The sequence below is a fragment of the Sciscionella marina DSM 45152 genome (assembly GCF_000379465.1).
Taxonomy (GTDB): Bacteria; Actinomycetota; Actinomycetes; order Mycobacteriales; family Pseudonocardiaceae; genus Sciscionella; species Sciscionella marina.
The window spans coordinates 726300-780868 of sequence record NZ_KB905392.1; the positions used below are offsets into that span (position 1 = coordinate 726300).

Sequence of the window (54569 nt, forward strand, 5' to 3'; positions counted from 1 at the left end):
GCGCGGGTGTTCTAGGGTCTGCGCACGACCGAAGGGAGACCCGATGGTGCGCGGACCGATCCTCACACTCGCCGCGGTGCTGGGATTCGCGGGCCTGACCGCGGTGCCCGCGAACGCCGCCGCCCAGGACTGCTTCGATCCGGCCAAACCGGTCACCGTGGAGGAGAGCAGGCTCGGCACCTCGAATGTGCCGGGTGAACTGGTGCGCCGCGGTGGATTCACGGCGGCGGTGGACGGATTCCGTGCCCGGTTGTGCGCGACCACGCCCGCGAAAGCGGAACGGCTCGCCCGTGCGGCGGGACAGGGCCTGTGGCACGCCGCCGTCGCCCGGGCGCACCGCGGCGGCGGGGACGACCGGGCGCTGTACTGGGCACGGCTGGAGCTGAGCAAGGCGGTGCACCAGTGGAATCGTCCGCTCACTCCGCAAAGCAGGGACAGGATCGGTGCGGCACTCGACCGCGCGGCTCGCGGCATGGACGACATCCGGTACCCGCGCGGGGTGCAACGCCTGCTGGTCTCCGGATTCGATCCGTTCCAGCTGGACGGGGGCAACATCCGGCGCAGCAACCCGGCCGGTGCGGCCGCGTTGCACCTGGACGGCACAGTCTTCGACACCGGGCACGGGAAGGTCGCGGTGCAGGCGGTCAGTTTTCCCGTGCTGTGGGGCGCTTTCGACCGCGGCATCGTCGAATCGGCCTATGGCCCCGCGTTGCGCGGCAAGGGGCTCTCCGGGGTCGTGACGATCAGCCAGGGGCGGCCGGGCACCTTCGACATCGAGCGGTTCGCCGGGGCCTGGCGCGGCGGTGCGGCGGACAACGACCGGGCCGGGGAGACGGGACAGGTGCCACCGGCGAAGGGCTGGCCGCAACCGCGCGACCAGTTCATCGAGACCACCTTGCCGTGGCAGCGGATGATCGATACGGCGAAGGGGCCCTACCCGGTGAACTTCCACCGGCAGTTCTGTCAGTGGCCGCCCGGCAGCACGCCGGGCAAGGGCGAACCGGACTGCCACGAGTCCGGGGATCCGGATCCCGGTGCGGTCGCGGCCTCCGGTGGTGGCGGGGACTACCTGTCCAACGAATCGATGTACCGGGCGAACCGGCTGCGGCTCGGGCTCGGCCGGACCGCGCTGCGCGGTGGGCATCTGCACACCCCGGTGCTCGATCAGCCCGCGGGACAGGCGCTCACCGATCCCCCGTTCGAGGCGAACCGGAAGGCGATCGTGGATGAAACCGTATCGATGATTCCCGCGGTGGCCGGCTGACTCAGCCGCGCGCCGCATGGTGGGCACGATCCCCGTGGGTGAGTGCCGCGCCGATCTCGGTGCTCGTCATGACCCTGGCGAAACCCCGGCGCAGGGTGCGCAGGCTCGCCTCCTGCGCGAGCGCATTGTCCGTGGCGTTCACATCGGAGCCGAACACGATGTGGTAACCGAGAAAGTAACCGGTGCGCGCGGTCGATTCGCAGCAGAAGTTCGTCAGGGTGCCGCAGATGATCAGCGTGCGGATTCCCCGGTTGCGCAGCGCGTAGTCGAGATCGGTTCCGGCGAACGAGTCGAAATTGTGCTTCGTGGCGATGACCCGTTCCCCTTCGGCGGGGACGAATTCGCGGTACAGTTTCGCGCCCGGTTTCCCCTCCGCGATCGCGCCGTCCCTGATCGGCGGCCAGAACTCGTAGAAATCGTGCGCCACATCCGGGGCGACCGTGTGCTCGGTGTAGTACACCGGAGAGCCCGCCGCACGGCAGATCTCGATGAGCCGCGCGATCCTCGGCACCTGGCGGTACGCCTCCGGGACGAACATCGGATTGCCGGGGTTGACGAAATCCTCCTGCATGTCCACCACTATGAGCGCGGTCTCCTCGGGACGGATCTCGAACGCCCCATGTTTGTCCATCGCGTATTCCCGCTCGGCCCGTTCGATGAATTCCGCCTCGGAATCGAGCAGTTCCTCCGCGCTCCTGCCGTAGGTGGCGAGAAATCGGCTGACCTGGTCCACGCTGACCTCCTTACCCTCGGTTTCCCAGCGGCGCAGCCGCTTCACCGTCCATTCAGATTGCACCGCGGCGGGTTCTCCGGCGTTTCCTCGCGAGGACAGCACCGCCGTGGTGTATGGGGATACATGAGAAGGTGATCCCGGAGCGAGGGAACGTCTGAGGTTCCGCTGCCCGCACCCCGAGCAAGCTACACGCCCAACAGGCACCTAGGCGAACCAGTGGATGGGTTCTTCGTCGCGGCCGCGATAATCCCCCATCCGGCCGCCGAGATACGCGAGCGGTTCACCCTCGCGGTCGCAGACACGACGCACCGCGCCGATGAACACATCGTGGTCGCCCGCGACGAACTGCCGTTCGGTGACGCATTCCAGGTGCGCGAGCGCGTCCGGCACGACGGGCACCTCGTGCTCGCCGAACCGCAGCGGCAACCCGGCGAAGTGATCGGCTCCCCTGCGAGCGAAGCGCAGCGCGATCTCGTCCTGGCGCGCGGACAGGATGCTCACGCCGAACCGGCCCGAGGCGCGCATCGCCTCGGTGGTGCGCGCCCCGCTGCCCAGGCACACCAGCAACAGCGGCGGTTCGAGCGAGACCGAGGTCAGCGAGTTCACCGTCATCCCGTGCGGCTCCCCCTCGAACAGCGTGGTGACCACGCCGACCCCGGTGGCGAACCGGCCCATGGTGCGCCGCATGACCAGCGGATCGAGCGCTTCGCCCGCCACCGCGGTCATCGGCCCTCCCCGGTGCGGTAGCGCACTTCGAAGGTGGTGACCCCGTCCTCGCTGCGCCACGGCCCGTGCCGCATCCCCGGCGGGCGGCAGGCGTACATGCCCGTGGTGAAGGTCTGGTTCAGTTCGAGATCGGTGAACGAACCTTCGAGAATGTAGACCTCCTCCCAGAAATCGTGCTGCTGCACGCCCATCGGGGTGGAGTCCGCGCCCGGTTCGTAGCGCAGGATCCGGGTAGCCACGCCGCTTTCCGCGTCACCGGCGAGGATCCGTTCCTTGATCTTGGGGTCGTCACCGGGGCAGACGGTGTACCCGATCCGCTCGACAGGGAAGAATTCGTATTCTGGCTTCGCCACGGGAACCTCTCTCGTTCAGTCGGCGCTTTCGGGGCTGTATCCGGAAAGGAAGGAATCGAGTTCGGCGAGCGGTTCGCTGAAGTCGTAGTTGCGGAACGCGTAACCCTTCACCACGAACGGCGCGCCCGCGTAGAACATCTCGTACTGGTGGTGGCGCCCGGCGAATTCACTGCCGACCGCGTCCCAGGCGAGTTTGAACAGTTTGAGCCGTTCCTCGGCGGGCACGTTCGGCGAGTACATGTACCGGTCGATATCGGCCCTGGTCTCGGGATTGCGCAGATCCGCGACGCTGGACGGCACCTGCAGCACCCCGCCGCCGACGAGGTCGCGCAGGATGGCCAGCACCCGCGGATAGATCTCGGCCTGCAGGCCCATCGCCCCGTACACCGCGCGCGCACCCGGGCGCCACAGCCCCTGATCGTCGGGCTCCGCGGTGTATTCGGCGGCGAGCATCGCCGATTCCACAGTGGAGGCGAGCCCGGCCAGTTCACCCAGTTTCTCGACCACACCGGGGAATTTGTCCACCCCGTTGACCGCGGCGACCTTGCGCGCGATACCGAGCAGGAACTGCAGTTTGACAGTGAACCGGATCTGGGCCTGCCAGTTGCCGAACACGTGCGCCCCGGTGTCGAAGAACTGCCGCCGCAGCCCGTCGACGTCCTTGTAGACGAACACCCGCTCCCAGGGGATGAACACGTCCTCGAACACCAGCAGCGCGTCGGTCTCGTCGTAGCGGGTGCTCAGCGGGTAGTCGTAGGAACTGGTCGCCGAGGGGGCATAGGCGCGCCGGCAGTAGAGTTTCAGGCCCTCGGCACCCACCGGGACCGCGAAGCTCACCGCGAACTGCGCGTCCTCCTTGGTCAGCGGTTTGATGCAGGACACCAGGATCTCGTCGGCGATCGCGCCCCCGGTCGCGAGCATCTGTGCGCCGCGGATGACGATGCCGTCCGCGCGTTCCTCGGCCACCCCTGCCTGCACGAGCTCGCCGTCCCAGTCGTGCGCGGTACTCGCCCGCGACACCTGCGGCGGGATGATCGCGTACGAGAGGTAGAGCTGCTCCTGCGCTACTTTCCGTTGGTAGGCGCGGACGTTCGCACCGTAATCGCGGTCCTCGCGGGTGAACACGTCCGGGTGCGCGGCGAAAGCGGACAGGAACGCGGCCACGTGGTCCGGGCTGCGTCCGACCCAGCCGTGCGTGTGCCGGGCCCAGGCCTGCGCGGCCTCCCGGAACGCGCGAAGTTCTTCGCGGCTGCGCGGGATCCGGTAGATCGGATGCTCTGTCTCCTCCGCCTCCTGCGCCCGTCGTGCACCGAGGTCGATCAGCTCCGCGATCGTGTTCGCGATCGGGGCGAACGCCTCGTGCTTGGCGATTCCCCGCACTCGCTCGCCGTCCAGGTACACCCGCCGGTCGTCGTCGAGCGCGGCGAGATACTCGTTTCCGGTGCGCATTACTCACTCCCTCGCTGTACGAGATAGGCGTGCCGAAGCGATTCCCCGCCCGGCAAGGACAGTTCGAGTTCCCAGGTCTGCCCCGGCACGAAGGCGCCGTGCAGCAGCGGAAGGGTTCCGCAAAACATCACGAGGTCGCCGTCGATACGGCCGAGCGCTTCGAACAGCAACTCCAGCAGCTCGCCCGGCTTCCGCAGAACAGCCAGCGTTCCGTCCTGATAGGACAGTCCGTCCACCTCGGTGTGCGCCCGCACCGCGTCCCAGTCGAACTCGCCGATCGGGTCCGGGAGGGCGAGCACGGTCTCGCCGAGCGGTTTCGGGCAGACCGCCTTGGATTTGCCGATATCCGTGCGCTCGAGATCGCGGTCGGTGTGATCGGAGCCGACGCCGAGGTAGTACCGTCCCGCATGCCGGATCAGTACCGGCTCGACCTCACCGGAGGTGTTCTCCTCGGTCACCGGGACATTCGCCGCGGTGGTCAGCAGTTCCGGAGCCAGGTCGAAGAACACCGGGATGGACTCCGGCGGGGGTACCCCGATCTCGGCGAGTTCGGCGATGTGCGCCCGCGCGGCGGCCTCGTCGCGCGCGGTGTAGCCGGCCACGATCAGCCGGCCTGGCCGCACCTCGAACGGTTCCGAACCGATCGGGCGCAACCGGAAACTGGGTGCACTCATGCGTGCGGATCTCCTCACTTCTCAATCGGCCGCGATCGGCCTGCGATCGGCGAGCACCGGGAATTCCTTGCGATAGGCGGCGACCGCGTCCGGCTCGAACTCCGCGTGCAGTTCGGACTCTTCCGCGCCGGCTTCGGCGAGCAGTGCGCCGTCCGGGCCGACGATCCTGCTGTGCCCGGCGAGCCGCACCCCGCCCTGCTGGGTGCCCGCCGCATTGCAGGCGAGCACCAGAAACTGTCCTTCGACCGCGCGGGCCGAGGTGAACAGCCGCCAGTGTTCGAGCCGCACCGCGGGCCAGGCTGCGGGCACGACGACCAGTTCCGCCCCCAGTTCGGTCAGCCGCTCCCACAGCGCTGGGAAGCGCAGGTCGTAACAGGTCGTCGCGGCGATCCTGCCGAATCCGGTTTCCGCGACCGAGACCGCGTCGCCGGGAGTGAGCAGCTGCGCCTCTTTCGACTGGTAGCCGAACACGTGGGTCTTGCGGTAGCTGTGCAGTCGCGTGCCATCCGGGCCGAACAGCAGCGCGGTGTTGTACAGCCTGCCGCGCTCATCCCGTTCGAGCACGCTGCCCAGGTGCAGATGGGTGCCGAGTTCGCGAGCCATCTCGGCGCCGAAGGCGGACAGCGCACCGTGCGCGGGTTCGGCGAGTTCGGTGTAGGAGCCGAAGGCGAAGTAACCGGGCGCCCACAGCTCGGGCAGCACGATCAGATCGGCGCCGCGCAGCTTCCGCAGCCGCTCACGAACGCGCTCGATCCGGGCGGGTACCGGTTCCTCCGGCGGGCTGGCCAGTTGCAGCAGCGCGAGTTTCATCGCCGGACCCCCGAATCCGGAATGCTCAGCGCCGCGAGGGTGCGCTCCAGGTGCCGGTCGAGCGCGCCGGTGACCTCGGCGACCGAACCGGACCGCAGCCCGTCCACGATCGCGGCGTGCTCGGTGAGCACCACCCGTGCCCGGTCGGTGGAACCGGCGACCGCGCGCAGACCCATGCGCAACTGCCGCTCACGCAGCGATTCGTAGAAGTCCACGAGCACCGGATTGCCTGCGGCGATCACGATCGTGCGGTGGAAGGTGCGGTCGCATTCGATGAACTCGACCGGATCCGCGAGCAGCTTCTCCTGTTCGCCGAGCAATCGCTCCAGCTCGCCGAGCACGGTGTCCGGGGCCTCGGCGACGCGGCGCACCGACCAGTCCTCGATCAGCGTGCGCGCCTGCATCACCGAGCGCAGTTCGGCATCCGAGACCGGCGGCACGAAGGCCCCCTTCTTGGGCACGATCTGCAGCAGCCCTTCGGCCTCGAGGCGCAGCAGGGCCTCGCGCACCGGGGTGCGCGAGATTCCCGAGGCCTCGGCCACCTGCCCCTCGGTCAGGAAAACGCCCTCGGATCGCGGCACCGAGGCGACCCGGTCGCGCAGCCAGCGATACGCGATCTCCTGCGCGTTCTCGGTGCGCTTCCCTGCTTGCGTACGAGTCATAGGCAACATGTATACATGAACTATGGAAGGCGGGCAAGGCCAGGATGCCCGCGGTGATGCGACAATCGGCGGTGATGGAGGAACTGCTCCGGGACAATCCGGTGATCGCGAGCGTGAAGGACGACGCGGGCCTGCGTGCCGTGGCGGAGTCCGAGTGCCCGGTCGTTTTCCTGCTCTACGGTTCGGTGCTCGATCTGGCCGGGCTCGTCCGGGAACTCACCGTGCACGGCAAGACGGTGCTGGTGAACGTGGACATGATCGAGGGGCTGGTGAGCAAGGAGATCGCCGTCCGCTTCGTGCGCGAGCAGACCGACGCGGCCGGGATCCTGAGCACGAAGGCGAACATCGTCCGGGCCGCGCGGGAGCGGGGAATGCTCGCCGTGCACCGGTTCTTCCTCGTCGACTCGTTCTCCTACCACAGCCTCGGCAGGCAGATCGCCGTCTCCAAACCGGACTACGTCGAGATCCTTCCCGGTTGCGTGCCCCGGGTCATCGGCTGGCTGCGCGCGGACACCACGGTGCCGATCATCGCGGGCGGGCTGGTCTGCGACAAGGACGATGTACTCGCAGCGCTCGGGGCGGGCGCGACCGCGATCGCGTCGTCCAATGTGGACGTCTGGGCGATGTAGCGGTGCGCCCGGCGCTCAGCCGAGTTCGGCGCCCGGCGTCAGCCCAATTCGACGCAGCGCTGGAAGAACGGATCGGTGTGCGCGGTGATCTCCCGGTAGACCTCGTGCTGGCGGCGGTAGAACTCGTGGCGCCCCGAGTCCGGGGTGAACTCCTGCCGAGGCGCCGCCATCGCCCGCTGCGCCTCGGCGAAGTCGGTGAACGCACCGATTCCCACCCCGGCGCACATCGCCGCGCCGAGCCCGGCCGCGCTCGCCGTGTCCTGCCGGATGACCGGAATCCCGAAGACATCCGCGAGAATCCCGGTCAGCACGGCCGAATCCGCTCCGCCACCGGACACCAGCAACCGGGAGAACCCGGTGCCGAGGCCGGTGGCCATGGCCTCGATGTTCCCGCGCATAGTCAGCGCGATGCCTTCGAGCACCGAGCGGTAGAGGTGGAACGGCCCCTGCCTGCCGTCGAAACCGAGGAAGGCGCCTCTGCGGTAGGGCTGCCCGGCCGGGGCGAGCCAGTCGAGCACGGTCATCAGCCCGTCCGAACCGGGCGGAACCTCCGCGGCACCCGCGTTGAGCCGCCCCTCATCCATGCCGAGCAGTCCCCGCAGCCAGCTCACCGTCCACATTCCGCGCCGGATGCCATGGCTCTCGTACAGATATTCGTGTGGCACGGCGGCGAAATTGGTCCAGAACCCGTCCGCCTCCCGGATATCGCGGGTGCCCGTGGTCATCGCGGCGATGTAGGTGCCGAGCGAGAGCAGCACCGCATCCGCGCCGCGCAGCCCGCACCCCAGCGCTTCGACCGCCTTGTCGTTGGCCGTCGCCACCACCGGGGTTCCCGCGCGCAGGCCGGTGTGCGCTGCCGCTTCCTCGGTGACCGTGCCGAGCACCGTACCGGGAAGGGCGAGCTCGAACAGCATCCGCGCGGGAATCTCCTCCTGGTCCGGCGCCCAGCACCAGCTGCCGGTGTCGATCGGCCAGTTCCCCTGGTAATTGGCGGCGGTGTCCCGGAAACGGCCGGTCAGCCGCGCAGTCAGGTAACCGGAGGAGGTCGTCACGTAACGAACCCGCGGATCGGTGTGCTCATAGGGCCGGGACAGCCGTTCGTCCATCCAGCTCAGCACCGGCGAGGCGAGGGTGCCGTCGGCGCACAGCATGGCCCGGCAGAACCGGATGGTGCACAACCCGACCGCCTGGATCTCCGCCGGGTCACCGGCGAACCCGGTGAGGGCCGCACGGGTGGCGGCACCGATCGAGTCCCAGAGGTCGTCGTCCGGGTGCTCCACCACCCCTGGGCGCGGGTTTTCGTTGGGGCGCAAAGCTTTCCGTCCCCAGCCGTGCAGCTTTCCCCGATCGTCGAAGACACCGACCTTCGTGCTCTGCGAGCCGTTGTCGATGCCGAGCAGGTAGCCGGTCATCTATCGGTCCGCCGGGAAGATCGTGCCCGCGTTCATGATCCCGTTCGGATCGAAGGCCTCCTTGAGCCTGCGCAGCATCGGATAGGCGCTGCCGTGCTCGCGCTCGGTCCACTCGGCGCGGTACTTCCCGATTCCGTGGTGGTGCACCATGGAGCCGCCCAGCGCCAGGGTTTCCTCGACGATGATCGCGTTGATCGGTTTGTGGTACTTCTCGATCTCGGCGCGCGGATCGCAGTCGATCCGGTAGTCGTACACGAAATACATGTTCGTGCCGTTCTGGTAGCTGTGCGAGGAGTGCCCGCCGAGCAGGGTGATGTCCCTGGCGTGCGGAAACTCGGTGCGGATCCGTTCCAGCACCCGATCGTAGATCCGCCCGATCGTGGACCAGTCCGCGGAGACCTCGGTGGTGTAGCCGAGCGCGTGCTCGGTGAGCATCGCCTCCCGCTCCGCCTCGATCTTGTCCGGTCCCCAGTTCAGATTGTCGAACCATTCCTCGATCAGCGCGGGATCGGTCTTCTCGTGCGGGTACCCGGACACGATCCGGTCGATCTCGGCGCTCGTGGCCTCCGCGATCGCCTTCGGCCCCCCGGTGACGAACACGGCGACACAGTTGCCCTGCGCGAAGTGGGCGAAGTGCTGGGCGGCGTCCTGCTCGGAGTAGACCCGCGCGACCGAGGGCCTCGAGCCCGTGGTGACCACCTCGCGCAGGATCGCGATCCCGGTGTGCACGTCCTCGAGCAGATAGCCGTGGAAGCGGTTGTTCTCCGGCTGGTGTCTGAAGACCTTCACGGTGACCTCGGTGACGAAGCACAGTGCGCCCTCGTTGCCGAGCACGATCGAGCGGATGTCCGGACCCGCCGCACGCCGGGGCACGCTCTTGATCCGGCTCACCGTGCCGTCCGGGAACACCGCTTCCAGACCGGCGACCATGTCCTCGATTCCGCCGTAGAGCGTGGAGAACTGCCCGATCGACCGGGTGGCCACCAGCCCGCCGTACTGCGCGAGCGGTTTGGACTGCGGGGAATGGCCGGTGGTCAGGCCCTGTTCGCGCAGCCGTTCCTCGAGCACGCGAAGCGGCACTCCACATTGGACTCTCGCCTGCATGTTCACCGGGTCGATCTCCAGCACCGCGTCCATCTCCGAACCGTCCAGCACGATACTGCCCGGCACACTGGTCTCCAGCCCGCCCTCGGTCCCGGTGCGCCCGGTGCGCGGCACCACGTTGATGCGGTGTTCATCGGCGAACGCGAGGACCGCGGCGACCGTGGCGGTGTCCCGCGCGCGCACGATCGCGAGCGGGAACGGGCCGTCGTAGATGCCGTGCGCCGCGGGATATTTCTTGAACCTGTCCACGCTCGCCGCGCGCAGCAGGTGTTCCTCGGTGTCCACCTGCCCTGCTCCGGCGATCGCGCGCAACCGGTCCAGAATCTCGTTCTCCTGCACAGTTCTCCCTTTCTGGTTCAGCGGGTCAGATAGCCGCCGTCGACGGTGAGCACCTGCCCGTTCACGTAGTCGGAGGCCGCGCTCGCAAGGAACACCGTGGCCCCCATCAGATCGGCGACCTCGCCCCAGCGTCCGGCCGGGATGTGGTCCAGCACGCGCTGGTTGGTCACGGGGTCCGCGCGGGTCTGCTCGGTGATCGCGGTGGCGAAATAGCCCGGTGCGATCGCGTTGCACTGGATGTTGTACCCGCCGAGTTCATCGCAGTACGCCTTGGTGAACCCGACGATGCCGTGTTTGCTCGCCGCGTAGGCCGGAGACCACTGGCCGCCGAGGAACGAGAACAGGGAGGCGATGTTGATGATCTTCCCGGAGCCCTGCCCGATCATGAACCGGGATACCTCGTGGCCGAGCTCGAACGGCGCGGTGAGGTTGACCGAGAGCATCGGATCCCACTGTTCGCGGCCGAATTCCGCGGCCGCGGCCAGCCTGGCGATCCCGGCCGAGTTCACCAGGATGTCGGCCGAACCGAGAGTGTCCACACAGGACCGGGCGACCAGCGCGGGCGCCCCGGGCTCGGTGAGGTCGATCCGGTGGAACTCCATCCGGCGCCCGGTTCCGGCGATCAGTTCCCGGGTCCGGCCCCCATCGTCGAGCACACTCGGCACGTAGACGTCGGCGCCCGCCTTGGCCAGCGCGAGCGAGAACGCCTGCCCGAGCCCGGTGTTGCCGCCGGTGACGATCGCGTTCTTTCCGGTGAGCGAGAAGAAGTCGAGGGAGAAGTCGTCGATATCCATGGTCGGTGTCTTTCCTTTTCAGGCAACGGGTGCGGGGGCGAGCTCCGGCGCGGATTCGCGGCGCTGGGCGCGCACGGTGAGCGTGATGAGCAGGAGTCCGAGCAACCCGGCCACGGTGAGGGCACCGAACAAGGCGCCATAGCCGCCGTGCGGCGCGGTGTTCGTGCTCGGATCGCCGATCCACCACGCCGAAAGCGCCGGGAGGAAGGCATCGGGAAGATAGGCGAGACCGGAGGCGAGACCGATCACCCCGGCACGCTGCTGTTCGGGGATGCGCGCTTCGGTGATGCTCGCCCAGTACACGCCCCTGCTGGTGAACACCATCGCGGAGAGTACGAACATCAGCGCGAGCGCGGCCCACCACAACTGCGCGCGCTCGGGCAGTATCAGGAACAGCGCGACACAGACCACCGCGCCCGCGAAGGTCAGCCGCAGGAACTTCGGGGTCGAGCCGGTGAGCTTGTCCACACAGAACCCGCCGACCGGGCCGGCGAGGAACTGGAACACGTAGGTGCGCACCACTCCGATGATGCCGATCAGCCCGAGTCCGAGGCCGAAGCGGTGCTCGAGCAACGGGGAGAAGTAGCCGAGGGTGGTGTAGAAGCAGTACATCAGCATGATCGAGCCGCCGAGCAGCCAGGTGTACTTGTTCCGCACCGCGGCGGCGAGGACCGCGAACGAGAGGGTGCCCGTGGCGGCCGGTGTATCGCGCTCCCGGTCGCCGAGCACGAACCAGACCAGCACCGCGAGCAGCACGCACAGCACCCCGTAGACGCCGATCAGCCGGAGCACCCCGGCCTCCGGAGCGAGCGCGTTGCTCACCAGCAGGGCGCCGATCGCGCCGATCGCGGTGGATGTGACGCCGCGGATAGCCTCGAGGAATCCGAACAGCCTGCCCTGTTGCCGCGCCTGCCCCAGCGAGCCGATCACCCGGACCAGGGCGGGCCAGTACAGCGCCATCCCGGCGACCGCCATCCCGATGTGCGCGGCGAGCACCCCGCCGTAGCCGGGAACAGTGGTCAGGTAGAGATCGGCGGCTCCGGTGCCGAGCAGCGCGATCACGATGAGCGCGCGTGGCGGGAACCGGGAGGCGAACCAGCCTCCGGCGAAGTACATCACCGCGGCGACGGCACCGAAGACCGACATGACGGTGCCGTATTCCTGAGCGGTCAGGTGCAGCGCCCGATAGGTCGGTTCGAGGAAAACGAACCGGATATAGGCCACCTGAAAGATGACGCCGCCGGTCACCGAGAGGAGCAGGTAACTCACCCGCTCCCGGGTACCGCGCATGAAAACCACCCCGCACTGCCGTAGTCCGAGCACAAAAAAAGAGAACAGTCTCCCGTCGTGTGCACGGGCCACTGTTCTCTCAGGTCTCTAGTAACCGCCCGCCGTAGCGCGGGCCTATTCGGTTGTCGCGGGGCGCGCCTCCGCTTCGCCGCGGAATCTAATCCGCGCCCAGCCGCACTGTCAAACCACCGGGGCACGCGGCGGGAGCCGGGCGAGCGACCGTTACCGTGCAAGGCGTGACCGACCGCCGAACGCAACTGCTCGCCGCCGCCTGCCACGTGATCGCGCGCACCGGGGTGCGCGGGCTGCGGGTGGAGGAAGTGGCAGCGAAGGCCGGGGTCTCCACCGCGCTGATCTACCACCATTTCCGCAACCGCTCCGGTCTGGTCACCCAGGCCATGCTGCACATCAACGAACGACTCGCCGCCGAGTCGGAGTCCGCGAGCGGGGGCACCGGGATGCGGCGGCTGCTCGAGCGGATGCTCAGCGAGTTCGCCGAGGACGAGCAGACCAGGGAGAACTCGGCGGTCTGGGGCGAGGTGCGCGGGGCCGCGGTGTTCGACGAGGAACTGCGCCCCATCATCCGTGATGCGACCGACTACTGGACCGACCAGCTCGTCGAACTGATCGAACAAGGCCGCACGGACGGGAGCATCCGCGCGGAAACAGAGCCGGAAACGGTGGCGCTGCGGCTGACCGCGATGGTGGAGGGCCTGTCCAACCGCTGGCTGGCCGGGCTGCTGAGCACCGAGCAGGCGCGCACGCACATCACCGCGACGGTGCGTGCCGAGCTCGGCTCCTGACACTTTCCCACAACGGACCGGACGCGATGAGCTCCACGGCATTGACTGAATTTTCAGTCAATGCCAGACTGCGACTCACCAGGAGCGCGTCTGAGAGCCCGTTGTCCGTCGCGAGCGGGAGCCGGATCGGCGGGTGCCTTGCGGGACATCCGCACCCGGGACCGGCAAGGCGGAGGAATGAGCCGCAGTGGGTTTCTGCGGTGGTTGCGCACCTTCGCAGCGAGGAGCCGATGGGCATGCGAAGGTACTTCGCCGACATCGCAGCGCAGCAGGACACGGGGTTCTCGGATGTGCTCTAAGCCCAGTGCAGGGAGGTGACCGTGTCCGGACACGACCGGTTCGGCAAGGTGGAGCAGGCGGGAATCGAGTACCTGTCCGAACACGAGCGGACCTCCGGCCCGGCCAACCTGTTCACGGTGTTCTTCAGCGGGAACCTCTCCTTCGGGGTGATCGTGTTCGGCTGGCTTCCGGTGACCTACGGGCTGGACTTCTTCGACGCGGTCACTTCGAGTCTCGCCGGGATCGCACTCGGCACCCTGCTCGTGGCTCCGCTCGGCCTGCTCGGACCGCGCACCGGAACGAGCACCCCGGTCTCCAGCGGCGCGCATTTCGGGGTGACCGGCAGGCTCGTCGGTTCCGGGATCACGCTGCTGTTCGCGCTCGCCTATGCGGCCATCGCGGTCTGGACTTCCGGGGACGCGCTGATCGCGGTGGCACACCGGGTTTTCGGGCTCTCCGCATCGGACGGCACCCGCGCGATCGGCTACGGTCTCATCGCGGTCGAGGTGGTCGTGGTCGCCCTGTTCGGGCACGGCACGGTGGTCGCGATGCAGCGCTTCGTGCTCCCGGTGGTCGCGGCCCTGCTGCTGCTCGGCCTTCCCGCGTTCGCCTTCGGTTTCCGGGCAGCGCCCGCGGGAACCGGGCACTATCTGCTCGGCGGGCATTGGCAGACCTGGGTGTTCGCGGTGGTGATCGCGATCGGCGGGCCGTTGTCCTACGCCACCGGGATGGGCGACTACACCAGGCGGGTCGCCCAGCGCCACGGTGACCGCAGGGTGCTGCTCGCCTGCGGCGGCGGCCTGTTCCTCGGTCTGGGGATCACCTCGGTGTTCGGTTCGTTCACCGCGACCGCGTTCGGCGGGCTGACCGGGTCCTATGTGCAGAACCTCGTCGCCATCGCGCCTGCCTGGTATGTGCTCCCGGTCCTGCTGATCGCGCTCGTGGGCGGGCTCGGCCAGGGCGTGATGACGGTGTATTCCAGCGGCCTGGACCTGGTCGCGCTGCTGCCGAGGCTGCGCAGGGTGCACACCACGCTGATCACTTCGATCGCCTCGGTGGCCCTGGTCTATCTCGGCGCGGTGGCCACCGACGCGGTGGACTCGATCACCGCGATGACCGTGGTGCTCAACGGATTCGCCGGACCATGGGTGATCATCACGCTGATCGGGTTTCTGCGCACCCGCGGCCGCGGTTACGACCCGGCCGATCTGCAGGTGTTCAACGAGCGCCGCAGGGGTGGCCGCTACTGGTTCACCGGGGGCTGGAACCTGCGCGCGGTGATCCCCTTCGTGCTCGGCTCGGTGTTCGGCCTGCTCGCCGTGGACACCGAGCTCTACCACGGACCACTGGCCGCACTGGCCGGCGGCATCGACCTCTCGGTGCTCGGCTCGATGGCCATCACCGGGATCGGTTACCTGATCGCGCTGCGCTGCTGGCCGGAGCCGGCGGACCCGATCACAGTACCTGCCCGGGCCACCCGTGCCCGGATCACGAGTCAAGGAGAAGGATGAGAGTCATCACCAGCCCGGTCCCGCCCGCCTCGCTCGCCCGCGCGGACCGGGAACCCCGTACGCCGCTGCGCATCGGGCTCGTGCAGCACGCCTGGGATCCCGATCCCGCGGTCCTGGAGGAGCGGCTGTCCGAGGGCATCGGCGCGGCCGCCGGACAGGGCGCCCGTGCGGTGTTCCTGCCCGAGCTGACCCTGTCCCGCTACCCCGCCTTCGAACGCGCGGGCGCCGAACCCGGACGCGCCGCCGAGGAACTCACCGACGGACCCACCTACGCCTTCGCCAGCCGCGCGGCCAAGGAACACGGTGTGCTGGTACACGCCTCGCTGTACGAGCGCGCGGACGCCGCGGACGGTCTCGGGTTCAACACCGCGATCCTCGTCGGCCCGGACGGCGAACTGCTCGGGCGCACCAGGAAGCTGCACATTCCGGTCAGCCCCGGCTACTACGAGGACACCTACTTCCGTGCCGGACCGGCCGAGGACGCGTATCCGGTGTACCGGCCCGGTGCGCTCGACGGTGTCGCGCTCGGCCTGCCGACCTGCTGGGACGAGTGGTTCCCCGAGGTGTCCCGCTGTTATTCGCTCGCCGGCGCCGAACTGCTCGTCTACCCCACCGCGATCGGCTCCGAGCCCACCTTCCCCCGATTCGACACGCAGCCCTTGTGGCGCAAGGTCATCGTGGCGAACGGGATCACCGCGGGCACCTTCATGGTGGTGCCGAACCGGACCGGGGACGAGGGCGGACTGCGGTTCTACGGTTCCTCGTTCATCTCCGATCCGTATGGCAGGGTGCTCGTGGAGGCCCCGCGTGAACAGGAGGCGGTACTCGTGGCCGATCTGGACCTGGACGCGCGCAAGGACTGGCTGGACCTGTTCCCTTTCCTGACCACGCGCCGCCCGGACACCTATGCCGCGCTCACCGAACCGGTGGCTCCCGGCGCACCCTACGGAGGCGAGGCGTGACCTTCCGGATGCCCGCGGAGACCGATCCACAGGAACGGGTCTGGATGGCCTTTCCCACCGCCGGGTACACGCTCGGGGAATCCGATGCCGAGGCCGAGGAGGCTTTCGCGGCGTGGAGTGCGGTGGCGCTCGCGGTCGCGGAGTTCGAACCGGTGACCGTGCTCGTGGACCCGAGCGCGCGCACCGCGGCCCGCGACCGGCTCGGCCGGGCCGTGGAACTGGTGGAGTGCCCGCTCGACGATGCCTGGATGCGCGATATCGGCCCGACTTTCGTGTTCGACGAGCACGGCGCACCGGCCGCGGTGGACTGGGTGTTCAACGGCTGGGGCCAGCAGGAGTGGGCACACTGGGGCAAGGACGAACGCGTCGGCGCCGAGGTCACCCGGCTGGCCGGAGTGGCAAGCGTGGACTCGCCGCTGGTGAACGAGGGTGGTGGGATCCACGTGGACGGGCTCGGCACGGTGTTGCTCACCGAGACCGTGCAACTGGACCCGTACCGCAATCCCGGGCACACCAAGGAATCCGTGGAGGCCGAGCTCGCGCGGACCATCGGGGCGAGCAACCCGATCTGGCTGCCGCGCGGGCTGACCAGGGACAGTCAGCGGTTCGGCACCCGCGGCCACGTGGACATCCTCGCGACCATCCCGGAACCGGGAACCCTGCTCGTGCACGCCCAGCACGATCCCGGGCATCCGGATCACCGAATCTGCCAGGACATCCGGGAACGGCTCGGGGCCGCGCGCACCCCGGACGGGGATCCGTGGCGCATCGTGGACCTGCCCGCGCCCGAAGTGCTGCGCGATGCCGAGGGCTGGGTGGACTACAGCTACGTCAACCACCTCGTGGTCAACGGCGCGGTGATCGCCTGTTCCTTCGAGGATCCGGTGGACGCCGAGGCGGCCGCGATCCTCGCCGAGGCCTATCCCGGTCGCCAGGTGGTCAGCCTGGACGCGCGGGCCATCTTCGCCCGTGGCGGCGGAATCCATTGCATCACCCAGCAACAGCCGCGAAAGGCCGTGCCGTGATTCGTTATACCAACGGGAAACTGTTCACCGCCGATCCCGGGCAACCGTGGGCGAGCGCGCTCGTGGTCACCGGGGACCGCCTCGGCTATGTCGGGGACGAGCGAGGTGCCCGCGACTACGGGCCGGAGGCTACCGAGGTCGACCTGGAGGGGCGGACCGTGCTGCCCGGTTTCGTGGACGGGCATGTGCATCTGCTCATGGCCGGTGCCGCGCAGCTGCAGGCACACCTCACCGATGCCGGGAACCTCGCCGAGATCCAGCGCCGGGTACGCGACTGGGCGCGGGACAACCCGGACGCGCCGCGGGTACTCGGCCGTGGCTGGCTGTTCGACGCGGTCCCCGAAGGACGCCCGACCCGGGACATGCTCGATACCGTGGTACCCGACCGGCCGGTGTACCTGGACGCGAACGACTACCACTCGGTCTGGGTGAACAGCGCGGCACTGGCGGAACTGGGCATCGACGCGAACACACCCGACCCGGTCGGCGGACGGGTGGACCGGGATCCGGTGACCGGGGAGCCGAGCGGGCACCTGGTGGAGACCGCCGCCCAGGATCTGGTGTGGCCCTTCCTCGAGGACGTGTCCACCGATGCCGAACGGGACCGCGCGCTGGCCGCCGCGACCCGCGCCTATCAGTGCAGCGGGGTGACCGGCGTGGTGGACATGGCCCTGGACGAGCACGGGCTCGCCGCCCTGGAACGTGCCGGGGAACCCGGGCTGCGCATCGCGGCGCACTGGCTGATCAGCCGCAACCGGGATCCGCTCGAACAGGTGCGCCGCGCAGCCGAACTCGCGCAGCGGCACCACACCGGACGGCTGCGCGTCGTCGGGGTGAAGTTCATCGTGGACGGGGTGATCGACGGCTGCACCGCGAGCATGAACTCTCCCTATGTGGACGGATCCAACGCCGAGGCCATCTGGGAACCCGAGGCGCTCGCGCCCGCGGTGGCCGCGGCCGATGCGGCGGGGCTGCAGATCGCGCTGCACGCCATCGGAGACCGCAGCGTGCGCATCGCGCTCGACGCACTGGAACACGCCACCCGGGTCAACGGCCCACGAGCGCGGCGCCATCGCATCGAACACCTGGAATACACCGACCAGGCCGATGTTCCCCGGCTCGCCGAGCTCGGGGTCACCGCCTCCATGCAACCGGTGCACGCCGATCCCGCCATCCGCCCCAACTGGGCCGCCATGCTCGGACCGGAGCGCGCCGGACGCGGATTCGCCTGGCCCGAGTTCACCGCGGCCGGGGCCCGGCTCGTGTTCGGCACCGACGCGCCGACCGCCCCGCATCCACCGCTGCCCAACATGTTCATCGCGAACACCCGGCGCTCCGCATTGTCCCCCGAACTTCCGGCGCTGCAACCGGAATTCGCGCTCGAACTCGGCGAGGCGATCACCCATGCCAGCGCCGACTCCGCGTGGGCCTGCCGGGCCGAGCACGAACAGGGCAGCCTGCGCGCCGGACTGTTCGCCGATTTCGTGGTGCTCGACCGGGATCCGTTCGCCGGACCGGAGGAACTGCTGCAGGCGAGCTGCGTGTGCACCGTGCTCGGCGGGACGACGGTATTTCCTGGCTGAATGACCGGAAATGTTCACACGGTATTTTGGTTACCCTATTGCGGCTATCGGCTCACAATTCCCTGCGCCGCGATTTCGGTATCATTTCTGGCAGTGGACCGAGCCAGAGGGCATGCCCTCTCTCGACGTAGGCAGCCGTCGTGTTGTTGCGGATCCTGTTGCGGCGGTTCTGCCATCGCCCGATCGGGAACTTCCCTGCTTCCCTCCCCGCGCGCAGAGACGTTCAAGCCCGATCCGGGTTGCTTTGCCCCGACCAATGTCACGTCGGCCAACCCGGGAGCCAGACCCGGCGTCTTCCCCACATAGCCCAAAGCAGCGAGCGAAACCACGGAGGGAATTCCCATGAAGAACTCGACGCGCACGATTGCCGTCACCATCGCGGCCGGCGCCATGCTCGCAGGTGGGGTGGCCACGGCGGGGATCGCGCAGGCGATGCCATCCGACTCCAACACCTGCGCGCCCGGTGACGTGACCGCACAGGTGAGTGTCGGATCCTCTCCTACACCGCAGGACAAACTGTTTCGGATCAAGTTCACCGCCAAGCCTGGGGTTTCGTGCTTGATGACCGGGTCGCCGGCGAACCTGGCCTTCTACAGCGGGAGCGGTGAGCAGCTGGGCGTGGAGGGCTTCCAGAGTGAGCCCGGCTCGGCGAAGCAGGTCCGCATCGACGAGCAGCACCCTGCCGAGGTCTACGTCCGCACGCCGGACGCTCACACGCCCGGCGCTCCCGCGACGTCGGCCACCTTCACCATGCCGAACAGCGGTCCGGGTATCGACTTCAAGGTCGCGTGGCCCGCAGACCTGAACGGACCAGCGGAAGTCTCCCCGGTCAGTGCTCCGGTCAGCTGAACCGGACAGCGAACTCGGCGGCGTCGCGGATATTCCGCGGCGTCGCGGTTCGTTCCATACCACCAGCCCGTTCCGCAGTCGAAACCGATGTCCTCGTTCGTCGCGCCCGGTCGGATGGACGGCGGATCGGATCAGTGACAACGCTTGATCACAGGCCTTTGTCGGCGACGTTTTGCAGACGACCCGCCTTCGGACAGTCCGTGCATGAAACGCACCGGGAAATCGGAACGATACTGTCGAGCCGGGAGGGGGCGGATCGGTTCATCGAGCAGGCTGCGGTAGTGCATCGCGCCGAAGCCGAGTTGCAGCAGCACGATCCCCGCCACCCGGCTACGCCGCATCGCCGGCGATTCCGGGCATACCAAGGAGCCCGGAGGTAAGCCGACTCGACCGAGCGCGGCTTCCCCGACCGACGACACTCGGCTCACCAGAGGACGGATCGGTAGCTGCCAGCACAGCATCCCCACCGTGCTCGGGGTCAGAGGGCGAGGTGCTCGACAGGGGATGCCGCGAACGCACCACACCACCGAAACTCCGCCGCCGATTCCTCGCCCGCGACCAGGCTGCGCCCATCCCTGAATAAGCCACGGCAAACCAGAATTCATCCCACCCGAATACCGGAAAGGCACGGGATCTGCGCGCGCACTCACTGGAGCTCAGCGGCTCCTGCGTTCGTCATAGAGGAACAGCCCGAGACCGATGGCGAGCAGCGCGGCCACCGGCCAGGTCGCCGCGTCCCCGAGCAGCAGGGTCAGCGGGGCACCGGCGGCGGCACCGGCGAGGAAACCGAGACAGATCGCGCCGAACGCGCCGGCCTGTTCGGCGGCCTCCCGGTCCTGCCCGGCCACCGCGCGGAACGCGGCCGAGGTCGCGGTGCGCAGATTCCCGGTGGTCATCACGCTGTTGTAGGACCAGCGGCGCAGCGTGCGGAAGGAGGTCGCCTGCACCGCGGCCGCATAGGCCACGAGCACCACGACCGCGGTGTCCCCCAGTCCGCCGGGCACCACGGCGAGTACCGCGAGCACCAGGATCTCCAGCACGAGCGCGAGCCGCATCGGGCGCCGCACGAACCGGGCGACCCGTGGCAGCACCAGCGCCTCCGCGGTGAGCACGCCGAGCACGAAGGCGATCAGCGGCGGCACATGGCGCACCGCGTCCGCCCAGTGCCCGGTCGCCGAGGAAATCCCGAGCAGCACCACGTTTCCGGTCTGCGCGTTGGCGAACACTCCGTGATGACCCACATAGGTGAAAGCATCGAGGAACCCACCGCCCGCGGACAGCAGCACACCGAGTGGCAGCGAGGGCGCGGTCAGGCGGGTGTTCTCGGTATCCGGCACGTCTGCGCAGCCTAGCGCTCAGTCCGCGTTGCCCGCCGTGGCGCGCCGATGCAACAGTGCGGTCCCAGGCCCCGCCGCGGCCCCCGGCCCGGGCAGTTCGGTGACGGTCGCCGCGGTCACCGGCTCGCCGCAGTCCGAGCAGCACACCTGCGGAGTGAACACCGCCCCGCAGGCGTCGTGGCGCAGCCGGACCGGCGGACCTCCGGGGGGCGTGGCCCATTTGTCACCCCAGGCCATCAGCGCCATCAGCACCGGGGCGAGCTCCCGGCCCGCCTCGGTGAGGTGGTATTCGCTGCGCGGCGGGCGATCCTGATAGAGCCTGCGTTCCACGATTCCCGACTCCACGAGCTGGGCCAGCCGCCCGGTGAGCAGGTTCCTGGAGATGCCGAGGTTCTCGGTCAGATCCTCGAACCGGTGCAGCCCGAGCAGCAGATCGCGCAGGATCAGCGGGGTCCACCAGTCCCCGACGAGCTCGAGCGCCTGGGCTATCGAACAGTGCATCTGCGTGAAACTTGTCCTTCGCACGACCCGAGCCTAGACAGTTGCCTCATTGAATGCACTTCGCTACCGTCATCCCGGTAAGCAAGTTCAATGAAAGGACTGACTCATGCCGTTCGTGGAACTGTTCGCCCCGCGCGGAAGCCTCGCCGAAGACCGCCGCACGCAGATCGGCGAGAAGCTCGTCGCGGAGGTGATGCGCGCCGAGGGCGCACCGGACACCGAGGCCGCCCGGTCCATCTCCTGGCTGACGATCACCGAGATCGACGACTGGTTCGTCGGCGGTGACCGGACCACACCCGGGGAACCACCCCGTTTCGTGGTCAAGGTGAGCGTCCCGGCGGGCTCGATGAACGAGGCCAAGCGCACCGACATCGTGGAGCGGGTCACCAAGGTCCTCGCGGACTCGGATCCGGATCCGCGCCGGTTCTACGAACGCGATTCCGGCGCGTGGGTGCACATCTACGAGATCCCCGAGGGCAACTGGGGTGCGTTCGGCCGGGTGGTGCGGATCGAGGACATCCTCGCGCACGTGACCGGCAGTGGCGCGGTCGCCTGAGCCTTCCTCCGCCACACCCTGCCCGTCGGATCAGTCTGTTTTATCCGCATTCGAGTGGTGCGTCTTGGTACTGTGAGAACACACAGCACATCGCGACGAACACGGCGCGGAGGGTGTGGACGGGACAGAGGTGGGGTGCGGGTCGGTTCATGGACAACAGCCGGGAAACCGTCGTGGACGTCGACCTCGAGCACGGCCTGAGCAGCGAGCAGGTCGCCGCCCGCCGTACCGAGGGCCGCGGCAACGATGTGCCGACCAGGGCGAGCCGCAGCACCTGGGAGATCATCCGGGGCAACGTGTTCACCCGGATCAACGCGTTGCTCGGCATCCTGTTCGTCATCATCCTGTCCACCGGATACCTGCTCGACGGGCTGTTCGGGGTGCTGATCGTGGTGAACAGCCTCACCGGGATGATCCAGGAGCTGCGCGCGAAACGCACCCTCGACCAGCTCTCCATCATCGGCCAGGCGAAACCGCGGGTGCGCAGGGACGGGCAGAGCCGGGAGCTGGCCCCGAACGAGATCGTCGCCGAGGACATCGTCGAGATGGGCGCCGGCGACCAGATCGTGGTGGACGGCCAGGTGCTGACCGCCGAGGCGCTCGAGGTGGACGAATCGCTGCTGACCGGGGAGTCCGATCCGGTGCTCAAACAGCCCGGCGATCAGGTGCTCTCCGGCAGCTTCGTGGTCGCGGGGACCGGGCTCTACCTCGCGACGAAGGTCGGGCACGAGGCCTATGCGGCGAAGCTCGCCGAGGAAGCCAGCAAGTTCACCCTGGTGGACTCCGAACTGCGTAACGGCATCAACCGGATCCTGAAGCTGATCACCTATCTGCTGATCCCGGCCGGTGCACTGTCCATCTACAACCAGCTCGCCGGCAACCAGGCGCTGCCCGAGGCGCTGCGCGGGATGGTCGCCGCGCTCGTGCCGATGGTGCCCGAGGGACTCGTGCTGATCACCTCGATCGCCTTCGCGGTCGGGGTGATCCGGCTCGGCCAACGCAAGTGCCTGGTCAACGAGCTGCCCGCGATCGAGGGTCTGGCCAGGGTGAACGTGGTGTGCGCGGACAAGACGGGCACCCTCACCGAGAACGCCATGCGGCTTTCCGAGGTGCGCCCCTTCGCCGCGGACGGGCGCGAGCTCGCCGGTCAGGCACTGGCCGCGCTCGCCGCCGCCGATCCGCGCCCGAACGCGAGCCTGCTCGCGATCGCCGAGGAATACACCGAGGATCCCGGCTGGCGCGGCATCGGGATCGCGCCGTTCTCCTCGGCACGCAAATGGAGCGGGGCGAGCTTCGCCGAGCACGGGAACTGGGTGCTCGGCGCACCGGATGTGCTGCTCGCCGCGGACAGCGCGGAACGCGCGGAGGCGGAGCGGATCGGATCGCGCGGGCTCCGGGTGCTGCTGCTCGGCCGCGCCGCGCAGGCCGTGAACGCTCCGGATGCGCCCGGCGAGATCACCCCGGCCGCGCTGGTGGTGCTCGAACAGCGCATCCGCCCGGATGCCAAGGACACCCTCGAGTACTTCGCCTCCCAGGATGTCACGGTCAAGGTCATCTCCGGGGACAACGCGCAGTCGGTCGGCGCGGTCGCCGCCTCGCTTGAACTGCCGGACGCCGGGCACCCGGTCGATGCGAACACCCTGCCCGAGGACCCCGAACGGCTCGCCGGGATCATGCAGGAGTCCTCGGTGTTCGGCCGGGTCACGCCCGCACAGAAACGGTCCATGGTGGGCGCGCTGCAGGCCGAGGGACACACCGTCGCGATGACCGGTGACGGGGTCAACGACGTGCTCGCGCTCAAGGACGCCAGCATCGGCGTGGCCATGGGCGCGGGCAGCCCGGCCACCCGCTCGGTGGCGCAGATCGTGTTGCTGGACAACAGGTTCGCCACGCTGCCGCATGTGGTCGCCGAGGGCAGGCGGGTGATCGGGAACATCGAACGGGTCGCCAACCTGTTCCTGACCAAGACCGTCTACTCGGTGTTGCTCGCGGTCATGGTCGGCATCCCCGGGCTGATCGGATTCGACGCACTGCCCTATCCCTTCCTGCCGAGGCACGTGACCATCGTCGGCTGGTTCACCATCGGACTGCCCGCCTTCGTGCTCTCGCTGGCCCCGAACAATGAGCGCGCGCGGCCCGGATTCGTGCCCCGGGTGCTGCGCATGGCCATTCCCTCCGGGATCGTCATCGCCGCCGCGAGCTTCGTCTCCTACCTGCTCGTCCACAGTGGACAAGGCGACCAGGTACAGGTGAGCACCACCGCGTTGATCACCGTCATCACCATCGCCCTGTGGGTGCTGGCGATCGTGGCCCGGCCTTACACCTGGTGGCGAGTGCTGCTGCTGGTCGTGATGGCGGTGCTCTCGGCGCTGATGTTCGTGATCCCGCTGGCCAAGGAACTGTTCCAATTGGACCCGGGCAATCTCGCGTTCACCTGGACCGCGCTGATCTGCGCCGCGGCCGGGATCGTGCTCGTCGAGCTGGCCTGGCAGATCTCGAGCCGGATCGCCGGGAAACGCTGAGATCACCCGCCCTCAGGACCCGCCTCGCTCAGTTCCTCGGCGAGACACGCGAGATACATCGGCAGCACCAGCCGCGGATCGCGGATGTCCGCACCGGTTTCCCCGCTGATCTTGTCGAGCCGGTACACCACCGTGTTCCGGTGCACCTCGAGCAGTGCCGCGGTACGCACCAGATTGAACCCGCTCGTGCACCAGGCGATGACGGTCGAGCGCAGCTGCCCGGCATCCCTGCATCGGCGCAGCGCGCTGAGCTGGCTGTCGACATAGCGTTCCCGCGCGGGAACCGGGACCGATTCCAGCATCTGGTGCATCCGCACGGTCTCGATGTCGAGAACCTCGTCCTCCGGGAAACACTTCCGCCCGATGCGCAGCGCGGAATCGGCGTCCGCACAGGATCCGGCGAGCTCGGCGACACCACGGCCGATACCGCCGATGCCGATGCGCACCACCGTGCCGCGCCCAGCGAGGGTGTTCGCCGCCGCCCGGCAGCGCTCGAGCAGCCGCTGCCGCGGTGCATGGGCGGGGTCGGCGCTCCAGGTGACACGATGCAGCACCACCCACCGGCCCTGCGGCAGTTCGGCGACGATGTCCTGCCGGTTCGCGAACGCGTCCCGCACCAGCTGGGCGCGCGGTGTCCGCGTTCCCGTACCGTCGCGGGATTCGATCGCGATCGCCACCCGGTCCCCGGAAAGGTCGTAGCCGAGTTCGCTCGCGCGCGTGCGCAGTACCTCTTCCTCGAGCACCCGCTCGTCGTACATGACGATGTCCCGGACCAGCTGGGTGCCCGCGTTCTCCCGGAGCACCCGGGTGCGCTGGGAGAAGGATTCGCGCAGCAGGATCTCGGTCTGGCGCTGCACGAGGCGGCCGAGTTTGCGCACGGTCCGCACCGGTCCGGCGATCCCGACCGTGCCGATCGTGGTCCCCTCGATGATGATCGGCATGGTGATTCCGGGCCGCACCCCCGCGTCCGGGAGTTCCGCGCGGGTCTTGCTGCTGGACCGCTGGGTGGCGGCGACCTGGACCGAGGGCGAGTGCATGGTGCCGATCCGGTCCGGTTCCCCACTGCCGATAACCAGCCCGCGGTTGTCGGTGATCAGCACCCGGTAGCCGAGGATCTCACTGGTCTCCTTCGCGATCTCGGTGGCGAGTTCGGTGGTCAGCATCGACGGATCCATCACCGCACCTCCTGGATGATTCGAACAATCCGCTCCGGGATTCACCGGCCGAACTTGGTCGTATCGTACAGTGACGCCAGCCACTGCCCTGGCTAACGTCACCGGGTATGCGGACAAAGGCAACGCGGCCGGCTCGATCCCGCACACCGGTGCTGATCACGCTCTATGCGGGCGGCGGCGAATTCTGCGACGGCTACATCCTCAGCGTCATCGGGGTGTCCCTGCCCTTGCTCGGTGAACAGTTCAGCCTGACGAGCACCCAGTCCGGGCTGATCGGCTCCGCGGCACTGGTCGGTATGTTCCTCGGCGGGCTGGTCTTCGGCTATGTCACCGACCGGGTCGGCAGACAGAAGATCTACCTGTTCGACATCGCGGCGTTCATCGTGTTGTCCGCCTTGCAGTTCTTCGCGACGGCGCCCTGGCAGCTGATCGTGCTGCGGTTGCTGATGGGAGTGGCGATCGGCGCGGACTTCGCGATCGCCAGCACCCTGGTCTCCGAGTTCGCCCCGAAACGCTCCCGGGGCCCGCTGCTGGTCATGCTCGCCACGATGTGGTCGGTCGGGGCCGCGGTCGCCTACATCGTCGGCTGGCTGATCATGTCGAACAGCGATGACCCCGGAACCTGGCGCTGGGTGCTCGGCTCGAGCGTGGTTCCCTCGCTGCTCATCCTGTTCCTCCGGATGGGGACCCCGGAATCACCGCGCTGGCTACTGAGCAAGGGCCGCCGCGACGAGGCGAGAGCGGCGCTGCGCAAGATGCTCGGACCGGACGCCCGGATAGAGGACCTCGCCGTCCCGGAGAACACGCCGACCCGGTACAGCACGATCTTCCGGCCGCCGTACCGCCGCCGGACCGGTTTCGTGTGCCTGTTCTGGGCGTGCCAGCTGCTGCCCATCTACGCGATCAGCACCTACGAACCCACGATCCTGGCCTCTTTCGGGCTCAGCGAGGGAAGCTATCTCGGCGCGGCCGTGCTCCAGGTCTTCTTCGTCTTCGGCTCCCTTTCCGGAGCGTTGTTCGTCAACCGGGGCCGCCGCAAACTGCTGCTGGCCAGCTTCGCCCTTTCCGCGGTCTCGCTCGGCGGGCTCACGATCATCGCGCAACCGCCGACGGCCCTGGTGATCGCCCTGTTCGTGTTGTTCGGTCTCGGCATGTACTCCGCGCAGTGTCTGGAATCCCTTTATCCATCGGAACTTTTCCCCACCCGGGTGCGGGCGACGGCTCGCGGGTTCACCACCGGGGTCAGCCGGATCGGCGCGGCCATCGGCACCTTCGGCGCCCCGCTGCTGCTGAGCGCGAACCTCCAGCTCGCGATGGCCGTCGGCGCCGGAATCTGCCTGCTGGGCCTGATCAGTTCCTATTTCCTCGCCCCGGAGACCCGCGGGCTCAGCCTCGAGGAAGCCAGCGGTGAGGCACCCGCCGCGGAAAACCAGCCGGTACAGCGGTCAACGAAGAGCTAGAAAGGAAGCCGCATGCACGGGGAGCCACTCCCGGAATCGATCGTCGTCGTCGGCGCGGGCCTCATCGGCCTGTGCTGTGCCCATTATCTGCGCCAACAGGGTTTCGAGGTCACCGTCATCGAACGCGATCGGCTCGGCAGCGGGGCCGCGCGCGGGAACGCGGGCGAGATCTGCCCTGGCGTGGCCCAGCCGCTGGCCGCACCGGGCATGGTCTCCTCCGCGATCGCCGGGATGTACCGGCCGGATTCGGCACTGCACATCCATCCGAGCCCGGACGCCGCGATGATCAGGTTCCTGTCCCGGTTCCTGGTCAACGCCACCGCGCGCCGCTATCGGTCCGGGGTCGCCGCACTGGCCATGCTCGGAGCCGATGCGCGGCACCGGTTCGACGAGCTGCGCGCCGAGGGGGTGGATGTCGAGATCAACAAGAAGGGTTATCTCTACGTCTTCGGCTCCGAGAGTTCCGCGGCCCGCGTGCACGAACTGGTCCGTGCCAACGGTTCCGCCGCGGCTGGTCCGCTGCTCACCGGCGGGGCGCTCACCGAGCGGGAACCCTGCCTCGCCGAAGGGGCCCGCGCCGGATTCGAGATCGCCGAGGAATGGACGCTCGATCCGTCCCGGTTCGTCTCCGCACTGGTCGCGGTGCTGGAGAAATCCGGGGTCCAGATCATCGAGGGCGCCCGGGTCAACGACATCCGGGAGGTCCGCGGAGAGACGGTGATCCACACCAGTCTCGGTGAGACCCGGGCCGGTGCCGCGGTGCTCGCGGCCGGTGCTCGGAGCCCGGAACTGAGCGCGAACGCGGGTGTCGCGCTGAACATGTTCCCCGGCAAGGGATACAGCTTCTCCGCCGAGTTCAGCGAGCCACCGAGCAGGCTGGTCAAGCTCGAGGACGCCCGGGTGGCGGTCACCCCGATGGACGGGCATGTCCGGATCGCCGGGACCATGGAATTCGATCGCGATCACGATCGGCTCAACCGCGCCAGAATCGCGGCCATCGGCAAGGCGGCCCACCCGTATCTGCGCGGTGTCGACTGGTCGCGCATTCACTCCGAATGGGTCGGATCCCGGCCCATGACACCGGACGGCCTGCCGCTGATCGGGCGCCTTCCCGGGCACCGCAACACCTATCTGGCCACCGGGCACAACATGCTCGGCCTCGCGCTCGGCCCCTCGACCGGTGCCCTGATCGCCGAGCTCGTCACCGGGCAGCGCGAACAGCCTCCGGAATTCCGCCCAGAGCGGTTCGCCAGAAAGCCCAGAAAGGTCCGTGCCGGATCGGTGCGGTAGGCACCGATCCGGCACGATCCGCCGGCTCAGTCGTCGTCGCAGACGCCGTCCCGGCCGTCGTTGTCGTCCTGGTCCACCTTGAGCACCGCGCCGGTGTGCGCGTCCACGTCCACCTCGTACTCGGTGCTCGGGTTCTCCAGGTCGATCTCCCAGATGAGCACGCCGTTCTCGTGGTCGAGCTCGGCTTCGGTGACCCGCGCCTGGGGCACCTTGGCCTGGGCGGTGCGCACCGCCTGGTCCTTGCTGATGGTGCCCGCCGCCTGTGCCTGACCGGTGTTCTGCTGGCCGGTGCCCTGGTCCTGGCTGATGGTCTGGTCCGCGCCCGGAGCAGTACTGCCCGCGGTGCTCGCCAGCGCCACTCCGGTCCCGGCGAGCGCGAACGCCCCGACTGCCGCCACGGTGATCACGGTCTTGCGCATCATGGTCTTCCTCCATCGGTGTGTCGTCCAAGCTGACCGGTCCACCCTGTCGCGGCGGGCGCTAGGACCGCGCTGCGCGAGGGTTAAGCGTTCCCTAAGGGTGCGCCGAGCTCCACGCGCACCTCGGCCCCGCCACCGGGTGCGGCGCCGAGTGCGAGTTCACCGCCCGCCTCACGCGCGGCGCGCCGGGCGATGTCCAGGCCGAGCCCGGTGGAACCGGCCCCGCTCACCCCGCGGCGGGAGGCAGGCGCATCGGGGAATCCAGGACCCTGATCGCGCACCACGATCCGGGCCCCGCCCTCCGGGCGCGCCGTGAGCAGCACGGTGAATCCGGTGCCGTCCGGGGTGTGCGCGAACACGTTGCCGAGCAATGCATCCACCCCGGCGGCGAGCGTTTCCTGGCTCAACCGCACCGGAATCGGGCCCGGCGCGAGTTCGGCGCGCACCTCCCGCTCGGTGTCCTCGGCCAGCGCCGACCAGAACCGCACCCGTTCACCGACCACGGCGGCCGCGTCCGCGCGTCCCGGCTCGCCCTGCTGTCCGCGCGCCTGGGTGATGACCGCGGTGATGGAACGCTCCAGCGCGTCGACGCCCGCGTTGATCCGCTCCGCCTCTGCCGGATCGCGCAGCGCCTCGGCCTCCAGGCGCAGCGCGGTCAGCGGGGTACGCAGCCGGTGCGAGATATCGGCGACCGCCTCGCGTTCCGCGGTGAGCAGGTCCCGGATCCGCCCGGCGAGATGATTGAGCGCGGTGGCCACGGAACGCACCTCGGCCGGGCCCTCGGCGGCCGCGCGCGCGTCCAGTTCACCGCGGGCGAGCCGGTGCGATACCGCGGAGAGCTCCCCCATCGGGCGCACCAGGGACCGGGCGAGCCGGTCCGCGACGAGCACCCCGACCAGCACGAGCACCACACCGAGCCCGGCCAGGATCAGCCAGGCCCGTTGTACGCCGCGGTGCATCGCGGCATCGGTGACGAAGGTCCGGAGCACCGCGGTGCCGCCGCCGGTGCCCACCGAAGTGAGCACTTCCCGCCCGCCCGGTGCCTGCGCCGTCAGGCTCTGGCCGCGCGCGGCCAGGCGCACCGCGGCCGAGCGCGGCGCCGGTGCGCCCACTACCGTGCCGTCCGGCAGGAACACGGTGACCGGCTGTTCCCCGGTCGCGTTGGTCTGGCCGAGGGTGAGCGCGAGGCCGCGCCGGTCCGCGGTCGCGGCGATCGGGGCCAGCGAATCCACGGCGCGCGTCGCCGCGTTCACCGCCCGGTCCTCGGCTACCGTGTGCACCAGCATCGCCAACGGGATCACGAAGGCCACCAGCACCAGCGAGGTCGTGGCGGCGACCAGCAGCGCGAGCCTCCTCCTCATCGCTTCACGACTCCGGCGCCGTGACCTTGACCCCGACCCCGCGCACCACGTGCAGATAGCGCGGGTTCGCCGCGGTCTCGTTCAGCTTGCGGCGCAACCAGGCCAGGTGCACATCCACGGTCTTGTCCGCGCCGCCGTAGGGGATCTGCCAGACCTCGGTGAGCAGTTCCCGTTTGCTCACCACGGTTCCCACACGCACCGCCAGGTAGTGCAGCAGCTCGAATTCGCGCGGGGCCAGCTCGAGGCGTTCCCCGTCGAGCTCCACCTCGCGGGAGCGCGGATCCACCCGCAGCCCGCCGACCACGCAGGCGCTCTCCTCGTCCTCCCGGCCACCCCTGCGCAGCACCGCGCGGATGCGCGCGTCCAGCTGTGCCCCGGAGAACGGCTTGACCAGATAATCGTCCGCTCCCGCGTCCAATACCCGCACGATCTCGCTCTCCTGCTCGCGTGCCGTGGCCACGATCACCGGTACCGAGGACACCGCGCGTAGCATGCGCAGCATCTCCACCCCGTCCATGTCCGGCAGCCCGAGGTCGAGCACGACCAGATCGGGACGCTCCTTGGTGGCCCGCGCGAGCCCGTCCATCGCCGCACGCACGGAGGCCACCGCATGCCCGCGCTCATCGAGGGCCCGGTGCAGCGCGGCCCGGATGGACACCTCGTCCTCGATGAGCAACACGTTCGCCATCCGGACACGGTAGCCCAGTGATCGTCTTCGCGTAGGAGTCCTTAGTGCGCGCTTAGCCTCCAGCCTGGGATAGTCGGGGGCATGGCAAGCAACGGCACCCGGACCGTCCTTGCCGTCGCGGGCTGGGCGTGCGCGGCGGCCGCGGCGACCGCGGTCGGCATCGCCTCGGTCACCGCGATCGGCAGCGGAATCGCCGAGAGCACTCAGCGCCCGCTCAACGGTCAGCAGGTCGCGGCCGCGCTGGCCAGTCCGGTTCCCTCGACGCCGCCCGCGCAACCGAGCACGCCGGGGTCGAGTGGCGCCCCGGGCCCGGCGAACAAGGTGCTCGCCACCGCGGGTGGCAGCGTGGTCGCTGCCTGCTCGGCGGGCAAGGCCCAGTTGATCTCCTGGACCCCGCGCCAGGGGTACCGCACCGACGACATCGACCGCGGCCCGGACCGCACCGCGAAGATCGAGTTCGAATCCGAGGACTCGGAGATCACCGTGCGGGTCGACTGCGCGAACGGCAGCCCGACCGCGCACACCACGGTGGACGCCGACGGCGACGGCGACTGAGCTACCGCACCGAAGGAGTCCCTGTCACCGCCTCCTGCCGGTGAGTACCGCCTCGCAGCGGATCCCTTCGACCCGGATGCGCCGGAACCCCCTGTGCCGCAAGGGAACAGCCATCCGATCCCGGTCGATCCCCTGGAGTCCCGGGGCGAACAGGGGACGGGAAATCACGATTCTCCTCCGGTGCGCTGTGTTCGGGGCGTCCGATGCTGCCCGCCCGCCAGGCTCACGGACAGCTGTTCGGCGGCCGCGCGCACCATGCGCCCGATGGTGTCGAGCTCGCGGCCGATCCGGAATTTGGGCGCGGAGACGTTCAGTGCCGCCACGATGCGGCCGCGGAAATCCCGGACCGGGGCCGCGGTCGCGACCAGCCCCTCCTCGAACTCCTCGTCCACGAGCGCGTAACCGCGGTCGCGCGCCTTGGCCAGCCGGGCGAGCACGGTGTCCGCATCGGGTGCCGATTTCGGGCCGCTGCCGGGAAACGCGCCGTCCGCGAGCAGTTCCCGCACCTCCTGCTCGGCGGTGTCGAACAACAGCGCCCGTCCGCTCGAGGTGTTGTGCAAGGGGGTGATGTGGCCGACCCAGCTCACCGCCTGCAGTGCGCGGGCCGGGCTCTCGGAGAGCACGGTGAGCGCACCGGTGCCGTCCAGCACGCTCAGGTGCGCGCCTTCCTTGGTCGCGCTGACCAGTTTGCGCAACACCGCGGGGGCCTCGACGAGCAGCCGCTGCCGGGAGACGGTGGCCGCCATGGTGAACAGCCGCGGGCCGAGCCGGTAGCCGAGGCTGTCCCGGTCCCGTTCGACCAGCCCGGTCTCCTCGAGCACCCGCAGCGCGCGGGAGATCTGGGTTTTCTCCTTCCCGACGATCCGGGCGATCTCGGTGACCCCGAGGCCTTCGCGGACCGCGTTCCGCTCGGACCCGAGGGCCAACAGGATCGCCGCTGCCCGGTGCACGCTGTTCGTCGGCTCGGTCGCCATGCCGGCAAGCTTGGAGACCGCGACACCAGAGGGCAACCCCGGTTGCTCAGCGAGCAACCACGAGTCGTTCGGCCCGTTCCCCGGCACAGGCGAGCAGCGCGCCCCGGTCGAGCCCTTCCCCGGCGAGCGCGTCCACGAGCAGTTCCAGCGCCTGCGGTGGCGGCGGGGAATCCGGCTGGCCCGCGTCCGAGGACAGCACGATGTGTTCGAGCCCCACTCGCGCGGCGAAGTCCGCGAGCCGTGCCGCGGTCATCTCCGGCTGATGCAGCAGCTGGAACGCGGTGATCTCGGCGCACGCCCCGAGTTCGGCGAGTTCCCCGGTCTGTGCGGCGCTCATCGCGGGGACCGTGTAACCGGGGTGGGTCAGCAAGATCCGGCGCACCCCCTCGGCGCGCGCGGTACACACCAGCCAGGCGACTTCTTCGGCCCCGAGGTGCCCGGTGGCCAGTACCGCGTCCGCCTCGGCGATCAGTGCGCAGATCCGGCGCGCGGGTTCTTCCGCACCCGGATCCACCGGCGGCAACGCGTAGGTGGGGCCACCGTGCAGGCTCGGCAGCCCGGCCCTGCGCTGCAATCGCGCATCCTGGGTCGGCATCCACACCACCCGCCCACCCGCGGCAAGGCAGGCCCGCACCGCGGCCGGGTTGATCCCGCCGGCATGCTGGTTGAGCGCGATGCCGCCGTAGACCGGGAGCGCCCCGGTCACCGCGGCGGCCCGGCCGACGGTGGACTCGTAATGTCCTTTGAGGACACAACCGGTGAACCCGGCTGCCGCATAGGCCTCGACGATCTCCCGGTCCCCGGCCAGCCGGGGCGTGATGTCCGGCGCAGCGTGCACGTGCAGGTCGAACATCAGTCGTGCCCCTCCCCGAGCAGCCGGTTCACCTCGCGGGAAACCAGGCCGAACCGCGATTCCTGCACCAGCGGCATCTCCCTGCGCCGTCTGCGCACCGCGGACACATCCAGTTCCGCCACGAGCAGTTCCGCCGTATCGCCGGGTATCTCGGCATGCACATCGCCCCACGGATCGAGCACCCGCGAACCACCCCAGAACCGCGCATTGCCCTCCACACCGACCCGGTTCACGAACACCACCCAGCACTGCTGCAGCCGCGCGATCGCCAGCAGCAGATCCCGCCAGTACACGGTGGTGTCGATCGCGCCGGGGGCGAGGCCCGAGGCGCTGTTGGTGGGCACGAACAGCACCTCGGCCCCGTCCTGGGCGGCGAGCCAGGGCAGCACCGACTGCCAGGCATCGTTGCAGATCAATGTGGCCGCCCTGGCATGCGCGGTGTCGAAGGCCCGCAAGCTCTGCCCGGGGCTGAAGTGTTTGCGCTCCTCCCAGTCCCGGTAGTTGGGCAGGTACAGCTTGCGGTGGGTGTGCAGCAGCTCGCCGTCGCTGAAATAGCTCGCCGCGTTGTACAGCCGCAGCCGTCCGTCCTCGTGCAGGCCGAGCAGCACATCCGGGCCGTGCGTGGACAGCTTCGCCAGCCGCGGATCGGTCACCGGCACCGACATCTCCCGGTCGAGCGCCCCGAGCGAATAGCCGTGCAGGCTCAGTTCGGGGAATACCACCACATCCGCGTCCCGCTCGGCTGCCCGGCGCACTATGCGCTCGGCGGTCTCCAGGTTCGCGGCCACATCGCCGAGGTGGCAGTCCACCTGAGCAATTCCCACCCGCATCCGGTTCACCTCTCGCCGCAGCCGCACCCGCGCCGTTCGCGGGCGACCAGTGCGTTGTAGACAGCGGAAGGCGGGCCGACAAGGACCGTTGCCGTGTCGGCAACCGCCTATTCGGGTGGCTCGGCGAAGAAGGCGTTCATCCCGTCCAGATCCGAGAGATAGGTCTCGATCGAGGCGATCACTCCGTCCTCGATCCGACACACCGTTGCCAGGTGTTCGTCGAGCACGAGCTCTCCCCTGCGCGCCGTGTTGTGCAGCGCAAGCGCCATGTTGTCCCTGCTGACCAGCACGTGTTCGAGTGCGAAGTTCAGCCCGTAGCTGGCGATCAGTTCAGCACGGGCAAGCACCTCGTCCACGCCGTGCGCGGTACCCGAGATCCGGTTGTCCCCGGGAAGGGTCCAGCTCGCATCCGCGCGCATGAGCGTGCGCATCAGCGTCCAGTCCTTGCTGATCAGCGCCTTGTGGAAGTTCTCGGCGAGTTCTTGCTGGATCACGGTTCCTCCTATGGTTCGATTTGATTCGAACCATATCCGTTCGAATCAAGTCGTACAATCGGATGTGTGGAGGAACTCGAACACCCCGATCGCGCGGGGCTGCGCATCGAGGCGGTACTCGCCGCGCTCGATCACCCGGTGCGGCTGCGCGTGGTGCGCACGCTCGCCGACGGAGAGGAACTGACCTGCAGGCAGATCCTGCCGGAGATGACCAAGAGCAGCGCCAGCCATCACTGGCGGGTATTGCGGGAGAACGGCATCGTCGAACAACGCAAGCAGGGCCGGAACCTGTACATGCGCCTGCGCCGTGCCGACCTGGACGCGCGCTTTCCCGGAATGCTGGACGCGGTGATCGACGGCTGAATCTCGCCGGGCCCGCGGGTGGATTCCGGCACGATCTCAACTGGTCGAAGCATCCAACCACGACCAAGCGCGGTGGCCGTGGCCTCCTGACTGCTCGCGCCAGGACTGTTCCGCCGGCGGATGCGCGACTGCGGCGCCGATATCGTCACCGGCCCGCTGCTGCCGCGTCCCGGGATCGCCGGACTGATCGTGCGCCGCTGCGCTCCCGCTCAGTCCGACGGCCGCACGAACCGGGTGATCAGCCTGCCGAGCAGCCGGGGCGCGAACCGGCGGGCCCGCCAGAGCGCCCGAGTACCCGCGGCCGGGAACACGAACAGCGGCGCGCGCGGATCGGCGATCGCGCGATCCACGGCGTCGAGCACGCTCGCGGGATCGGCGCCCCGGCGCCCGCCCAGTACGGCGGGATCGGTGGCGCGCACCTGTTCGGCCAGCGGTGTCTCCACGTGATCCGGGCAGGGGCACAGGATCCGGACCCCGGTCCCCGCGGTCTCCTGGGCGAGCACCTCGCAGAACGCGGTGACGGCGAACTTCGAGGAAGAGTAGGCGGCCAGCCGCGGGGAGGGCAGCCACCCGGCGAGCGAGCCGAACACGACGAGGGTGCCGCGGCCGCGCTCGATCATTCCCGGCATGCTCGCGCGCGCCACGTGCACGGTGCCCAGGTAGTTGACCTCGAACACGCGCCGCAGGGTGTCCAGCGGCTGCTCGAGTGCGCGCCCGATCCGGCACAGCCCGGCGGCGTGCACGACCAGTTCGATCGGGCCGAGTTCGGCGGTGGCCGCGTCGACCGTGGCCTGGACCGGGGCCTGCTCGGTGACATCGCACGGATAGGCGCGCATGGCCGGTGCCCGCCGCACGGTGCCGGCGAGCCCGTCCGCGTCCAGATCGACCGCGGCAACCGGGGTTCCCGCTGCGGCCAATCGCAGCGCGGCCAGCCTGCCGAGCCCACTCGCCGCACCGGTCACCAGTGCCGTCATCGGAGCACCTCCGCATCGCCGAAGCTCATCCGCATCCGGGCAATCCCGCTGCTGACCAGTGCCCTGCCGGGCAGACCCATCCGGCGCAGTTCCGCGGCGACGGGATGTTCGCCGAGCCGCAGCACGGCCCCGCCCGGCCGCGCCCGCACCCCGGCGCCATGCAACCGCCACGGAGTCCGGCGCAGCGCGCCGTCCGCATACGTGTAGGCATCGACGGATGTGCCCGCGCCGCGAGCGGGAACCGGAACACCGGGCCACACAAGGAGTTCCAGCACCCGCTCCCCTTCGAGGTGCACGGCACAGCGGCCGGTGCCGCCGGAGAACCCCAGCTCGATATCGGCCATCTCCTTGGGAAAACCCCAGATCGAGCGCCCCGCCTCCAGGGTGAACGACTGGTTGACCGGCAGCCAGTGGACGAATGCGCCGAGCCCGCGCCCGGCCGGGGAACGGATGAGGAACACCACGCCGAATTCGTGGTACGGCCCGAGATCCCCGTCCAGATAGCGCACGAAGACAAGCGAGCACAGGGCACGGCCGGGCACCGGTTCGGCGGGCGCCACCCCGGCATGGCCGAGCACCGAGCGGACCTCGTCCGCGCGCACCGCGAACACCGCCGTGCAGGCGCTCGCGTCCCGGATCTCGACCGGCATCGTGACCCGCTCGCCCTGGATGAGGTGTTCGGTCATCCGCGTTGCTCCTCGCTCAGGTGCCGCCGCAGGAAGGCGAGCTGATGCTCGACCGCGGACCGGTACCAGGACCGTCCGGGCAGCACGTCGAAGTGATCGCAGGGGTAGTGCCGGACCTCGGCGCGCCCGGCGATCGCCGCCCTGGCCGCCGTGTGCGCGGGGCTGCTCCGGTCCAGATCGGCGACCTGCACCAGCAGCGGGCAGCGAATGCGCCCCGCCTGCCGGATCGGCCGGTAGCGGCCGATCTCCACACCCGCGAACGGGTCGATCTCGTTGCGCCAGCCGGGACCGGCGATCTCGGTGTACGCCTCGAACTGTCCGGGAAGGGAAAGCGCCGCTCCCGAACCGGGTGCCCCGGCCAGCCGGGCCACCGCGCCCCGCGCCGCGGTGCGTGCCGCACGCGCCAGCCGCAGAGGCCGTTGCCGCCGGGCCGCGTGTTTCGAGGCGGCCAGCCCGTCCACCATGGGAACGAGCGAGATGATGGCCGCCACCTCCTGGTCCCGCGCGCCGACGGCGGGCACATGGCCGCCGCCGAGGGAAACTCCCCACAGCACCACGCGCCGCGGATCCACGCCGTCCAGTCGGCGCGCCGTGCCCACCGCTGCCCGGTAGTCGGCGAGCTGTCCGGCGATGCTCACGGTCTGCCGGGGTTCGCCGCCGCTGGCCCCGAAACCGCGATAGTCGAACGCGAGCACATCCAGCCCGGCGCCGGAGAACTCGGCGGCGAACGCGTCCAGCCCGCAGTCCCTCGTGGCGCCGAACCCGTGCGCCATCACCACACATGGCCGCCCCTTCCGGTCTCCCCCGCGCCACCAGCGGGCCGCGCATTCGGCGTCCCCGGGAGGGAAACACAGGTCCGTGCCGGTCATCCGGGACCGCCGTAGATCGTGCGCAACCACACCGTCACCAACCCTTCGCGCAGCTGTTCGTCGGGAATGGCCGAGTACCCTCCCCGGGAGATCCGTTCCAGGGCGCGGTCGTTGAGCTCGAGCAGCACGGTGGCGAGCACCGCGGCCTCCGGACCGTCCGGTGCCCTTCCCGCGGCGCGCTCGTTCTCGATCAGCTCGGCGACCTGGGGAATGAACGATTCCCGGTCCCGGTCCCACAGTTCTCGCACGGTCTGATCGGCATCCCGGGCCTCCAGCATCGCCCGGAACACGTGCCGGTGCTTGCCCCAGGCCTCGAACAGACCGGCGATCGTACGGCCGATGCGCCCCTCGGGGGAATCGTCCCCGGAAGCCAGCATGGTGCCCGCGGTGAACGCTTCCTGGTACATCTCGTCGCAGAGCGCGGCGACCGCGGTGGCCTTGTTGTCGAAGTAGAAGTAGAACGCCGAGCGGGTCACCTCGGCCCGCCGTGAGATCTCCCGCACGTTGATCGAGCCGAGATCGCCCTCGCGCAGCAACTCATCGAGGGCACCCAGCAGTGCCCTGCGGCGCCGGTCGCCGCGATTGGGTCCGCGACGGTCCAGGATCTGTTCCCTCACCGGCTTTTCCCTCCGAAGGCCACGGATCCCAGATCCCGCACCCGTTTCCGCCCCGCGGGCAGTTCCCGCGTACGGATGTCGTTCTCGTAGACGAAATAGTCGACCTGCTGTGTATGCCGCGGCCGGTCACCGAAATGCGCCACGAACCGTTTCTCGTCCTCGGCGGTGATCCGCCGCATCCGGTCCTGTTCCGGTGGCCGGTACACACCGGCGAAATAGGCAGCGAGCAGCTTCGCCTGGCATTCCACGAACGGAAACAGCGCCGGAGTCGCCTGGGCGAAACCGATGAACGCGAGATCCCGGATATCCGGGCGGAACATCCGTTTGTACAGCGGAAGCCGATTGTCCGGGGCGCTCAGGAATTCCCGATCGAAGAACGGGAACGAGATATTGTAACCGGTCGCGTAGATGATGGCGTCGAATTCCGCGCTCGTCCCGTCGGTGAACCGCACGCGGTCTCCGCCGAGCTGTTCGATATCCGGTTTCGCCGTGACATCCCCGGAACCCAGCCGCAGTGGCAGCTCGTGCGATTGCGTGGGATGCGCCTCCAGGAAGTTGTGGTTCGGCGTCGGCAGGCCGAACCGCTCCGGGCGCCCGGTGAGCAGGACCGGGCTCTTGCGGAACAGCCGCCGCTGCCAGGAAAACGGTAGGTACGGACTGGTGGCGAACAACCGGTCCGCGGGAACACCGAGAATGTATTTCGGCACGATCCACGCACTGGAGCGCGTCGAGAGCACTACCGTATTGCCGAGGCTGCGCTGGGAGAGCTCCACCGCGATGTCCGCCGCGCTGTTGCCGATACCGACCACGAGGATCCGTTTCCCGTGCAGTTCGAGCGGATTATCCGGGTCGATATAATGATGCGAGTGCATGCTCTGCCCGGTGAATTCCCCCGGGAAATCCGGTAACCGCGGATCCCAGTGGTGCCCGTTCGCCACCACCAGGGCCTCGAAGAAATGCCGCTCCCCTTCGGCCGCGCGGATCTCCCAGCCGCCCTCGGGCAACCGGTGCGCACGCGCCACCGTGGTGCGGAAGCGGATGTTCTCCTTCAGCGCGAAAGCCTCGGCATAGTCCTCGAGGTATTCCTTGACCTGCGAGTGGTGCGGGAAATCCGGAAACCGGTCCGGCATCGGGAAATCCGCGAACGACAGCCGGTGCTTCGAGGTGTCGATGTGCAGCGAACGGTAGGCGCTCGAATGCCCATTGGGATTGCCGAAAGCCCAGTTGCCGCCGATCCGGTCGGAGGACTCGAAACAGACGTAGGGCACACCGTAGTCCGTCAACATCTTGCCCGCGCAAAGCCCGCTGAGCCCCGCCCCGATGATGCATGTCCGCGGTCCGGCCATGACGGACACCGTACGAGCGAATTTGACACGCGTCAATAACCACAGACAGGCGTCAACCAGCGACGGTGGTGATTGCCTGCGCACTCAGCAGTCGAACACCGACCAGCAGATCTCGTTGCGCAGCCGCTGATCGTCGAGCACGAGCTCGCGGATCTCGTCCGGTAACCGGTCCCGCTGCCACCGGCATTCACGCTGCCCGGCGGCTACGCTCTCCGCGCCCGGAACGGCGGCGCGGGCGGCCTTGATCGCGTAGGCGGCGGCCCCCAGTTCGTGGGCCGCGACGTGCGCGACGGCCCCAGCCTGGCCCGCGGCGTAGGCGGCGTGCCGGGCCGCACCGCGCAGATCACGGGCTGCCCCCATGGCGTGCCCGCCCGCCGCGCGAGCCTGCATCATCTTCACCTCACCGCGCACCCAGGCGCGGGCGTGCTCGATCGCCGCGCGCGGTCGCGAATCCCCGGGCCGCACCGATTCGAAGAGTTCGAGGACGTGTTCCGCGCACGACGCCGCCCACAGTGCGAGCAGCCGGTGATCCGAATCCGTGAGGGTCCCGCCGCGGCGGATCGTGACGAAGCGGGGATCGCGTACTTTCGGAAGAATCACGACCGGCACGCTACCCGACCAGGAGGCCCGGCCATGGCCAGTAAGTTCACCGAACTCGCGATCGACTGTGCCGATCCTGCGGGGCTCGCCCGGTTCTGGTGTTCGGTCCTCGGTTACGAGGTGCAGGACGAGGACGAGGCGGACGGGATCGTCATCATCGGTTCACCTGCGGTGCCGGAAGGCAAAGACCGCCCCGGCCCGGTCCCGCCGGTGCTGACCTTCGCGCGCGTTCCCGAGGGAAAGACGATCAAGAACAGGCTGCACCTCGACCTGAATCCGACCGATGCGGAGCAGGCCGAGGAGGTCCACCGCCTGCTCGAACTGGGCGCGGGCTACGCCGATGTCGGGCAGACCGGCGAGGAGTCCTGGCTCTGTCTTGCCGATCCGGAGGGCAATGAGTTCTGCGTACTCACGAGCCGCTGCCCCTGAAGCAGAACTCCTGGTCCGCGCCGGTTCCGCCGCACATCGCCGATCGGTAGAGCACCGTGAGCGGAGCGTCGATGGGGTGCGAGCGGAGTTTCCCAGCGGCATCGAGTTCGTTCCACCGCTGCCGGTTGATCGCGATTGCCATCTGCCGCCCGCCATCGGCGCGGGTCATGGTGATCGTGCCACCGCCCGGCCTGCCACGCGCGGACCGCGGCGTGCACCGAATCGGGAGTCGGCTCGCAGCCGAGCACATCCAGCACCCGGCGTTCCAGGTGCGGCAGATTGAAGTGCGGCACGAACCAGCGATCATCGGCGGTCTGCCATGGCTGGGTGAGCGAAACCATGTGCTCGACATCGGGGGAAAGCGGGGCGGGACGGAACTCCCCCTGCTCGTCCCGGACGAGGGTCATGTCCTCACCGCCGAGGGCCGTGGCCGCCGCGGCCCGCACATTGACCCCGATTTGCTGACGGCGGCCGGTGCGCAGCTCCCAGAGGTCGTTCGCGGCCACCGCGCGCGCCGCGAGAGCATCGGCGAGGGTCTCCCCGATCCGGAACGGGGACACGAACAACGGGTCCATTCCGCTGATCGTCACCTCGCCATCGGCAGACCGTGCATCGCCGCGAATCGCCATCAGTTCATCGAAAGCGCGGGGATCACTGCTCATCGTCATTCCTTTCCCGACTGATCAATTCGTCTTGGCATCGACGACAATGCGGCCGGTGCCGCGACCGGCGAGGAGCTCGGCGGCGACATCCTGTGCCTCGGCGAGCGCGATCGTGTGGGTCACCGCATCGAGCCGGGCCGGGTCGAGATCGCGGGCGAGCCGCTGCCACGCGGCCTCCCGGCGCTCGACCGGAGTGCGCACCGAGTCGATGCCGAGCAGGGAGATACCCCGGAGAATGAAGGGCAGCGCATTGCCGGGGTATTCGGCGCTCGCGGCGAGCCCGCAGGTGCTCGCGATTCCGGAGTGGTGCAGTCCGGACAAGGTACCGGCGAGGATGGTGCCGCCCACCGCGTCGATCACGCCCGCCCATCGCTGCCGGGCCAGCGGTCTGCCGACCGCTTCGAGTTCGGCCCGGTCGAGCACACTGGCGGCACCGAGCCCGATGAGCCGTTCACTCAGCGAATCGGAGCGCCTGGTCGCGGCGACCGCTTCCTAGCCGGAACACCACGACCTCGGCCGCTGAGGCCCACCTGCACGCGCGAGTCACCCATCTGCCGCTGAACGGTGCGCCACCGGTCGCCCTGCGGCTGTTGTGGCCCACCCGCCGCAAGAACGACACACTGCTGCGCCGGTTTAGCGAATTCGCCTCATCGGTCCGGTAGGGCCCGTCATGTGCGTCCGGCGAGGTGCGCCGCGCAGCTCTCCCAGACATCGAGTTTTATCTGCGCCATCGGCAGAAATCCGGAACACAGGCATTGACAGCCTGTCCGGCAAAGACCGCAGCGGCACGACTGTACCGGACCGTGATAACCAAGAACCGGCCGCCGATCGAGCTGATACCTCGCCACGAGCCCGCGCTGGGCCCTTACCACTTTCACTGGAATCCGCCCGATCGACGCTCATCGCAGGTGAGCTCTTCGCCTCGGCTGAACCGGACGGTCGATTCATATCGACGTCGTCCCGATATGGCCGATGGGCCGCGGCGGGTAGTGTCGGTGGTATCGGAAGTTCTCCCGCGAACTCAACCGCTTCCGGTACACGATGCCGGTCCTCAACCGACCGGAGACGGGAGCCCCGATATGCTATCGGACTCACTGATTTCCCCTGCCGTACCAATCGAGGACGCGAGTCGCCATGCGCGGCTGAGTCTTACTGCGAAAGGTCCGTCGACCGGATACGTCGATGGCGCCTGGTGTCCAGGCTCGCGCGATCTTGCTGTCGAACTGCCGGTTCTCGCCACCAGGATCGCCGACCGGTTTTGGCCGGTCGCCAAGGTGTGCTTCGCGCTCGCCTCATGGAACCAGGTGCCGGCACGCCTGGATATCGACGGACGCACCGTTCGGCTTTCCGGCCTGCATTCACAGAGTGAGCACGTGATCGATCTGTTCGGCCCCGAGCGTCAGCGGCTGCGCCTTCTCGTCATTCCCCCAGAGGCGAGCCAAGAAGCCGGCGATATCGCGATGCGGCTCGTCGTCGATCGGCAAAACCTCTCCTCGCCTCGGCAAATCCTTGCCGTCAGTGGCGCTTTCTACGTGGATGCCGCCTCGCACATTGAGAGTGCGCTCGACCGCTGGGAAACCGACGGAGGAAGCCGCGAGACGAGCGCACATCAGACAGCGCATCGATCATGACACTGCATCGCAGCATTTCCGCTTCTTCGGCGCTCCCGCCCTATCTCGGGGGCAGCCTGAACCCTGTCGCCGATGAAACGAGGCTTGCCGAGGAGACTTCGCCGAGACGCATCCCTTGTCGGATTCGGTTCCTTCGTCCTCGGTACTGCCGCGAGGCCGTCTCGCCCCCTGTCGGCTCACACTCTCAGAGCCGCTGGTGAACGGATGGTTCCGGGGCGATAGGCGGGGCCAGAAACTGCACGAGGAACGCACCAGCCCGCTTGCCAGGACTGAATTCCCCGGTCCGATCGGGCCGTTCGACAGCCGGATGACTGAACACGACCGCCGTGACCGTCGAATACTGGTTTGTGTTTTCGTTCATGGAAATCCTCCAGAGAAGTATTGATCGTGAGGCTGGGTAGGGATGCTTGGCCACGCCCGCGGGCAACCAGCAACTGGATCCCGGTCGGCTCTTCCGTTGACGACGAACCCGAACCGCGCTTACAGGCCATCATGAAACCCGGGCCGCACCGAAACGGGCTGGCCCAGTTAAGAAATCCGCACCCGGACAACCGGACCTTCGATCAGCAAACCGACGAGACGATCCGATCCCGGAGCGAGACAATGAAATCCTCGATATTCACTGTACTCCACCACGGCCACGCGCGGTTCGATCCGTGCGACAAGATCGATACCAGCCCGTAGAGAACGACAGGAGTGTTATTCGCCGCTACGGGTTCCCTCACCGGGAATCACGAACGGTGCCCCCGTTCGATCTCGTGCCCGAACTGGCTTTCGAGGATATCGAGTACCGATCCGATACCGGCTTGCACGGTCTCGAGCATGTCGTACAGGTCTCTGACGCCCTCGCCTGCCGCATGGTCCCACGCCTGTCGCAGGTCCACGGCGACTGACGTCACGGCCTCAGCGGCTTCCTTGCATTCCCGGCGGTCGAGGTACTGCGCCAGCAGTATCAGCCTCTGTTCCAGCCCGCAGGCACTGCTGTCCGCAACCGGCCGTGCGTCGTCGCTCGTCACAAGTCCTCATCGTACTCCCACCCGTAATCAGGCACCCCGATCGAGCCGCCTCTCACGACAGAGGACGCCGCGATACCTCCCGGACTATCGGGCAAAGCCGGTACAGCCGAGTTTTCCTTTCAAGGCAACCGCGTTCCCGGGTGAAAACCACCTTCGCGCCCCCACTCGGCGCGGCTACGGGCGACTGCGACGCTTCCGGTATGGGGAGTTGCATCGGTTTCACCTAGCTGTCCTTCGGCATTACCCTGCTCGTTGCGGCTGATCGAAAGCGAGACCGGATGGCTCGAGGGATCAGCAGGGCGAAGGCGTGCGGGATCGCCGGTGTTCGGCCCGGTACCGGCGAGCGGCGGCAAGGTTGCACCGCACGGTACTGTCCGCCGTCGCGCGTCCGAGGTGTCGGTTGCTCGTGAGGTTCACTCGGAGGGCTTCCGGATGATCTGCTCGATACCGCGCAACCGGTCTGCGATGTCGACGAGTGCGGCGAGTTGCGCCAAAGCGCGCTTCTGTTCTGGCGAGTCGCTGGAGCGACGCCCCTGTGTCAGATCTGCGAGCAGCTCATGAGCCACGTCGCTCGGAGCCGCTCCCTGTTGAGTCATACCGAAAGTCTACACACGGAACCGGCAGTGACCTGATGGAAACCGGGCTGGTTGCCAGCAGCCGACCATCATGTCATTCTTGGAGAGTCACCCCAGACCCCGGTGTCCGGAAATACGATGGATCCAGGGAACGGTGGTTGTCATGTCCGCAGTCGATACGGACCCCGCTGTCCGCGCACCCGCCGAAGTACGCGGCGACTATGCGAAACTGTCCACGGTCATTCGTGATGCCGGTTTGTTGGACCGGCGCCTCGTCTACTACACGGTGAAGGTCGTGCTCAATCTGCTGGTCTTCGCTGCCGGCTGGGTCGCGTTCGCGTTCATCGGAGACTCGTGGTGGCAGTTGCTGGTCGCCGTGTTCTTCGCGGTGATGTTCGCTCAGTTGTCCTTCATCGGTCACGACGCTGGACACCGGCAGGTTTTCCGGACCGGCAAAGCCAACGATACGCTCGGCCGGGCACATGGCGGTCTGGTCGGGCTGAGCTATATCTGGTGGATCGACCAGCACAACCGCCACCACGCCAACCCGAACCACGAACAGAACGATCCCGATCTCGACATCGCGGTCATCGCCTTCACCGGCGCACAAAGCGGAGCTAAACGCGGCTTGCCACGGATGATCGCGAAACACCAAGCCGTCTTGTTCTTCCCCTTGCTTTTGCTGGAGGGGATCAGCCTGCACCTGTCCAGCGTGCAGACCTTGCTGCGGAATAAAACCAGGTACCGCAGACTCGAGCTTTGCTTGCTTTTCGGTCATTTCGCCGTTTACCTTGCCGCGGTTTTCCTGGTGCTCTCGCCGCTGACGGCCGTGGTGTTCATCCTGATACACCAGTGCCTCTGGGGCTTGTACATGGGCTGTTCGTTTGCCCCAGGGCACAAGGGGATGCCTACCATCGGTGCGGGGCAGCGCATCGACTTCCTACGCAAACAGGTCCTCACGTCGCGCAACATACGGGGAAACGTGTTCGTCGACTTTGTCCTTGGCGGACTGAACTACCAGATCGAGCACCATCTGTTCCCGACGATGGCGCGGCCGAACCTACGCAAGGCACAACCGCTGGTCCGGGAATTCTGTACACAACAAGGTATCGACTACGCACAATGCGGATGGCTACGCACCTACGGATATGTTCTGCAACATCTGCACGCGGTCAGCGCCCCATTGCGAACGGCCAGTCAGTGATCCCGCACCGAGAGCCAGACGCAGAGCTCACCGAACTGCGAGGGGCCGTACTGGCCGCGATGGCCGACCCTGCGGGAGGGGGCGAAGCAGTGTTCCGGATCTGCCACGCCGGTGTGGAGATGCTGCCCGTGGACGGGGCATCGATCTCCGCGGTACGTGACGGTGCCGAACGCGAAACTCTCTACGCCACCGACGAAATCATCGCCAGAGTGGAATCCCTCCAATTCACACTCGGCGAAGGCCCCTGCCACGAAGCATGCGCCAGCCGCCGGCCCGTACTGGTGCCCGACCTGTCGATTGCCCCACAGACCAGGTGGCCTGTATTCGTCTCGGAAATCGACGGCTTGCCGATCGGAGCCATCTATGCTTTCCCTATCCAGTACGGTGCGGTCGACATCGGCGTACTCGACCTCTATCGGCGACACATCGGGTGGCTGACCGACACCGAACTGAACACCGCGCTGCAGATCGTCGATCTGGCAGCGGGTGCTCTGCTGGGTGCACAATCGGAGACGGTGCACGACACAGACGGCCGCGGGTTGAAAGTCTGGCTGGCTCCGTTGCCGCGTAACCGGGCCGAGATCCACCAGGCCACCGGGATCCTGGTAGCTGCCCTCGGTATACCGGCCGAGCAGGCCCTCGCGCGGCTGCGCAGCTATGCTTTCACGACGGACAGCGTGGTAGAGGACATCGCCAACGACATCGTGAACCGGCGAACCGAACCGGTCGTGTTCGACACGTGAATACCAAGGCAGCCTGATATACCGCCGGCAGGCGGGAGGACATGCACGATGACCGATCCGTCCCTCAGGGACACCGCAAGAGAAACACGACTGCTACAGAGCTTCGTCCACATAGCCGACACCCTCGTCGACGACTATGACGTCGACGACGTACTGCATGAGCTCACCGAGGTATGCGTTGATGTCTTGGACACCACAGCGGTCGGGCTGATGCTCGCCGACCAGCGCGGTGGCCTCCAGACATTGGCCGCTTCGTCAGAGAAGGCCAGGCTGCTCGAACTGTTCCAGATCGCCGCGAACGAGGGCCCCTGCCTGGAATGTTTTCGCAGTGGCGATCCGGTGCTCGTAGACAATATCGCCGAGTACACGAGCCGCTGGCCACAGTTCGCCCCGACCGCGCTGAAACGTGATTTTCACTCCGCGCATTCGATCCCGCTTCGGCTGCGTGGAAAGACCATCGGATCGCTGAACCTGTTCGGTCAACGCCCCGGTTCACCTGGTGAACAGGACCTCAAGGTGGCCCGCGCGCTTGCCGACACCGCCACGATCGGCATCCTCCACGAACGCACCATCCACCGCAACGAGGCACTGACCGAACAGCTCCAGACCGCGCTGAACAGCCGGATCAGCATCGAACAGGCCAAAGGCGTACTCGCACACGCCAGCGGGCTCGACATGGACCAAGCATTCCAGCGCCTGCGCCAGTACGCCCGCCGCACCAACAACCCGCTCAGTCGCGTCGCCAACCAACTCACGGAAGGTATCCTGCGGCCGGATCAGATCCTCGGCCCGCAAGCCTCACGAAGATCCTGATCTCGTAACGAACACCGACCTGATTCGAAATTCGATCGCGAGCCCTGTCCCACTCTCATTTCGAACATAACGATTCAGACGGATCTTGCTTGTATGCGAGGCAAAACGTCCTGCTCCGCAGTCAGCCCTGGCGGAAATCGCAGGCGGAAATTGAGCGCGGCCACTACGCTCAGGGTCCGCTGGTCACGAACGCGGCGCGCACTGGCGGGAAACCCATGACCGCAAGGCCTTCAGCGGCGTGCCCGACGAAGACGATCACAGAAGGAAAGCAGCCGTTGCCGGGCTGCGGTGGTCGTGTGGAACTCGTGCGAGCGCGGGTAGCTCTTTGGTGCTGTCGGTGATCGCGTGTTCGATACAGCCGATGCCGTGTCCGGCGAAGGAGTCTTCGCGCGGGTGAGTAACGCGGCACCGGCGGGACCTTGCTCGTCAGGCAGAATCCCGGCGTAGGCCGGAGGTCATGGTCGGCAACGGCGGCGCGAACGTAGTCGTAGCCGATGCATCCTTTTCTGGATGGAGCGTTCACTGCGGCCCAGGGGGCGCCATCCGCCGCCGTCGGAGATCTTGTGGATCTCTTCACATCGAGGTGCACCAGCTCGTTCGCGGCGGACAGTCGCGCTCCGGCACCAGCACTGCGATCAGGGGGCACAGGCGACAACACCGTGACAGGGCAGTATCCGGCTGATCATGCGCTCGGGGCACCTGTTTCGCCCGCGATCCACGCCGGGCGACGTCGGTAGGGAGTCCGGCAGGCCAGCCTGCGCCTCGCCCCGGGGGCGGCGTGCGTCGCGACAAGGGCCCCGCCCGATCGCCCCTCCTTGCCCCCGAGGTCAATCCTTACCCCGGGAGCCGGATGTTGCGGTGCACGTGTCGAGCTTCTCGAAGTGCTGGAAAGCCCTGCGTGATGGGCAGACCGGTCGAGCCGAATCGTGCCATTCCTGACCGTTCTCGAGCACGGCTTTCCGAACGTTCACTGCCGCCCGCCGGTGTCTGAAGCCGTGTCTCTCCGCCTGGTGGCGATTCGATCGCGCCCCGTCGCGGGACCTGCCCCTGCGGCGAGAGAAGATGTGTTGCTACTCCACCGGGTCGGCGGCCACGACCTCCCAAGCGTCTGCCGGCACCGTGCGTGTCACGACGAACCGCATGCCACCTTCGGCGCCGTGTGTGGCGTGCAAGACCTTGTCTCGCAGGTATTGGGCAGCATCCAGGTCCAAAAACAACCGGCACTCTTGCCCGGCACGCAACTGCAACGTTCTCGGCGGCACTGCGCGTACCACTTCGAGGTCAACGCCTTCTAAGCGATCGACGTCGCTGCGCGGGATGGTCGGCACCCGGATGTGGAGACCCCCGTGCGCGGGAGTTTCACCCGCCGAAATAAGATCGCGGATCACATCCATCGCCTGCCTGGTTATTTTGAGCATATTCACTCAGCCTTTCCCGGACGCACATTCGGTTTGACACTTGCTATCGCCCCACTCTTCCAGCGTACTCACCAAGAACTAGCAGCGTTGCCCTCTGGTTCGAATGGGCACATCGGCACGAGTCACAGCTTTTTGAGACCGGCGCGAAAAGCACACATCCGGATTCAGGTCCGATGGATTCGTTTTGTCCGCCCACGCTCAGTTCACCACAAGAGTCCGGGGATCTGGTCAACTGCTTGGTGCATCCGGAGAGGTTTCGGCGCATGAGGATCCTCAGGTCACTGTCGACGTGCACTGGTGAGCGTGTGGCGTCTGACAATGCCGATCGTGGTCGTGGCGGCGAATATCACCGTCCCGACGGCCAGCAACCAGACCAGTCCCTTGGCAAGCGCTCCGACAACGATCAGCACGACGCTCAGTGTCAAGACGATGAAAAGGACGATAATCACCGCAACTCAGCCTCCTGGATCGGTGGGCAGGTTTACATCGGCGATCTGCTCGATGCCGCCGGGGTCCGGGGCGATACCTTGAGGATACCCCGAAGTCGCACGGTGCGGGGCGAAGAGAAGAACAGCCGAGCGGCGAAGCTGAGCTCGACGGGTGCACCTCGGGTCCGGACACTGCTTCGTCCAGAGCGCGTGACAGGCGTTATTCTTGTCACCGGGCGGTCAATCGCAGGGCGGGGCGCCGCGAAACGGTCCTCGCCAACGAAAGACCGGTCGCTATTCTGCCCGTGCCGAACGGCGCGCTGTGCGTCGCGTGCGCGCAGGATGCTCTCCAGGATTTCTCCGCTGAAAGATGAGGCGACAGTATGACAATTATCGACAACGGGGCTGAGCCGGAGTCGTCTGTGGCATCGGCGGCTGCCACTTTTGCGACCGGACAGGACCGCGGGGCCACCCACGGCACGGGAACGATGCCTGTAGTGCCGCTGACGGGAATGAGCGCACAGTTGTGGACAGTCGCGCTCATCGCCGGACGGCTCACCGAGGCGTTGGATCAGTTGCGCGCCGGATCCTCGGGCAAACGGTTGTCCGGTCCGGATCCGGTGCTCGTCGCGCCGGACCGAACCGCGGCATACGCTCTCAGCGGCGGCACAGAGTGTGCCTTCGACATTCTTGCGACAGGTTCGCATCCACCGACCTCGAGGTTGTGGAGCCGATGACCGGATTCTTCATGAATTTCGGCCTCGATTCGATCGGGCAGAAGCAAGGTGAATCCGACCGGATCGAGCGCTATCGAGCCGCGCGTACCGTTGCGGCCGGCTCCATCGATGCGGCCGACTGCGCACTGCTACTCGAGCTACTGGGCCTGGAGCCGAAGGATGGTTTCACTGTCCGGGATCGGTGATTCGGTGGCGCGGTAGGTCGAGCGGGCTAGCAGGCGATGCGGCGGCGACGCCCGGCTCCCCCTGCTTCGATGGTGAATCGAACTCCGTATACGGCCGACCGACCGGTCCCTGGCGGTGGCTGGTCGGACACGTGTGCGCCGTGGTGAACGCTGGTTTCACCGGTGGCCTGTGCCGGGCATCCCATTCACGCTGTGCCGGCCCGCGGTAAGGGCCTCTCCAGAGTCACTGTCCAGTACGCCGTTGCTGGCGAGGATGTCTTCTGCGCTCGTCGTGTGATTGGCGACTGCGCTCGCGCGCAGCACCGCATGCGCTGTGCCACGGTGTACGGTCGGCGGCACTACGAGCAATCGCAATCGTCGTGCACTCGCCCCGAGCAGGACGACGGTATGCGAATCCAGTGACCGGACGTCGACGAGCCGTACATTTTGGCCGTCGACGTCAGCCTGTGGTGGGACCGGTGCCCACATACTGGCGTGATAATGGACTTGGCCGGGAGAGCCGAACCGCGATCGGATCGCTGCGGCAAGCGTTTCCAATTCGGTGACAAGGTCCGTCGATCGTGGCCACCAGCCACCGCCGAGCTGACCGTGGGCACTCCCGAATGGCCGCAAGCAGAGTCGCGCCCTCTGCCGGTTTTCTCGCTGTCCCGGGATTTTCTGGTCCTTCACGATTCCTCGGATGATTCCGTTGTCCGGTATGCGGTTCGTCGCCCGATGGCAGCAGCGGTAACGCTGAGAACCTGCTCATCGAGCCGGGAACGACGATGAGGTTGCTCCGATGACATGTATCTCCAGCCGGAAGGCAAATCACCGGACATGCTCGGGGATCTTGTCCAGTGCTTCCAATACCGCCACAGCGGCGTTTCGTGCCGTGTCGGGATTGATGCCCGGCTGCGCGAGCAGCGCCACCCTGACGAGATCCACGCGCCGATCGTAGTGTGAAACGAAGTGCGATTCGACATTCATGACGATCCTTTCCGGACGACTGAGGTGCTGATCCCGGGCGCAGCAGAGCTGGAGTGCGGTCGAGTTTCGTACGGCCCGCGAGGGCGAGGTGGCAAGCATGGCCCGCAATGAGAAATCGCCTCCCGGGTGTCGGGGATGCGCGGCAGAATGCCGCGATCCGTCACGCCGGGGTCCAGGGCGATAAACACAGCATACGCCGCGCGGTGCCGATGCGCCTGCCCCGCTCGATGCGATCGCGGCAGGCGTAGTGTCGGTGGTGTCGAGAGTTCTCCGTATATCGGCTACCGAGCCGGTGTCGTTTTCGACGAGGTACCGAACCGATCGATACCGATCGGGGAGGGAGTCGAAATGAAATCCACCCTTCATTCGCCCGCCACCATGGCGCCGGTGGAGCCCGCGAAAAACGAAACCCACGATCGCTCACGGCTGCGGTTGAAACCGCACGGACCGCCTGCCGGTTACGTCGACGGAGCTTGGTGGCCGAGGTCGCGGGACCTTACCCGGGAAATACCACGGCTGGCGGCGATGCTCGCGTCCAGCTGGTTGCCGCCGAGCAGGATCACGTTCGCCATGGAGGCTTGGGATCCGGCGCCGCGGCGTGTCAGTGTCAACGGCAGACTCATCCGGCTCGGGGGCTTTCATTCCCAAGACGAACATCTCCTGGACGTGCTCGGGCCGGACGGGGAGCGGCTCACGCTACTTGTCGTCCCGCCGGAAAACAGCGTGGACGAAAGCGAGCAGGCACTTCAGTCGGCGGCCGATCCGGACAACCGTGAATCGCCGGAGGACCTCCTGAGCCATGGCACTGCGCTCTCCGCTCTCCCCCGGTCAGCTACCGCCGACGACAGCACTGTCGACGCATGGGAGTCCGAAGGCGGCCAGGTGCACGACAGTCGCCGGCCTACACATAGCGCTGGCTCGCGGGCCTGGAAACGGTCATGACCACACTTGTCGTCCTCATCGTCATCCTCGGTATTCTCGCGCTCGTCACGCTGGCGGCGAGCCTGCGCAAGATAGAACAGTTCGAGCGCGGGGTCGTGCTTCGCTTCGGTCGTCTGTTACCCATGATCCGCCAGCCCGGCCTCCGCATGATCGTGCCGTTCGCCGATCGCCTGTACCACGTCAATATGCAGACGATCGTGCTCGACATACCGCCGCAAGGCGCGATCACCAAGGACAATGTCACGCTGAGCGTCGACGCGGTCGTGTACTACCGGGTTATCGATCCGGTGAAGGCGGTCATCAACGTACAGCGTTACATGCACGCCGTTTCGCAGGTGGCACAGACCTCCCTGCGGTCGGTCATCGGGCGCGCCGAACTCGATACCCTTCTTTCCGACCGCGATCAGGTCAACACCGAACTGAAAGCGGTCATCGACACCCCGACCGAGGGTCCCTGGGGCCTTTCCATCGAACGCGTCGAGATCAAGGATGTCTCCCTTCCGGACGGGATGAAGCGCTCGATGTCCCGACAGGCGGAGGCAGAGCGGGAGCGCAGGGCGCGAGTGATCGCCGCGGATGGCGAGTTCCAAGCCTCGACCAAACTGGCGGCCGCGGCCGAGACGATGAGTGCAACGCCGTCGGCCCTGCAACTGCGCCTGCTGCAGACCGTCGTCGATGTGGCAGCCGAGAAGAACAGCACCCTCGTCATGCCGTTCCCGGTCGAGATGCTCCGGTTCTTCGAAAATATGACGGGCGGGCAGCAGGCCGAAAAGCCGCAAGCGGATACTGGTAACGGCCGAGTCGACGACATCGACGGCGTCCTGTTCGGCGGGGACCGGAAACCGGTGACCGGTACGGAATGAGGGCCCATCGAGCAGTATTCCTGGCTCGCGACAGAGGTTTCCGCTCGTTCGGCCGGGATCGGGATGCAGCGGAGGGAAAACCGGACCCGGACGGGCGCGGTCACCAGAGGCTGTGGGGGAGGTCGGCGATCAACTCGTCGAGCTCTCCGATGGTGCGCGACCGCCACACCGCAACGGCCCGCTGCTCGAATTCCGCCATCGTGATTCGTCCCTCGCCGACCGCGTACTGGAGCTTGTCGAGGATGGCTTGGCGCTCCGCGTCCGACGCTCGCCAGTTTCGCATCATGATCACCTGTCCTGGACTCGCCGTGCCGTTCCCAGAGTCGCCGTTCCGTTCCCGAGACGGTTTGACTCGGTCACGGCCCGAAACGCCGCGGTGACCGGACCTGATGTCGCTCCGGTACGACGGCACGAAAATTCCCGTCGAGTCGTCGAAGGCACCGGAGTGGTCCGTCCCCGGAACCACACCCGAGCCTGGCACGCCATACCGATGGTGGCAAGCGGCGCACAGCAGCGAGCAACCCCGTGGCGCGAAACGGGATGGGCGGCACGAGGACATGCGAACCTGTCGGGCCGGCAGCCCCGGGGCTGCCGGATTGATCGGCCCATCTACAGGAGCATCAACCTCTGAGCGCGCCCTGCCGCGTCTTCGCCCATCGACTGATGGTTGAAGAGCAGCCCGGTTACGGGTGTCATTTCTGTTGTTCTGAGCATGGCCGAATGTGCTGACCGCTGGTCGTCTGAGTCGGAATCCTCCTGGCAGACTCCGTCGACCGGTTCAAGCCGGTCGTACGAGTACCCAGCGAGGCCGGAACCAAAGTCCCTTCACCAAAGCCGATCGACGAGCGGTTCGGTGGTACACGACTGCTCGTGGCGGTCTCGGTGTCCGTGGCTGGGCGGTGCGGTTGGAGGTTGTCTGTCGTTACCGGTGACGTGGTGTATCGGGTGGTCGCCGGTGCACGATCCTGGTCACCGCCGGGCGCGGAGGCTATGGTCGGTGGTACCGGTTCAGATCGGGAGCTGGCGCACGCCTGCTCACCGGTGGCGGGATACCTGTCTGGTTCAGCCCACGTGCCCGCTGGTGATCTCGCCGTTGATTCCTCCGGAAGGAGGGCAAGGACAGTGGTTGTTCATCACGCGGCCTCGGCTCGTTATGCGTCGCAGTCGGCCGGGCGGAAGGCGGTCTCGACCGGTGCTATGACCATGTCATCGCCGCGAGTGCGGCCGGTCGATGCTCCGTTCGCGGAAGTCGAACTGGGTACGCAGCGGGCCGCGTGGGGTTTGCGCCGGTATGTCGCCCAGGTCGCCCATGGGCTGGGGATCGGGTTGGAAAGCGCCTGCTGCGAGGTGGGTGCGACGCCGACCGTCTACTTGGCGCTGGACGAGCGCCTGCCCGATATTCCGGATCAGAATACGGCCCTGTGCTGGGACGTCGTGCATGGGTGGGCGCTCGGAGTGGAGACCGGTTCGGACGAGCAGGTACACCTGGTGGCCTACCTCGGTGGCAGTGAAGTGTTGCCTGTTCCCGAGGTCGTGGTGGTGTTCGCGAAGTCGATGCTGGCTGGTCATCCCGTTGGCCAGGCGGAGCCACCGGTGCTGGTCGGCGAAAAACCGGGCACGCGGCTGGCCGACTATGCGAGCCCGGGAATCTGTCACGACGATCCGGAAAACACGACAGAAGGAACAGCGACAAGGAGACGGGAACGCGAATGACAGAGTCGACCGGCGGTGAGCGGGTGTCGGCCGACACCCGAAAGGTACTGGTCGAGGCCTTGTCCGACGCGGCGCGTGCGTTGGGACAGCGTGACCGCTCGGAAGAGGACGCGTTGCGGCTAATCGTGTCGTCGGCAGTGGCCACAGTCCCTGGCGCCGAACATGCCGGCGTGTCGTTGCTGCGCGGCGACGGAGTGATCACCTCGTACACGCCGTCGAGCAGTACCGTCTCGGAGGTGGATCGATTGCAGTCCACCTACCGGGAAGGTCCGTGTGTGACCGCGTTGTGGGACCAGCACACGGTGGTGGTCGACGATCTGGTCGCCGAGGCCGACCGGTGGCCGCGGTTTGCCCCGGAGGCTGCTGCCCGAGGGATTCTCAGCATGCTGTCGTTCCAGCTGTTCACTCGTGATGACTCCCTGGGCGCGTTGAACCTTTACTCCAGTGTTCGCAAGAGGTTCGATCTCGACTCGCAGATGCTGGGCGGCTTGTTCGCCTCGCAGGCCGCGCTGGTACTGGCCGG

At 67.8% G+C, this 54569-nt stretch carries 61 protein-coding genes; 24 read left to right on the forward strand and 37 right to left on the reverse strand.

Annotated features, from left to right (window positions below; translation table 11 throughout):
* Positions 1-43 precede the first annotated feature (43 nt).
* Positions 44-1264, forward strand: a complete 1221-nt coding sequence (locus A37U_RS0120580; protein ID WP_020498562.1) for a hypothetical protein — start codon at positions 44-46, stop codon at positions 1262-1264.
* 1 nt (position 1265) lies between these two features.
* Here the strand turns inward: A37U_RS0120580 and A37U_RS0120585 are convergent, their stop codons facing one another.
* From A37U_RS0120585 to A37U_RS0120615, 7 genes are all read right to left on the reverse strand, one after another.
* Positions 1266-2060: a cysteine hydrolase family protein gene (locus tag A37U_RS0120585; RefSeq protein ID WP_205622960.1), complete on the reverse strand. Its 795-nt coding sequence runs from the start codon at positions 2058-2060 to the stop codon at positions 1266-1268.
* 141 nt (positions 2061-2201) lie between these two features.
* Positions 2202-2723 (reverse strand): flavin reductase family protein, encoded by a 522-nt coding sequence (locus A37U_RS0120590; protein ID WP_020498564.1) that lies wholly within the window; start codon positions 2721-2723, stop codon positions 2202-2204.
* On the reverse strand, positions 2720-3076 hold the full coding sequence (locus A37U_RS0120595; RefSeq protein WP_020498565.1) for a cupin domain-containing protein: 357 nt from the start codon (positions 3074-3076) through the stop codon (positions 2720-2722). The genes A37U_RS0120590 and A37U_RS0120595 overlap by 4 nt, the downstream gene beginning before the upstream one ends.
* Before the next feature lie 15 nt (positions 3077-3091).
* A complete protein-coding gene (locus A37U_RS0120600; protein WP_020498566.1) occupies positions 3092-4525 on the reverse strand; it encodes a 4-hydroxyphenylacetate 3-hydroxylase family protein in 1434 nt (477 codons plus the stop codon).
* Positions 4525-5199 carry a DUF2848 family protein gene (locus A37U_RS0120605; RefSeq protein ID WP_020498567.1) on the reverse strand — a complete coding sequence of 225 codons (675 nt, stop codon included), beginning with the start codon at positions 5197-5199 and terminating at the stop codon, positions 4525-4527. The genes A37U_RS0120600 and A37U_RS0120605 overlap by 1 nt, the downstream gene beginning before the upstream one ends.
* A gap of 21 nt (positions 5200-5220) precedes the next feature.
* Entirely contained in the window at positions 5221-6009 is a 789-nt protein-coding gene (locus A37U_RS0120610) for a carbon-nitrogen family hydrolase (RefSeq protein ID WP_020498568.1), read from the reverse strand.
* Positions 6006-6671 carry a GntR family transcriptional regulator gene (locus A37U_RS0120615; RefSeq protein WP_020498569.1) on the reverse strand — a complete coding sequence of 222 codons (666 nt, stop codon included), beginning with the start codon at positions 6669-6671 and terminating at the stop codon, positions 6006-6008. Before A37U_RS0120615 ends, A37U_RS0120610 begins: the two co-directional genes overlap by 4 nt.
* A gap of 56 nt (positions 6672-6727) precedes the next feature.
* Between A37U_RS0120615 and A37U_RS0120620 the strand changes: the two genes are divergently transcribed.
* The gene (locus tag A37U_RS0120620; RefSeq protein WP_026197429.1) at positions 6728-7300 is read left to right on the forward strand and encodes a glycerol-3-phosphate responsive antiterminator; all 573 of its coding nucleotides are present in this window, start codon (positions 6728-6730) and stop codon (positions 7298-7300) included.
* Between the two features lie 38 nt (positions 7301-7338).
* Here A37U_RS0120620 and A37U_RS0120625 read toward each other — a convergent pair whose 3' ends face one another.
* The 4 genes from A37U_RS0120625 to A37U_RS0120640 are packed head-to-tail and all read right to left on the reverse strand — an operon-like array spanning position 7339 to position 12239.
* Positions 7339-8712 carry an FGGY-family carbohydrate kinase gene (locus tag A37U_RS0120625; protein WP_020498571.1) on the reverse strand — a complete coding sequence of 458 codons (1374 nt, stop codon included), beginning with the start codon at positions 8710-8712 and terminating at the stop codon, positions 7339-7341.
* Positions 8713-10155 carry an FAD-binding oxidoreductase gene (locus A37U_RS0120630; RefSeq protein WP_020498572.1) on the reverse strand — a complete coding sequence of 481 codons (1443 nt, stop codon included), beginning with the start codon at positions 10153-10155 and terminating at the stop codon, positions 8713-8715. It abuts the gene before it with no gap.
* Positions 10156-10172: 17 nt separating this feature from the next.
* The gene (locus A37U_RS0120635; RefSeq protein WP_020498573.1) at positions 10173-10949 is read right to left on the reverse strand and encodes an SDR family oxidoreductase; all 777 of its coding nucleotides are present in this window, start codon (positions 10947-10949) and stop codon (positions 10173-10175) included.
* Between the two features lie 18 nt (positions 10950-10967).
* Positions 10968-12239: an MFS transporter gene (locus A37U_RS0120640; RefSeq protein WP_026197430.1), complete on the reverse strand. Its 1272-nt coding sequence runs from the start codon at positions 12237-12239 to the stop codon at positions 10968-10970.
* A gap of 236 nt (positions 12240-12475) precedes the next feature.
* On the opposite strand from A37U_RS0120640, the gene A37U_RS0120645 reads away from it, so the two are divergent.
* The 6 genes from A37U_RS0120645 to A37U_RS0120675 all read left to right on the forward strand — a co-directional run bounded on the left by A37U_RS0120645 (position 12476) and on the right by A37U_RS0120675 (position 19251).
* Positions 12476-13042 (forward strand): TetR/AcrR family transcriptional regulator, encoded by a 567-nt coding sequence (locus A37U_RS0120645; RefSeq protein ID WP_020498575.1) that lies wholly within the window; start codon positions 12476-12478, stop codon positions 13040-13042.
* 320 nt (positions 13043-13362) lie between these two features.
* Entirely contained in the window at positions 13363-14832 is a 1470-nt protein-coding gene (locus tag A37U_RS0120655) for a purine-cytosine permease family protein (protein ID WP_205622963.1), read from the forward strand.
* Positions 14829-15794 carry a nitrilase-related carbon-nitrogen hydrolase gene (locus A37U_RS0120660; RefSeq protein ID WP_020498578.1) on the forward strand — a complete coding sequence of 322 codons (966 nt, stop codon included), beginning with the start codon at positions 14829-14831 and terminating at the stop codon, positions 15792-15794. Before A37U_RS0120655 ends, A37U_RS0120660 begins: the two co-directional genes overlap by 4 nt.
* Entirely contained in the window at positions 15791-16819 is a 1029-nt protein-coding gene (locus A37U_RS0120665) for an agmatine deiminase family protein (protein WP_020498579.1), read from the forward strand. Before A37U_RS0120660 ends, A37U_RS0120665 begins: the two co-directional genes overlap by 4 nt.
* On the forward strand, positions 16816-18402 hold the full coding sequence (locus A37U_RS0120670; protein ID WP_020498580.1) for an amidohydrolase: 1587 nt from the start codon (positions 16816-16818) through the stop codon (positions 18400-18402). The genes A37U_RS0120665 and A37U_RS0120670 overlap by 4 nt, the downstream gene beginning before the upstream one ends.
* A 342-nt stretch (positions 18403-18744) precedes the next feature.
* Positions 18745-19251, forward strand: a complete 507-nt coding sequence (locus A37U_RS0120675) for a hypothetical protein (protein WP_020498581.1) — start codon at positions 18745-18747, stop codon at positions 19249-19251.
* Between the two features lie 131 nt (positions 19252-19382).
* On the opposite strand, the gene A37U_RS51690 is transcribed toward A37U_RS0120675, so the two are convergent.
* The 3 genes from A37U_RS51690 to A37U_RS0120685 all read right to left on the reverse strand — a co-directional run bounded on the left by A37U_RS51690 (position 19383) and on the right by A37U_RS0120685 (position 21113).
* Positions 19383-19577: a hypothetical protein gene (locus tag A37U_RS51690; RefSeq protein ID WP_157182907.1), complete on the reverse strand. Its 195-nt coding sequence runs from the start codon at positions 19575-19577 to the stop codon at positions 19383-19385.
* A 330-nt stretch (positions 19578-19907) separates the two neighbouring features.
* Positions 19908-20588 (reverse strand): YoaK family protein, encoded by a 681-nt coding sequence (locus A37U_RS0120680; protein WP_020498582.1) that lies wholly within the window; start codon positions 20586-20588, stop codon positions 19908-19910.
* 18 nt (positions 20589-20606) lie between these two features.
* Positions 20607-21113 carry a winged helix-turn-helix transcriptional regulator gene (locus tag A37U_RS0120685; RefSeq protein WP_157182908.1) on the reverse strand — a complete coding sequence of 169 codons (507 nt, stop codon included), beginning with the start codon at positions 21111-21113 and terminating at the stop codon, positions 20607-20609.
* A gap of 82 nt (positions 21114-21195) precedes the next feature.
* On the opposite strand from A37U_RS0120685, the gene A37U_RS0120690 reads away from it, so the two are divergent.
* Both A37U_RS0120690 and A37U_RS0120695 read left to right on the forward strand, forming a co-directional pair.
* Entirely contained in the window at positions 21196-21645 is a 450-nt protein-coding gene (locus A37U_RS0120690) for a hypothetical protein (RefSeq protein WP_020498584.1), read from the forward strand.
* Positions 21646-21794: 149 nt separating this feature from the next.
* Positions 21795-24167 (forward strand): HAD-IC family P-type ATPase, encoded by a 2373-nt coding sequence (locus A37U_RS0120695; protein ID WP_020498585.1) that lies wholly within the window; start codon positions 21795-21797, stop codon positions 24165-24167.
* Positions 24168-24169: 2 nt separating this feature from the next.
* Here the strand turns inward: A37U_RS0120695 and A37U_RS44440 are convergent, their stop codons facing one another.
* Positions 24170-25342, reverse strand: a complete 1173-nt coding sequence (locus A37U_RS44440; protein WP_020498586.1) for a CdaR family transcriptional regulator — start codon at positions 25340-25342, stop codon at positions 24170-24172.
* Positions 25343-25449: 107 nt separating this feature from the next.
* Between A37U_RS44440 and A37U_RS44445 the strand changes: the two genes are divergently transcribed.
* Positions 25450-26802, forward strand: coding sequence for an MFS transporter (locus A37U_RS44445; protein WP_051111676.1), 1353 nt, complete (start codon positions 25450-25452; stop codon positions 26800-26802).
* Between the two features lie 12 nt (positions 26803-26814).
* Positions 26815-28092: an NAD(P)/FAD-dependent oxidoreductase gene (locus tag A37U_RS0120710; protein ID WP_020498588.1), complete on the forward strand. Its 1278-nt coding sequence runs from the start codon at positions 26815-26817 to the stop codon at positions 28090-28092.
* Between the two features lie 26 nt (positions 28093-28118).
* Here the strand turns inward: A37U_RS0120710 and A37U_RS48435 are convergent, their stop codons facing one another.
* The 3 genes from A37U_RS48435 to A37U_RS0120725 all read right to left on the reverse strand — a co-directional run bounded on the left by A37U_RS48435 (position 28119) and on the right by A37U_RS0120725 (position 30560).
* Positions 28119-28514 carry a PepSY domain-containing protein gene (locus A37U_RS48435; RefSeq protein ID WP_020498589.1) on the reverse strand — a complete coding sequence of 132 codons (396 nt, stop codon included), beginning with the start codon at positions 28512-28514 and terminating at the stop codon, positions 28119-28121.
* 80 nt (positions 28515-28594) lie between these two features.
* A complete protein-coding gene (locus tag A37U_RS0120720; RefSeq protein ID WP_020498590.1) occupies positions 28595-29872 on the reverse strand; it encodes a sensor histidine kinase in 1278 nt (425 codons plus the stop codon).
* Between the two features lie 4 nt (positions 29873-29876).
* The gene (locus tag A37U_RS0120725) at positions 29877-30560 is read right to left on the reverse strand and encodes a response regulator transcription factor (RefSeq protein ID WP_020498591.1); all 684 of its coding nucleotides are present in this window, start codon (positions 30558-30560) and stop codon (positions 29877-29879) included.
* A gap of 81 nt (positions 30561-30641) precedes the next feature.
* Between A37U_RS0120725 and A37U_RS0120730 the strand changes: the two genes are divergently transcribed.
* Positions 30642-31115 carry a hypothetical protein gene (locus A37U_RS0120730; RefSeq protein WP_020498592.1) on the forward strand — a complete coding sequence of 158 codons (474 nt, stop codon included), beginning with the start codon at positions 30642-30644 and terminating at the stop codon, positions 31113-31115.
* 164 nt (positions 31116-31279) lie between these two features.
* Here A37U_RS0120730 and A37U_RS0120740 read toward each other — a convergent pair whose 3' ends face one another.
* From A37U_RS0120740 to A37U_RS0120755, 4 genes are all read right to left on the reverse strand, one after another.
* Positions 31280-32089 carry an IclR family transcriptional regulator gene (locus A37U_RS0120740; protein ID WP_020498594.1) on the reverse strand — a complete coding sequence of 270 codons (810 nt, stop codon included), beginning with the start codon at positions 32087-32089 and terminating at the stop codon, positions 31280-31282.
* Between the two features lie 46 nt (positions 32090-32135).
* The gene (locus A37U_RS0120745) at positions 32136-32942 is read right to left on the reverse strand and encodes a DUF6282 family protein (protein ID WP_020498595.1); all 807 of its coding nucleotides are present in this window, start codon (positions 32940-32942) and stop codon (positions 32136-32138) included.
* Complete coding sequence (locus tag A37U_RS0120750; RefSeq protein ID WP_026197432.1) at positions 32942-33772, reverse strand: nitrilase-related carbon-nitrogen hydrolase; 831 nt, start codon at positions 33770-33772, stop codon at positions 32942-32944. Before A37U_RS0120750 ends, A37U_RS0120745 begins: the two co-directional genes overlap by 1 nt.
* Positions 33773-33879: 107 nt before the next feature.
* Positions 33880-34266, reverse strand: a complete 387-nt coding sequence (locus A37U_RS0120755; RefSeq protein WP_020498597.1) for a nuclear transport factor 2 family protein — start codon at positions 34264-34266, stop codon at positions 33880-33882.
* Between the two features lie 66 nt (positions 34267-34332).
* On the opposite strand from A37U_RS0120755, the gene A37U_RS0120760 reads away from it, so the two are divergent.
* On the forward strand, positions 34333-34629 hold the full coding sequence (locus A37U_RS0120760; protein WP_020498598.1) for an ArsR/SmtB family transcription factor: 297 nt from the start codon (positions 34333-34335) through the stop codon (positions 34627-34629).
* Positions 34630-34838: 209 nt separating this feature from the next.
* Here A37U_RS0120760 and A37U_RS0120765 read toward each other — a convergent pair whose 3' ends face one another.
* The 6 genes from A37U_RS0120765 to A37U_RS0120790 form a co-directional block, all read right to left on the reverse strand.
* Positions 34839-35603 (reverse strand): SDR family NAD(P)-dependent oxidoreductase, encoded by a 765-nt coding sequence (locus A37U_RS0120765; protein ID WP_020498599.1) that lies wholly within the window; start codon positions 35601-35603, stop codon positions 34839-34841.
* On the reverse strand, positions 35600-36289 hold the full coding sequence (locus A37U_RS0120770; RefSeq protein WP_020498600.1) for an acetoacetate decarboxylase family protein: 690 nt from the start codon (positions 36287-36289) through the stop codon (positions 35600-35602). The genes A37U_RS0120765 and A37U_RS0120770 overlap by 4 nt, the downstream gene beginning before the upstream one ends.
* Positions 36286-37158: an alpha/beta hydrolase gene (locus A37U_RS0120775; protein ID WP_026197434.1), complete on the reverse strand. Its 873-nt coding sequence runs from the start codon at positions 37156-37158 to the stop codon at positions 36286-36288. The genes A37U_RS0120770 and A37U_RS0120775 overlap by 4 nt, the downstream gene beginning before the upstream one ends.
* Positions 37155-37775 (reverse strand): TetR/AcrR family transcriptional regulator, encoded by a 621-nt coding sequence (locus A37U_RS0120780; RefSeq protein WP_020498602.1) that lies wholly within the window; start codon positions 37773-37775, stop codon positions 37155-37157. The genes A37U_RS0120775 and A37U_RS0120780 overlap by 4 nt, the downstream gene beginning before the upstream one ends.
* On the reverse strand, positions 37772-39121 hold the full coding sequence (locus A37U_RS0120785) for a flavin-containing monooxygenase (RefSeq protein ID WP_020498603.1): 1350 nt from the start codon (positions 39119-39121) through the stop codon (positions 37772-37774). Before A37U_RS0120785 ends, A37U_RS0120780 begins: the two co-directional genes overlap by 4 nt.
* Before the next feature lie 84 nt (positions 39122-39205).
* Complete coding sequence (locus tag A37U_RS0120790) at positions 39206-39721, reverse strand: putative immunity protein (protein WP_026197435.1); 516 nt, start codon at positions 39719-39721, stop codon at positions 39206-39208.
* 33 nt (positions 39722-39754) lie between these two features.
* On the opposite strand from A37U_RS0120790, the gene A37U_RS0120795 reads away from it, so the two are divergent.
* Positions 39755-40150, forward strand: coding sequence for a VOC family protein (locus A37U_RS0120795; protein WP_020498605.1), 396 nt, complete (start codon positions 39755-39757; stop codon positions 40148-40150).
* Here A37U_RS0120795 and A37U_RS52990 read toward each other — a convergent pair.
* Positions 40054-40812 (reverse strand): hypothetical protein, encoded by a 759-nt coding sequence (locus tag A37U_RS52990; protein WP_205622964.1) that lies wholly within the window; start codon positions 40810-40812, stop codon positions 40054-40056. The two genes, A37U_RS0120795 and A37U_RS52990, sit on opposite strands and share 97 nt — an antisense overlap.
* Before the next feature lie 21 nt (positions 40813-40833).
* On the reverse strand, positions 40834-41235 hold the full coding sequence (locus tag A37U_RS44455) for an MDR/zinc-dependent alcohol dehydrogenase-like family protein (RefSeq protein ID WP_020498608.1): 402 nt from the start codon (positions 41233-41235) through the stop codon (positions 40834-40836).
* Positions 41236-41891: 656 nt separating this feature from the next.
* Between A37U_RS44455 and A37U_RS51695 the strand changes: the two genes are divergently transcribed.
* On the forward strand, positions 41892-42443 hold the full coding sequence (locus tag A37U_RS51695) for a DUF5994 family protein (protein ID WP_157182909.1): 552 nt from the start codon (positions 41892-41894) through the stop codon (positions 42441-42443).
* A 731-nt stretch (positions 42444-43174) separates the two neighbouring features.
* Here the strand turns inward: A37U_RS51695 and A37U_RS0120830 are convergent.
* Both A37U_RS0120830 and A37U_RS0120835 read right to left on the reverse strand, forming a co-directional pair.
* A complete protein-coding gene (locus A37U_RS0120830) occupies positions 43175-43459 on the reverse strand; it encodes a hypothetical protein (protein ID WP_020498612.1) in 285 nt (94 codons plus the stop codon).
* Positions 43460-43872: 413 nt separating this feature from the next.
* On the reverse strand, positions 43873-44055 hold the full coding sequence (locus tag A37U_RS0120835; protein WP_026197437.1) for a hypothetical protein: 183 nt from the start codon (positions 44053-44055) through the stop codon (positions 43873-43875).
* Between the two features lie 142 nt (positions 44056-44197).
* On the opposite strand from A37U_RS0120835, the gene A37U_RS0120840 reads away from it, so the two are divergent.
* From A37U_RS0120840 to A37U_RS0120850, 3 genes are read left to right on the forward strand one after another with little or no spacing between them, the layout of a single operon-like run.
* Positions 44198-45238, forward strand: a complete 1041-nt coding sequence (locus A37U_RS0120840) for a fatty acid desaturase family protein (RefSeq protein ID WP_020498614.1) — start codon at positions 44198-44200, stop codon at positions 45236-45238.
* A 59-nt stretch (positions 45239-45297) separates the two neighbouring features.
* Positions 45298-45981 carry a GAF and ANTAR domain-containing protein gene (locus A37U_RS44460; RefSeq protein WP_020498615.1) on the forward strand — a complete coding sequence of 228 codons (684 nt, stop codon included), beginning with the start codon at positions 45298-45300 and terminating at the stop codon, positions 45979-45981.
* Positions 45982-46029: 48 nt separating this feature from the next.
* The gene (locus tag A37U_RS0120850) at positions 46030-46794 is read left to right on the forward strand and encodes a GAF and ANTAR domain-containing protein (RefSeq protein WP_020498616.1); all 765 of its coding nucleotides are present in this window, start codon (positions 46030-46032) and stop codon (positions 46792-46794) included.
* A 1070-nt stretch (positions 46795-47864) separates the two neighbouring features.
* Here A37U_RS0120850 and A37U_RS0120855 read toward each other — a convergent pair.
* Together A37U_RS0120855 and A37U_RS51700 are read right to left on the reverse strand one after the other, a co-directional pair.
* Positions 47865-48218, reverse strand: coding sequence for a hypothetical protein (locus tag A37U_RS0120855; RefSeq protein WP_157182911.1), 354 nt, complete (start codon positions 48216-48218; stop codon positions 47865-47867).
* 272 nt (positions 48219-48490) lie between these two features.
* Entirely contained in the window at positions 48491-48661 is a 171-nt protein-coding gene (locus A37U_RS51700; protein WP_020498618.1) for a hypothetical protein, read from the reverse strand.
* A gap of 703 nt (positions 48662-49364) precedes the next feature.
* On the opposite strand from A37U_RS51700, the gene A37U_RS44465 reads away from it, so the two are divergent.
* Positions 49365-49562 (forward strand): hypothetical protein, encoded by a 198-nt coding sequence (locus A37U_RS44465; RefSeq protein WP_157182912.1) that lies wholly within the window; start codon positions 49365-49367, stop codon positions 49560-49562.
* Positions 49563-49718: 156 nt separating this feature from the next.
* Here A37U_RS44465 and A37U_RS54925 read toward each other — a convergent pair whose 3' ends face one another.
* Both A37U_RS54925 and A37U_RS51705 read right to left on the reverse strand, forming a co-directional pair.
* The gene (locus A37U_RS54925; RefSeq protein ID WP_420806247.1) at positions 49719-50231 is read right to left on the reverse strand and encodes a DUF5994 family protein; all 513 of its coding nucleotides are present in this window, start codon (positions 50229-50231) and stop codon (positions 49719-49721) included.
* A gap of 138 nt (positions 50232-50369) precedes the next feature.
* Positions 50370-50528 (reverse strand): DUF6307 family protein, encoded by a 159-nt coding sequence (locus A37U_RS51705; protein ID WP_020498621.1) that lies wholly within the window; start codon positions 50526-50528, stop codon positions 50370-50372.
* Between the two features lie 348 nt (positions 50529-50876).
* Between A37U_RS51705 and A37U_RS50975 the strand changes: the two genes are divergently transcribed.
* Both A37U_RS50975 and A37U_RS0120885 read left to right on the forward strand, forming a co-directional pair.
* Positions 50877-51470: a DUF5994 family protein gene (locus A37U_RS50975; RefSeq protein WP_157182913.1), complete on the forward strand. Its 594-nt coding sequence runs from the start codon at positions 50877-50879 to the stop codon at positions 51468-51470.
* The gene (locus tag A37U_RS0120885) at positions 51467-52333 is read left to right on the forward strand and encodes a slipin family protein (RefSeq protein ID WP_020498623.1); all 867 of its coding nucleotides are present in this window, start codon (positions 51467-51469) and stop codon (positions 52331-52333) included. The genes A37U_RS50975 and A37U_RS0120885 overlap by 4 nt, the downstream gene beginning before the upstream one ends.
* A gap of 100 nt (positions 52334-52433) precedes the next feature.
* Here A37U_RS0120885 and A37U_RS51710 read toward each other — a convergent pair whose 3' ends face one another.
* Positions 52434-52619 carry a DUF1707 SHOCT-like domain-containing protein gene (locus A37U_RS51710; RefSeq protein WP_157182914.1) on the reverse strand — a complete coding sequence of 62 codons (186 nt, stop codon included), beginning with the start codon at positions 52617-52619 and terminating at the stop codon, positions 52434-52436.
* Positions 52620-53323: 704 nt separating this feature from the next.
* On the opposite strand from A37U_RS51710, the gene A37U_RS44475 reads away from it, so the two are divergent.
* Both A37U_RS44475 and A37U_RS44480 read left to right on the forward strand, forming a co-directional pair.
* Positions 53324-54046 carry a DUF6292 family protein gene (locus A37U_RS44475; RefSeq protein WP_157182915.1) on the forward strand — a complete coding sequence of 241 codons (723 nt, stop codon included), beginning with the start codon at positions 53324-53326 and terminating at the stop codon, positions 54044-54046.
* Positions 54043-54569: GAF domain-containing protein (locus tag A37U_RS44480; RefSeq protein WP_020498626.1), on the forward strand; the 527-nt coding region annotated here is incomplete at its 3' end. The genes A37U_RS44475 and A37U_RS44480, both read left to right, overlap by 4 nt.

What these genes read in the sequence shown, in the direction of transcription:
- A37U_RS0120740 (WP_020498594.1), bottom strand. Translation starts at nt 32,089, where the DNA reads ATGGCGACCGAGCCGACGAACAGCGTGCACCGGGCAGCGGCGATCCTG.
- A37U_RS0120610 (WP_020498568.1), bottom strand. Translation starts at nt 6,009, where the DNA reads ATGAAACTCGCGCTGCTGCAACTGGCCAGCCCGCCGGAGGAACCGGTA.
- A37U_RS0120750 (WP_026197432.1), bottom strand. Translation starts at nt 33,772, where the DNA reads ATGCGGGTGGGAATTGCTCAGGTGGACTGCCACCTCGGCGATGTGGCC.
- A37U_RS0120675 (WP_020498581.1), top strand. Translation starts at nt 18,745, where the DNA reads ATGAAGAACTCGACGCGCACGATTGCCGTCACCATCGCGGCCGGCGCC.
- A37U_RS0120710 (WP_020498588.1), top strand. Translation starts at nt 26,815, where the DNA reads ATGCACGGGGAGCCACTCCCGGAATCGATCGTCGTCGTCGGCGCGGGC.
- A37U_RS0120770 (WP_020498600.1), bottom strand. Translation starts at nt 36,289, where the DNA reads ATGACCGAACACCTCATCCAGGGCGAGCGGGTCACGATGCCGGTCGAG.
- A37U_RS0120840 (WP_020498614.1), top strand. Translation starts at nt 44,198, where the DNA reads ATGTCCGCAGTCGATACGGACCCCGCTGTCCGCGCACCCGCCGAAGTA.
- A37U_RS0120635 (WP_020498573.1), bottom strand. Translation starts at nt 10,949, where the DNA reads ATGGATATCGACGACTTCTCCCTCGACTTCTTCTCGCTCACCGGAAAG.
- A37U_RS0120725 (WP_020498591.1), bottom strand. Translation starts at nt 30,560, where the DNA reads ATGGCGAACGTGTTGCTCATCGAGGACGAGGTGTCCATCCGGGCCGCG.
- A37U_RS50975 (WP_157182913.1), top strand. Translation starts at nt 50,877, where the DNA reads ATGAAATCCACCCTTCATTCGCCCGCCACCATGGCGCCGGTGGAGCCC.
- A37U_RS0120785 (WP_020498603.1), bottom strand. Translation starts at nt 39,121, where the DNA reads ATGGCCGGACCGCGGACATGCATCATCGGGGCGGGGCTCAGCGGGCTT.
- A37U_RS0120625 (WP_020498571.1), bottom strand. Translation starts at nt 8,712, where the DNA reads ATGACCGGCTACCTGCTCGGCATCGACAACGGCTCGCAGAGCACGAAG.
- A37U_RS0120590 (WP_020498564.1), bottom strand. Translation starts at nt 2,723, where the DNA reads ATGACCGCGGTGGCGGGCGAAGCGCTCGATCCGCTGGTCATGCGGCGC.
- A37U_RS0120615 (WP_020498569.1), bottom strand. Translation starts at nt 6,671, where the DNA reads ATGACTCGTACGCAAGCAGGGAAGCGCACCGAGAACGCGCAGGAGATC.
- A37U_RS0120775 (WP_026197434.1), bottom strand. Translation starts at nt 37,158, where the DNA reads ATGACCGGCACGGACCTGTGTTTCCCTCCCGGGGACGCCGAATGCGCG.
- A37U_RS0120765 (WP_020498599.1), bottom strand. Translation starts at nt 35,603, where the DNA reads ATGACGGCACTGGTGACCGGTGCGGCGAGTGGGCTCGGCAGGCTGGCC.
- A37U_RS0120885 (WP_020498623.1), top strand. Translation starts at nt 51,467, where the DNA reads ATGACCACACTTGTCGTCCTCATCGTCATCCTCGGTATTCTCGCGCTC.
- A37U_RS0120795 (WP_020498605.1), top strand. Translation starts at nt 39,755, where the DNA reads ATGGCCAGTAAGTTCACCGAACTCGCGATCGACTGTGCCGATCCTGCG.
- A37U_RS51705 (WP_020498621.1), bottom strand. Translation starts at nt 50,528, where the DNA reads ATGAATGTCGAATCGCACTTCGTTTCACACTACGATCGGCGCGTGGAT.
- A37U_RS0120620 (WP_026197429.1), top strand. Translation starts at nt 6,728, where the DNA reads ATGCGACAATCGGCGGTGATGGAGGAACTGCTCCGGGACAATCCGGTG.
- A37U_RS0120835 (WP_026197437.1), bottom strand. Translation starts at nt 44,055, where the DNA reads ATGACTCAACAGGGAGCGGCTCCGAGCGACGTGGCTCATGAGCTGCTC.
- A37U_RS0120640 (WP_026197430.1), bottom strand. Translation starts at nt 12,239, where the DNA reads ATGCGCGGTACCCGGGAGCGGGTGAGTTACCTGCTCCTCTCGGTGACC.
- A37U_RS0120745 (WP_020498595.1), bottom strand. Translation starts at nt 32,942, where the DNA reads ATGTTCGACCTGCACGTGCACGCTGCGCCGGACATCACGCCCCGGCTG.
- A37U_RS0120580 (WP_020498562.1), top strand. Translation starts at nt 44, where the DNA reads ATGGTGCGCGGACCGATCCTCACACTCGCCGCGGTGCTGGGATTCGCG.
- A37U_RS0120695 (WP_020498585.1), top strand. Translation starts at nt 21,795, where the DNA reads ATGGACAACAGCCGGGAAACCGTCGTGGACGTCGACCTCGAGCACGGC.
- A37U_RS44460 (WP_020498615.1), top strand. Translation starts at nt 45,298, where the DNA reads ATGGCCGACCCTGCGGGAGGGGGCGAAGCAGTGTTCCGGATCTGCCAC.
- A37U_RS44440 (WP_020498586.1), bottom strand. Translation starts at nt 25,342, where the DNA reads ATGGATCCGTCGATGCTGACCACCGAACTCGCCACCGAGATCGCGAAG.
- A37U_RS44475 (WP_157182915.1), top strand. Translation starts at nt 53,324, where the DNA reads ATGGTCGGTGGTACCGGTTCAGATCGGGAGCTGGCGCACGCCTGCTCA.
- A37U_RS48435 (WP_020498589.1), bottom strand. Translation starts at nt 28,514, where the DNA reads ATGATGCGCAAGACCGTGATCACCGTGGCGGCAGTCGGGGCGTTCGCG.
- A37U_RS0120605 (WP_020498567.1), bottom strand. Translation starts at nt 5,199, where the DNA reads ATGAGTGCACCCAGTTTCCGGTTGCGCCCGATCGGTTCGGAACCGTTC.
- A37U_RS0120600 (WP_020498566.1), bottom strand. Translation starts at nt 4,525, where the DNA reads ATGCGCACCGGAAACGAGTATCTCGCCGCGCTCGACGACGACCGGCGG.
- A37U_RS0120850 (WP_020498616.1), top strand. Translation starts at nt 46,030, where the DNA reads ATGACCGATCCGTCCCTCAGGGACACCGCAAGAGAAACACGACTGCTA.
- A37U_RS0120720 (WP_020498590.1), bottom strand. Translation starts at nt 29,872, where the DNA reads ATGAGGAGGAGGCTCGCGCTGCTGGTCGCCGCCACGACCTCGCTGGTG.
- A37U_RS52990 (WP_205622964.1), bottom strand. Translation starts at nt 40,812, where the DNA reads ATGAGCAGTGATCCCCGCGCTTTCGATGAACTGATGGCGATTCGCGGC.
- A37U_RS0120730 (WP_020498592.1), top strand. Translation starts at nt 30,642, where the DNA reads ATGGCAAGCAACGGCACCCGGACCGTCCTTGCCGTCGCGGGCTGGGCG.
- A37U_RS0120660 (WP_020498578.1), top strand. Translation starts at nt 14,829, where the DNA reads ATGAGAGTCATCACCAGCCCGGTCCCGCCCGCCTCGCTCGCCCGCGCG.
- A37U_RS51710 (WP_157182914.1), bottom strand. Translation starts at nt 52,619, where the DNA reads ATGATGCGAAACTGGCGAGCGTCGGACGCGGAGCGCCAAGCCATCCTC.
- A37U_RS44445 (WP_051111676.1), top strand. Translation starts at nt 25,450, where the DNA reads ATGCGGACAAAGGCAACGCGGCCGGCTCGATCCCGCACACCGGTGCTG.
- A37U_RS51695 (WP_157182909.1), top strand. Translation starts at nt 41,892, where the DNA reads ATGCTATCGGACTCACTGATTTCCCCTGCCGTACCAATCGAGGACGCG.
- A37U_RS0120690 (WP_020498584.1), top strand. Translation starts at nt 21,196, where the DNA reads ATGCCGTTCGTGGAACTGTTCGCCCCGCGCGGAAGCCTCGCCGAAGAC.